Here is a 57,671-nt window from a genome sequence, read left to right on the forward strand (position 1 = left end):
CCCATTGTTGAACAATCAGTGAGCACAGATGCTACTATTGTAACGGACGGCTTTGGTGGATATGCCGGTTTAAATAAAATATTCCGTGAACATCAGGTATTAAACAAGGAAAAAGAAGAGTATGCCCGGGGAGAGTATCACACCAATACGATTGAGGGCTTTTGGACATTGTTAAAACGGGGGATATATGGTCAATACCATAAAGTATCGCTCAGACATTTGCAATCATACCTGAATGAGTTCACATTTAAATATAACAATAGAGGCAATAACCAGGTGTTTAACTTTTTAATTAACAAAATGGCTACTGCCTCTTGATGGGCTATTACTCTCTTGAGAGGGGGCGCGATGGAGTGAGTGATAGCAGGGGTGTGTTTCTGCGGCATGTTTATCAAAAGCTGAGACACACCCCTCCGCCCCTCTCAAGAGGGGAATCGCGCTTTTCCCGCTTTTATAAATACTACTATTTATCAGCCTTGCGCAGCATCTCCCTGTGCTCCTTGCCCCATTTTATCATTTCTAAAATAATGCCGCCAAAACTCCGGCAATACTCTGTAGATTCATACTCAATTAAAACCGGCGAAGTTGGCGTTACAGTACGTTTAACAAGCTTATTCCTTTCCATAGTTTTCAGCTCGCGCGATAACATACGCGTGGTGATGCCGGGAATGCTCCGCTCAATTTCTCTGAAACGTTTGTTTCCATTGCAAATGGAATTAATGATTGGCAGTGTCCATTTACCGCCAATAACATACATGGTATCTTGTAAAGCCTGCCGCTCATCGGCATGATTACGTTGGTGTGACGTTATTTCCTCTTCCATACTGGTATACTCTGTGTAACTGATTACAAAATTATATCAATTCCAGTATACTTTTGCATAAAAAATAAAATACCATGTCAAAAACAGTTTTTATAACCGGAACCAGCAGCGGACTGGGCAAATTAACCGCTAAACATTTTGCACAACAAGGCTGGAATGTAGCCGCTACCATGCGTACCCCCGAAAAGGAAACCGAACTAACACAATATCCCAATATCAAAATATTTAAGTTAGATGTAACCAACCTTGATCAGGTAAAAACGGCAACTGAACAAGCGATAGCCGCTTTCGGTAAAATTGATGTTGTGGTAAACAATGCAGGTATGGGTACGTACGGCGCATTGGAGCTTGCTAAAGAAGAAGACATCGACTGGCAGTTTGCGGTAAATGCCCGCGGCCCTATCAACGTGATCCGTGCGTTCCTGCCCCATTTCAGGCAAAACAATGGGGGCATGTTCATCAACATCAGCTCCTTTATGGGTATTACTACCGCTGTACCGCTTGGCTCATTATACAACATGTCGAAATTTGCGCTGGAGGGCCTTACCGAAGGGCTCTATTACGAACTAAAACCGCTTAATATTCATTTAAGGCTGATAGAGCAAGGCGGATCCAAAGGCAACAACTTTGTTGAAAGCGTGGTTTGGAACCAAAACCCGGATATAACCGCGTACATTGAACTTAACAGCAAACTGCAAAACCTGATGGGCTCACGCGATGAATCACAACTTGATGATCCGATGCTTATTGTTAACGCTATTGATGATCTTGCTACCGGCAAAAGCGACAAGTTCCGCACCGTTATAGGCGATATGGGTAACATGCTGATGAATATGCGCAGTACTATGCCTATTGAGGAATATATGGAGAAAATGAGCAGCTTCTTTTAATGAACCTTGATTTGTAGGATTTTAGGATTGCCTTGATAAACCGAGCCTAATGAACCAGCTCGTATATTGGGGCAATTATTATTATCAGCATTAAGGGCTTACAGTTTACCGATCGGTTTCTTGTAACAGACTTATACAATCATCATATAATTCGTAAGTTGCATTGGGTGCCCTATCTTTTACTACCTGGCATGCTATAAATTCTATTATCTGATGCCTGTTATTAATAGGTATCCCTGTTTTTTCAAACCAACTTTCCGCTGTCGGAATATATATCAATGCAACGTACCTGCCGGCAGCTAACTCGTACAGAAACTTCAACTTAATATCTCCATCCCTATAAATAACGTACCCTTCACGACCGTTATCAATATATTCTAACTGCTTAGATACCATATCATTTATTATTCTTTCTCTATCTACTAATATAGCTTCTTTATCTAATATGGCTTCTTTATCCGATACCTAACGATCAAAACCTGTAGACCGACCTTTTCAACAAAGCAACTTGAGCTTTTCAACAAAACGCCGCGCCACCTGCCAGCTTAACTTTGTGTTATCAAAATAAAGATAACACTATGAAAAAAGTATGGTTTATAACAGGCAGCGCCCGCGGATTAGGCCGCAGCCTTACAGAAGCAGTTTTAGCAGCAGGTGATAATGTTGCCGCTACAGCACGTAACCCAGAGCAATTAAAAGATCTGGCTGATAAATATCCCGGGCAGGTATATCCGATAAAATTAGATGTTACCGATTACCCGGCAGTACATAAAGCCGTTGCCGATGCGGTAGCCCACTTTGGCAAAATTGATGTATTGGTAAATAACGCCGGTTTTGGTATCATTGGCGCAGCCGAAGCATTTATTGATGAGCAGGTACGCAGTCAGCTGGAAACAAACCTTTATGCACCCATCGAAATCACCCGCGCGGTATTGCCTTATATGCGCAAACAACGTTCGGGCCGTATTTTACAGATCAGCTCGGTTGGTGGTCGCGTTGGTAATGCAGGTTTAAGCATGTACCAGGCAGCTAAGTTTGGTTTGAGCGGCTTCACCGAAGCTTTAGCTAAAGAAGTAAAGCCACTTGGCATACTGGTTACCAGCGTTGAGCCTGGAGGCTTCCGTACCGATTGGGCCGGCGACTCGATGAGCTATGCACCAAAGGTAGAAGGCTATGAACAAACTGTTGACGCGCGTGCCGATTATTTATCGAGCGGCAAATTTATTCCTGTAGGTGACCCCAAAAAAGCAGCGAAGGTAATGGTTGATCTTGTTGAACATCCGGAGCCTCCTGTACACCTTATATTGGGCAGCGAAGCCGCCGGCTTATTAAAAGCTGCCGATGAAGCACGCAAAGCCGAATTTGAAAAATGGCTTCCAATTACAACTTCAACTGATCATGCCGAAGCAGAGGATTTTCTGAATACAGAATTTGGGAAATCAATAACAGCTCAAAAAGCATAATATAATTTCGGTTGTGGGGACTGTTCCCGGGGATATACCAGACTTACGAAACTTTCAAAACTTCGTAAGTCTTTCTTTATTATTAAATTTGAACAACATGCCTGTGTCAAATACAAAAACGTCGCCGCGGATACTTTATTCCTGCTACTCGCAAGTGAGCAGGGCCGGCGAGCAATTTATTGCCGACCATGTATTCGGCTATATCCTCTCCGGCGATTCGGAGCTTTATGTAAACGGTAAAAACTATTATTTTAAACAGGGCGATTACCGCTTTTTGAAACGGAACGAACTGGCAAAATTTGTAAAGCATCCACCCGCAGGCGGTGAGTTCAAAACCATCACGATCGGCATGGATCAAACTACCCTGCAAAGCATGAGCGCCGAACTTGATTTGCAAGCAGATGGCCAGTATTCAGGCGAAAGCGCTTTGTTTCTGAGACCAAACGAGCTTTTCAACAATTACATTGCATCGTTAAGTCCTTATATGGATAAAACCGGCGACGAAATCAGCCCGGCCCTTACCCTGCACAAGGTAAAGGAAGCTGTGATGATATTGCTTGAAACCAATCCGGAGCTAAAAAATATCCTCTTTGATTTCAGCGAACCCGGCAAAATTGACCTCGCGGCATTCATGGCTCAAAACTATCGCTTCAATGTCGATTTAAACCGCTTTGCCTATTTAACCGGTCGCAGCCTGGCAACGTTTAAGCGCGATTTTGAACGGATCTTTAATATATCACCCAACCGGTGGATCCAACAGCAACGATTGAAGGACGCTTATTTCCTGATCAAAGAAAAGAAGCACAAGGTATCTGATGTTTATATCAATGTGGGCTTTAAAGATCTCTCCCACTTTTCCTTCGCCTTTAAAAAAGCTTATGGGGTAGCGCCGTCGGCGGTGTAACCGCTGAGGTAGAGTCAAGAAATCAAGAATCAGGAAACAAGAAGTCAGGACTTAAGAATCAGGACGAGAAAAGGAGTCAAGCAATCATGAGTCAAGAGCTAAGACATAAAAAAGCCAGGAATGGATTAGATCTCATTTCCTGGCTCTTGTATCTTATTGTCTTGACTCTAAATTCTTAATTCTTGACTCTTGCCGTCTTGGGTCTATTCCCTAAACGTTAAACCTGAAGTGCATAATATCGCCATCCTGCACAATGTAGGTTTTACCTTCAACACCCAGCTTGCCGTTTTCTTTGATCACAGCTTCAGAACCGTTGAATTTCACAAAATCTTCGTATTTAATTACTTCGGCACGGATAAAGCCTTTTTCAAAATCGGTATGGATCACACCTGCTGCCTGTGGCGCGGTGAAACCCTGGGTAATAGTCCAGGCACGAACTTCCTGCACACCGGCAGTAAAGTAAGTAGCCAGATTTAATAACCTGTATGCCGCTTTGATCAGCTTGTTAACACCCGATTCGGTAAGACCAAGGTCATCCAAAAACATCTGGCGTTCTTCATAGGTTTCCAGTTGTGAAATTTCAGATTCAATTTGGGCTGAAATGATCAGCACTTCGGCATTTTCATCTTTAACGGCTGCTTTTACTTTTTCAACGTAAGCATTACCGGTACTTACCGAACCTTCATCAACATTACAAACATATAATACCGGTTTGGCGGTAAGCAGCCAAAGGTCGGCTACATATTCTTTATCTTCTTCCTCAACAGGTGCAGTACGGGCCGACTTACCTTCCAGCAGGTGATTTTTATAAACGGTTAAAACATCGAAGGTTTTTTTGGCCTCTTTGTCGCCACCGGTTTTAGCCATCTTTTCAACCTTCTGGATCTTTTTCTCGATAGATTCAAGGTCCTTTAGCTGCAGTTCAGTATCAATGATCTCTTTATCGCGGATAGGATCAACCGAGCCATCAACATGGATCACATTATCGTTATCAAAGCAACGTAATACGTGGATGATAGCATTGGTAGCGCGAATATTCGCCAAAAACTGGTTACCTAAACCTTCGCCTTTGCTGGCCCCTTTAACCAGGCCGGCAATATCAACTATCTCTATAACGTTTGGTACAATTGATTTTGGCTGTACTATTTCGGTAAGCTTTGTTAAGCGCTCATCCGGCACTGTAATTACACCCACGTTTGGCTCGATGGTACAAAACGGAAAATTAGCCGCCTGTGCCTTAGCGTTTGATAAGCAATTAAAAAGTGTCGATTTGCCCACATTCGGCAAACCTACTATACCACATTGTAAACCCATTTTTGTGTTTTTAGTTGATTGAGTGAATGGTTGATTGGGTTGATTAAGTTTTGATTTTGGTAAACTAATCAACCATTTAACCTAATAAACCACTCACTTTAAAAAGCGCAAAGATAACAGAAAATTTTGCCTTATAATTTGAAAAAATAAACGACTTTTGCGCTCGGAAAAAAGAAGCAAAATATTAATACACCGATGTAAAAAAGGAGGGCCTATATATGGAAGAAATGGTTGAGCAAGTAGAATTGTTACTGGAAAAACAAGACGATACCCAATTACAGGAATATTTGAACAACCTTAACATATCGGATGTTGAAGAACTGATTGGTGAACTTCCTGAACATGGCCCAAAATTCATCGAAACCCTTTCGCTTAACCGCGCGGTTAACGTGTTCCGCATCCTTGAATTCCCTGTGCAAGAGCGGATCATCAAAAAACTTTCGGGTCAAAAGCTTGAAGATCTGATCAACGAACTCCCTCCTGACGACCGTACGTCACTTTTCAGCGAATTGCATGGTGACGCCGTTCAAAAACTTATCCAAAAACTTTCACGCGAAAACCGCGAGGAGGCTTTAAAACTTTTAGGTTACGAAGAAGAAAGCGTTGGCCGCTTAATGACACCCGACTATATTGCCGTTAAACGCACCTGGGACGTAAGCCGTGTGCTTTCGCACATTCGCCGGTATGGTAAAAACTCAGAGACCATCGATGTTATTTATGTAATTGATGAGCACGGTGTTTTACTTGATGACATCCGGATCCGTGAGATCTTATTGGTAAAGCCCGAAACCAAGGTGAGTGAGCTAATGGATGGTCGTTTGATTTCGCTTAGTGCCAGTGATCCGCAGGAAGAAGCAATCAACGTTTTCAGGATGAATAACCGCACCGCCCTACCTGTTGTTGATAATAATGACGTATTGCTTGGCATTGTAACAGTTGACGACATCCTTTGGATAGCTAACGAAGAATATACCGAAGATATCCAAAAAATAGGTGGTACGGAAGCGCTGGATGAACCATATCTTGATATCAACCTTTTTAAACTTGTAAAAAAACGCGTAGGCTGGCTCATCATTTTATTTTTAGGTGAGATGCTTACCGCTACCGCTATGGGTTATTTTGGCGATGAGATCTCCAAAGTAGTTGTACTGGCTTATTTTATTCCATTAATTATTTCGAGCGGTGGTAACAGTGGTTCGCAGGCTTCAACCCTCATTATCCAGGCCATGGCCCTTGGTGAAGTTACCGTTGCCGACTGGTGGCGGGTAATGCGGCGGGAAATCCTTTCGGGTTTAATGCTTGGTGTTTGTTTAGGTTTGATAGGCTTTTTACGTATAGCGGCCTGGAGCATGTTCAGCAATATTTACGGCCCGCACTGGATGCTGGTAGGTTTTACAGTAGGCGCATCCCTTATCGGCATTGTTTTATGGGGGTCTTTGTCAGGTTCGATGCTACCGCTCTTGTTGAAGAAACTTGGTGCCGACCCTGCTACCTCGTCGGCTCCGTTTGTAGCCACCCTGGTAGATGTTACCGGTTTGATTATTTACTTTACTATAGCCGTAATATTTATGCGGGGTATATTATTGTAATCCTCGTTTTCAAATATAACACACGAAAAAAGCCCTGTTTCTTAATAAGAAGCAGGGCTTTAATTATTTTAGTTTAGTGTTGTTCTGTAGTAATTAGATCTCAAACGAAAAATCTTCATCGGCAGATGCCCTGGCAATTTCAGGGTTTTCGCTGTACTCATAGCGTTTCTCAACTACCTCCTGGTTTGATTTGATGTAGTCGATGGTATCTTTCAAACCTTCGGCAAATTTTTCAAAGTCTTCTTTATATAAAAAGATCTTGTGTTTTACAAACACCCCATCTTCCAAACGTTTTTTGCTTTCAGTAATAGTAACATAATAATCGTTTGAACGGGTTGCTTTTACATCAAAAAAATAGGTCCGCTTCCCGGCTCTCACCTTCTTCGAATAAACCTCTTCACGCTCTCTATTGTCAAAATCTCCCATATATATTTACCTGTAATTAGTTTTGGTTGGCATAAATATAAATAAATTTTCAAAGTGCAAGTATTTTATTCGTTATTATTGAGTTTTTTGAAACAAAAGTGTCATTTTTTTGTGTGGATGACCAATTACAGGTGAGCTGTGAAAAGAGAGCGCATACCAGTTCATCTCCCTACTGGCACAAGTGTTGTGCGGAGGTTGCGGGAATGCTCACTTGTACCCATTCGTTATGCGTTTTGCTCTTCTTCCAGTAATTGTTTTTCGTAAAGCTCAAAGTAGGTGCCTTTAAGCTGCATGAGGTACGCATGGTTACCCTGCTCAACAATTTCGCCGTTATCCATTACCAGGATCTTGTCGGCATTTTTTATGGTGGAAATGCGGTGGGCTATGATGATGCTTGTTTTATCCTGCATTACCCGGCCAAGGTTATTCAAGATCTCCTCTTCCGTGCGGGTATCAACTGCCGAAAGACAATCGTCAAAGATCAAAACCTGCGGATGCTTAAATATGGCGCGTGCAATGGATACGCGTTGCTTTTGCCCGCCCGATAAGGTAACGCCGCGTTCGCCGATGAGTGTTGTAAAACCCTCTTCCAACTCAATGATATTATTGTATACCGCGGCATCTTTGGCGGCCTGCTCAACAACCGGCATATTTAGTACATCGGCGCTAAAAGCAATGTTATTGGCTATGGTATCCGAAAACAGGAAAACCTCCTGCGGTACAAAACCTATTTGCGAGCGATAGTTTTCGAGGCCAAGTGATTTTATCGGCCGACCGTCAATGGTGATCTCCCCGCCTGTAGTATCATACATACGCATTACCAGGTTGGCAATGGTTGATTTACCCGAACCTGTCCGACCTATAATTGCCAGCATCTGCCCCGGCTCTACGGTAAACGAAACATTCTTTAAGGCCTGGATGCCGGTATCGGGATAAATGAATGACACATCATCAAACTTAATCAATCCCTCAACATGGTGTTTGTCTGCAAGCGGCGAAATGATCTCGGGCTTTTCATGCAAAAATTCGTTAATGCGTTTTTGCGAGGCGGCGGCGCGTTGCACCAGTGAGGTTACCCAGCCCAGCGAAATAACCGGGAACGACAGCATATTGAGGTACACAATAAACTCGGCAATATTGCCCGGGGTAATGTTACCTTTTATTACTTCCACCCCGCCAACGTACATGGTTATTACGTTACTGAGGCCTACCAGTAATAACATGATCGGGAAAAACAGGGCTTGTACTTTAGCCAGTTCCATAGAGTGCACTTTATAGTCTTCACTCTCCTTGGCAAAGTTTTCGCGCACAAAGCCTTCGCGCACGTACGATTTGATCACCCTGATACCCGAAAAGTTTTCCTGCACAAAGCTGGATAAGCCCGACAGCCTTTCCTGGATCATCTCGCTGCGGTGATTGATAATATTGTTTACATAGTAAATAACACCGGCCAAAATAGGCAATGGCAATACCGAAAAAATGGCCAGTTGTACGTTTACTGTAAGCATGGCATATATTACCATAACAAACAATACTACGGTATTGATGGAGTACATAATCCCCGGCCCAAGGTACATGCGCACACGGCTAACATCCTCCGTTACCCGGTTCATTAAATCTCCGGTATTGTGGCGGCGATAAAAGGCGAGAGAAAGTTCCTGGTAGTGGTTGTAGATCTCGTTTTTTAAATCGTACTCGATATGGCGCGACATGAGGATGATGGTTTGCCTCATAAAAAACAGGAACAGGCCCCGCAGCAAGGCCAGCACCAATACCAGTGTACCAAACAGGAATAAGCTGGTACCGAAAATATCGTAAATAAAACTCTGCCTGTCGAAACCCGAGAAAAGCTGGTAGGCCCCTATGTTTTCGGTAACCAGGTCAAAAGCTACGCGGATAACCTGTGCCGGCAGCACACCAAAAACATTGGATATAATTACAAACAACACACCCGGGATAAGCCGCCAGCGGTATTTGTAAAAAAACTTATTAAGGTATGCGAGGTCTTTCATTTATTATTATAGTCCGGAAGTCGGGAATGTCCGAAAGTCGGAAAGCCCTGACATAATAATCAAAAGTATTAAAATTTGGGGAGAGTGATGGAATGGAAAAGTCGGGAGGATGTAAGAATGTTACATTGATACACCCGTAATAATCCTGGAAGTGTTCAATTTTTAAAAGTGTGAACACTTGCATATTTTTCTAAAATAAACACCATTGATAATCAATGCATTACAAACAACACAAACGCCCTTAAAAGTCCAATTGAACACACACATCCTAATAATCAATCAGTTACAAAATCAAGAAGTAAAAAGTTGAACACCCGTTTTTTAAAAGTTGAACACTGACAGGATCATGCCAGTATGATTGCGCTTTGTTAATTAATCGTTTATCAAAAGTAAGGGGCTACACGTCATCAATTTTTAACAAGCGGAGCGCCAGGCCGCATGAGGCTTGTCAATAAATTTTAAGCTAACAGGCTTTTAATATTACTGTTTTAAATACCAGGCTCCGTAAAATCAAACACAATGGCCGGTGTTTCCTGCAATAACAGTACCTTCGCCGCGTTTACAAAACGGAAGCGGGTAATATTGATCTGCTTCTATAATTTATAATTAAACTTAACCTTTGACCAAAATATCTCTCTCGCTCCTGATGACTGCCAAATTACGTACACTCCCTTTATACTTATTACTTATATGTTTCTTTGCAACCGGATGTAAAAAGACCGATAGTCCACCAAAGCCAACTACAACAATAGCTATTAATCCTTCATCGTTAAATGTAGTTAAAAACCCGATCTATTCTTACCGGTTAGAAGCAACGGTTAGCAATGGCTCGGGATCTGAGCAAATAACCTGGAGCTCCGAAAACACCAGGATAGCAACAGTTACTGCCAATGGCTTGGTTTCGTGCTTAGCGGCAGGGCAAACCAATATTGTTGCTACCCTTACAGATGGAAAAACCTTTGCTAAATGTAAAGTGACCATTACCGACGAAAACGATTACAAATATAGGCTCATACTTAAAGACAAGGGCACATCTGCTTATTCGATAAATAAACCATCCGAATTTTTATCGGCGCGAGCAATTGAGCGCCGCCGGAAACGTAATATCCCAATTGATGGAACAGACCTCCCGATCTCTCCCGATTATATTAAAGCGATAAAACAGGTAGGCGGTGTGATAGTAGCACAAAGCAAATGGCTTAACACGGTTAGTGTAAACACATCCGATCAGTTTTTGGTAGATAAATATAAAGCGCTGCCATTTGTAAAAGATGTGATATTGGTGTGGGAAGGGCCAAGACTTAGCACCCCACCTGCCAAATACAACGATATACCACAGCCTGGTTCAAACCAAACCGCGAATACGCCGCTTGATTATGGCGCGGCAACAGCAAATATCAGCACATCCAACGGGCAGGTCCTGCACAACAAGGGTTTTAAAGGCGCCGGGATTGATATTGCCGTTATTGACGCAGGCTTTATCAACCTGAAAACCAACCCGGCTTTTAACAACATTAGCATCAAGGGCGCAAAATCATTTGTTTATGAAAGTCCCGATCCATATGCTATTGATAACCACGGCGTATGGGTTACATCATGCATGGCGGTGAATAAACCCGGAACCTATGTAGGCACAGCCCCCGAAGCAAATTACTGGTTATTCCATACTGAGGATGCATCTACAGAGTATCCTATTGAAGAAGATTACTGGGTTAACGCCATTGAGTACGCCGATAGCGTTGGGGTAGATATCGTTAATTCGTCGCTTACTTATACAAATGGTTATTACCTGACCGAGGCCCGGTATAAATTTGAGGATATGGACGGAAAAACGGCAATGGCCACGAGGGCAGCCAATGTTGCATTTAACAAAGGCATTTTTATTGTATGCTGTGCAGGTAACGAACAGCAATGGGTAGGTACTCCTGCCGATTCGCCTGATGTGCTAACGGTAGGTGCAGTTAACTATACAGGTATTATTGTCCCTATCTCGTCGTTTGGAATAACAGTTGATGGCCGTGTTAAACCCGATATTGTAGCGGTGGGCATAGGAGCCGGTGTGATTAACCCGATGGGGGTTTCGGAAGAACGAATGGGCACATCCTATTCCAGCCCTATTATGTGCGGCCTGGCTGCCTGTTTATGGCAGGCTTATCCCAAACTAACTAATAGAGATCTGCTTGTGGTGCTCAGAAAATCAGCTAACAAATATAATAACCCGGTTATGCCTTACGGTTATGGCCTTGCCGATATGCAAAAAGCTATGGATTTTGCTAAAACTATATCTGATGCTAAATAATATGAATATGATATATATCCGTTACTGCAAGGCCATACTTTGCGGTAAATGCGCTCATTTATAATAAGCCACAAATTTAAACCCGAAAATTCCCTCAAAATCAAATTTGTTTTCATAATCCAATTATAATCATCAAGCCTTTAATATCTAACTAAAGGTTGTTGATACATATTTAATGGCGTTTTCATACATACTGCAACTTAATATCTTTGCCAGTATTAAAAAAAACCTCTACTTTTGTGCGCTTAAAGACATTTACTTATAGTACTAATGCCTGAACAACATCCACCGGAATCCATATTTAACCAGCTTGACGCTTTCGGGCATAAGAAAGTTGTTTTTTGTACCGATCCTGATACCCATCTGAAAGCTATTATTGCAATCCACAATACAACGCTTGGCCCTGCTTTTGGCGGCGTACGTATGTGGGCCTATAAAACCGAAGGTGATGCCCTTAATGATGTATTGCGATTAGCAAAAAGCATGACCTACAAGGCAGCGATAGCCGGCCTTAACCTTGGCGGCGGCTATTCGGTGATCATCGGCGATTCGCGCCAGGACAAGAACGAAGCTTTACTGCGTAAATTTGGCCGGTTCATTAAAAACCTTAACGGCGAATTTATCGCTGCCGAAGACGTAGGCACCAGTCCGCGCGATATGGAGTACATTAAAATGGAAACCAACCATGTTACCGGCGCTCCTGAAAACATCGGCGGCAGCGGTGACCCATCGCCAATAACAGCGCTGGGCGTTTTGATGGGCATTAAGGCTTGTGTTAGGGAAATGTACGGCAGCGACAGCTTAACAGGCAAATCGGTTATTGTACAGGGCATTGGCCATGTGGGCGAAAACCTGGTACGCCTGCTTAGGGACGAAAATGTAAAAGTTTACGCCAGCGATATTAATGAGGAACGCGTAAGCCAGATCTCCAAAAAATATGGCGCGCAGCCGGTATCAAATAATAATATTTTTGATATCGATGCCGATATTTACGCTCCCTGCGCTATGGGCGGTACCGTAAATGATCAAACCATTGCTAAATTAAAATGCGGCATTATTGCGGGTTCGGCCAATAACCAACTGCTTGACGAGAGTGTGCACGGGCAAATGCTGCTTGATAAAGGGGTTCTCTTTGCCCCCGATTATGTGATCAACGCGGGTGGTATTATTACCGGTTATTCGGAGTTGATGAATTTCAATAAAAAGCGTACCTTACAGCTTACAGAAAATATTTATGAGGCTACGCGCAATGTGTTAAAGCTGTCAAAGGCCGAAAACATTCCAACCATTAGCGCGGCCAATAAAATAGCCGAAAAACGCATTGAAGACATCAGAAAAGTAAAATCATCCTATTAAAACAATTAATTTTTATATAAACCGTTTGCATAAGCAAACCAAATCGTTCTTACAAAAATGTTAAACAGAAGGCACCTCCGGGTAAAGGTATTACAGGCACTGTACGCGTATCATCAATCAGACACGAAAGATGTTAAGCTATTCGAGAAAAACATGTTGAGCAGCATTGACCAGGTTTACGAAATGTATATCTGGATGCTATCATTAATTAATGAAGTAGTAAGTTTTGCCGCGAATGACGCACAGGAACGCGCCAACAAACACCTCCCTACCGCCGATGACTTAAATGCAAACCTAAAGATCCTCACCAACAGGTTTATCCTGAGCCTGAATGATAATAAGGAATACATTACAGCCTGGAAAAAGTACAAAGTTGACTGGACCTTTGAGCCCGAACTTGCAAAATCACTTTTCATTATCCTTAAAAACTCGCCCGAGTATGCCGAGTATCTTGCCAAAACAGACGATACACTGCAAACAGACAAGGATATCATCAAATTCATTTTCAAAAAGGTTATCCTTAAATCATCATTAGCCGAGCAGGTTTTTGAAGACAGGTTTATTTTTTGGCCTGTTGATAAAGACGTGCTCCAGGCGCTGATTGCCAAAACGTTCAAAAACTTTTCGCATGATGATTACAAGCTTAACCAGCTTGCCGAAATTACCGGCAACTGGGTTGAGGACCGTGATTTTGTGGTAAACCTGTTTCAGCAAAGCATCAGGTACAATGAGGCCTACCATGAGCTGATAGCCGCTAAAACACAAAACTGGGAGCCCGAGCGTATTGCCATGATGGATACCCTGTTAATGAAAATGGCTATAACTGAGTTTATTAACTTTAATTCTATCCCGGTTAAGGTTACTATAAACGAGTATCTTGAAATATCAAAAGAGTTTAGCACGCCTAAGAGTAATTCATTTATAAACGGTATCTTGGACAAGATTTTAATAGAGCTTAAAGCCGAAAACAAAATCAAAAAGATAGGCCGTGGCTTAATAGAATAATATTAAAAAATGAAAAAACTATTTTTAAGCTTAGTAGCAGCAGGCATGTTATTATCGGCCTGCAACAGCAGCAACGGCAACACAGCCGATAACGCTTCAAAAGCTAATGCCGATAGCGCCGCAACCGCGGCTAACGCGCCGGTAGCTAAATTTGAAAAGGAAAGCCACGATTTCGGCAAGATCAAAGAAGGCGACAAGGTATCATACGATTTCAAGTTCACCAATACCGGTAAATCGCCGTTAATTATTACCAACGCGCGTGCTACCTGCGGCTGTACTACCCCTACCTGGCCAAAAGCGCCAGTTAAACCCGGCGAAAGCGGCGTGATCAGCGTTACTTTTAACAGTGCCGGTAAAAGCGGTTTACAGGATAAACAAATAACCGTTACGGCAAACACCCAGCCTGCCGAAACTATGGTACATTTAATTGGCGAGGTTTTAAAAAAATAACAATTAATTTAAACAAATGATAGCTACTATTTTATTACAGGCTTCAAGCGGCGGCTTAGGCAGCTACGGTTCATTAGTACCAATGGTACTGATTATCGTGGTGTTTTACTTCTTTATGATCCGCCCGCAGGTTAAAAAGCAAAAAGATCAAAAAAAATACGTTGAAGAACTTAAAAAAGGCGACAGGGTTATAACTACAGCCGGCATCCACGGCCGTATCGTTGATTTAAACGAAACCACATTTTTGGTTGAGGTTGAAAACGGCAAGATCCGTTTTGATAAATCGGCCATATCGCTTGAGGCATCAAAAGCTTTGAACACACCGGTGGTTGAAAAGAAAGCGTAATTGAGCTTAAAGCATAAAGCTAAAGGCCAAAAGCCAAAACAACCTTAGTTTAAACTAAAGCGAAACGCTTAAAGCCGAAAGCAAAATATACTTATAAATAAAACAGCAAAAGCTGAAGGTTAAGAAATGAGCAATACATTTTTCGGCTTTCAGCTTTTAGCATTAAGCCCTCAGCTTAAAATATGGCAATAGTAAAATTATCGGCAACAGAACGCAGGCGGCTCTCGGTATTTTTTACCTGTTTGTCGCTGGCTATCATTGCCTGGATTTTTACTACCCTTTCCGATCCGCTTCCGTATAAGGTTAAAAAAGTTTTAACTTTTAAAAACGCTCCGCAAAGGCGGGCTTTTCATTCGCTGCAGCCCGATACTGTTGATGCTACCATACAGGGTACCGGCTGGCAAATGCTGTTCTCCAGGCTCAACAGCGATAATAGGCCACTAACTGTTGACCTCCGCTCGCTCGAAACCCGCAATTATGTGGTTATCGACAGCACGCAGCTTAAGCAGATGAATATGGGGAAAGATCCGGCTAACCGCGTTTCATCTATTGACCCGGATACGCTTTATTTTGATTTCAGTAACCGCCTTATCAAAAAGGTACCCGTTCAGCTTACCATGGGCGTTAGCTATCAAAAGCAATTTGCCGTATCTGGTAACATAACGGTGAGGCCTGCTTATGTTACCGTGAGCGGCCCTATTGAACGCCTGAAGCAAATCACCTCGTGGAAAACAGACTCGCTTAAATTCAGTAATGTTAATGAAACCATTAATACCCGGGTTAACTTAAAGCCCAGCAATGAAGGCAACCTGAATGTTTATCCACGCTCGGTACAGGCCATTGTCCCGGTTGATGAATTTACCGAAAAAACGCTGGAGATCCCCGTGAAGTTGATCAATAACAATAACTATTACACCGTAAAAGTATTTCCGCAAAAAATTAAAGTAACTTTTACTACGTCTTTAAACCGGTATGCCGATATTGATGAAGACCTGTTTGAGGCTGTTGCCGATCTTAATCTTTGGCGCGATAAGGGTTATACAGCCCTGCCGGTAAAACTTATCCATATGCCTCCCTTTTGTAAAATAGTAAAGATTGCCCCTGCCAATATTGACTTCTACATAAAAAAATAATGCTTAAAATAGGTTTAACCGGTAACATAGGCAGCGGCAAAACTACCGTAGCCCAGGTATTTGAATTGCTTGGCATCCCTGTTTTTTATGCCGATGACGAAGCCAAAAAAGTAATGGTTACCGACCGGCTTCTTATTGAAGGTATTAAACAAACATTTGGTCGGCAGGCTTATTTTGATGATGGCAGCCTGAACCGCAAATATATATCGGGGATAGTTTTTAACAATAAAGCCGAACTTGAAAAGCTTAACGCCCTGGTACATCCTGCCGTGTTCAGGGCTTTTGATAGTTTTGACCAACTGCACAAGGATGCTCCCTACGTGATCCGGGAAGCGGCCATTTTGTTTGAAAGCGGCTCATACAAAATCTGCGACAGGGCCATTATGATCACCGCTCCGCTTGAAGTTCGCATTGCCCGCGTAATACAGCGCGACGGCATTAGCCGGGCCGATGTTGAAAGCCGCGAGGCCCGCCAGCTATCGCAGGAGGAAAAACTGAAACTGGCCAATGATGTAATTATTAACGATGGTAAACAATTGGTTATACCGCAGGTAATAGCCCTGCATGAACTTTATTTATCGCTCGCTCAGCATTAATGATACTTGACGATTTTGTTTCTTTTGACGAAAAAGGGCTGTACTGCAAATACGGCGACTTTTATATCGATCCGCAACTGCCGGTAAAAACGGCTGTAATATCCCATGCCCATGCCGATCATGCCATAAGTGGTAACAACAACGTTTACTGCACACGTGCCACAGCAAGCATTATGCAGCTTAGGTATGACCGTACCGCCGCCAAAGTTTTTAACATAGCTGCATTTAACCAGTCGTTTGAAGTAGACAGGGTTACGGTAACACTGATCCCGGCGGGGCATATGCTTGGTTCTGCACAAATACTGATGGAGTATGAAGGCGCAAGGTATTTATACACCGGCGACTACAAGCTACAGCCCGATGCTACCTGCGAACCTATTGAATGGGTTACCACCGACGTGCTGATCACCGAGAGTACTTTTGCCAATCCGGCTGTTATCCATCCCGATCCGGTGACTGAGATCCGTAAGATTAACGATATTAAAAGCAATATTTTACTTGGTGCGTATGCGCTGGGTAAAAGCCAGCGGTTGATCAACCTCATTACCGAACATTCCCCGCAAAAAAAGATCCTGGTACATCATAAAATAATGCCCATCAATGCCATTTATGAAAAGATGGGCTTCCATCCCGGTAAGTACCAAATTTACGGCCGCAAACTGATGAAGGTGCAGGATGAGTTTGTTTACATTGTACCGCCCTTTACTTTCGACAGTTACATCAGGGCCACGGGAGTAAAACGCCTTTTTGCATCGGGATGGAAAAACCTGCAGGTTAATAACCAGGATACCCTCTTTATATCCGACCATGTGGACTGGAACGATATCCTGCAAACCATCGCCAACACCAAACCCAAACAGGTGTGGACACTTCACGGTAAAGGCGAGCACCTGAAAGCTTATTTTAAAGATGATATCTTTGTAAAAATTCTGAACTGATGTTGCAGGAAGGCATTGATTATTATATCAACGAAGATGGCAATTTTGTTTTTACCGAAGCCTACCATTTAAAGCGGGGCTATTGCTGTAAAAACAAGTGCCTGCACTGCCCCTGGGGTTATGGCAAGGTAAAATTATTTGGAAATGACACTGAATCAGACGGTAGCGATAAATAAATCAATGTTAAATTAAAAATAATTAAACATATTTGCATCCAATTCATTACTATTACTATGCGAATAGAAGACGAAATACAAAGTACCAATTTTGAAGACAACTACCACAAAGTGGCCATTAACGTGGCATACACGCAAGGTTGGCTGGCTAACTATTTTCGTTGTCATTTTGAAAAACATAATATTACCCAGCAGCAGTTCAATATACTGCGAATCCTGCGCGGCCAATACCCCAAACCGGCTACCATAAATTTATTGAAGGAAAGGATGATCGATAAAATGTCGGATGCATCGCGGATTGTTGACCGCCTTGTTCAAAAAGGACTGGTATCACGCTGCACCAATAATAAAGACAGGCGCGCTGTAGATATCCGCATCAGCGAAGAAGGCCTTGCAACTCTTTCAAAAATGGACGCCGAGTTTAAAACCAAAGAAATCCTAAGCAATAACCTCACCGAAGATGAAGCCGCGACCCTAAGCGATCTATTGGACAAAATGCGGGGATGATTTTTTAGGTGAAAGGGAAAAGGCGAAAGGTTTATTGCCTTTAAATTCAAAATAAAAACATGTCATTGCGAGCGTAGCGCGGCAATCTCGTAGCCAACGCATGTACGATCTGCATCGGCTACGAGATTGCTTCGTCGTTCCTCCTCGCAATGACATATCATGTATAAACTTTAATTGGTTACGAAGCCTTAAATACAGCCACTTCATCCTTCAGTATAGCAAGCACTTCCGGCCCTACGTTACCAAAGAAAGAAACGCCCATTGCGCCGTTTTTAAGCGCCACCTTAATACCGGTGCGGATCTCATCATCACTCTTAAAATCTGAAAGATACAGACCTGCATATAGCGGAAACCTTCCGGCCAAAAAATGCACACCTTCCGCTACTGCGTTACCTATCCAGCTCACGCCTTCTTTGTAAAAACCGTGGTAAATCATGGGGCAAATGCCATCCATGTTCCAGTTTGTCCAGTCCTGCCTTACGTTGCGGCGGGCAACTTCGGGTGTTGGGAATACGGCCGCTGTTATCTGTTTTTTATGCTGGTGGGCTACAGTCGAAATACCGTTTACTACGCGGGTTATGTTATTATACCTGAACAAGCGCCATGAAAGGCTTGCTTCAGGATATTGGATCTGATCGAGATCTTGGTTGTATTCTTCCTTGAATTTGGCTTTGCAAACATCGCAGTAGCAAAAATCATATTCGGGCAGCTCTTTGGTTTGATCGATCTTGTAATGGTCCCAAAGGTTTACAGGCAATATCACATCGCAATAACGCACATAATCCAGGTGGATACCATCGATATAATCTTTAGCCAAAATATCATCGACAGTTTTGGTTAAATACTCCTGCACTTCGGGGCGCGACGGGCACAGCCAGCGATAATACTGCACATAAGGCGGATGATCTGCACATGATTCGCCTTTGCGGTTTTTGCTGTACCATTCGGGCTTTTCGGTTACCAGTTCGGCACGGTTAAAAGTCCAGATCCAGCGGTGGGCCTCCAGGCCTTTAGCTTTAGCGGCACGGAAATGGCGCTCACTGTCGTTCTCGAAAAATATACCCGTTATCCCCGATGCTTTGTAGGAAGCGTAGCGGGTGGCCAGCTCATCATCTGTATCTTTGGGGTTAGGGTTGATCCATACCCAGTTTTTCATGGCTTTTTTCTTGCTGCTTTTGGCAGCTTCAACAGCGGCATTGCTTGCTAAGGGCAACTGGGCAGCCACGCCGGCCAATAAACCGGCCTTTAAAAATTCGCGCTTATTCATGGAGTTTTAGGGATTATCTGTGCTGTACCAGGCCATCCTGGTCAATGGTATAGGTTGTTTGGTTTTTGCTATCGATAATATAAGCTATAAACTGATGGGCAGTTGCTTCCAGCTTAAGTTCGTTAGCATGGCCCGTTACGGTTACCTTATTTTCAACACCCAGGTTGTTTAATGAGGTGCAGTATTCGTGATGATCTTTAAACCACTGCTTTTGCTTGTAATAAACCAGCCACAGGTATTTCTTTTGCTCTTCGGCGCAAGGCATTTTAAACGTCGCGTCATCAGCCTCATGATCGCTGAAAAGGAGGTAGCCCCAGCGTTCGGGGTAATGCATATTGATAAGTCCCTGGTTGCTCCAAACCCAGTTATGCTCGGGCAAATTATGCCCGGCATTATCCTGCAGCTTTACATATTTGCCATTCTGCACTTTAATATCGTACTGCACCCGCGAAAAATTGATGCGCCATAAAGTACCATCCTTTATCACAGCGCGGTTAAAGCCACCGGCTATGGCTTTAAATGGGATAGCCATTTCAACCGTCCAGCCTTTATCAGTATCCGTAGGATCATTCAGCGTACCCTCAACTTTTACCGCCGAGCGCAGGCCATGCGTATCCCAACCGGTTACCGCGGCGCCGTCATTTCGGTAAGGCCTGGTCAAAAACAAATCGAAAATGGTATTGAGGGCATTCACCTCAATTTCAAAATATTTATGTGTGCTGTTTGTGGGATCGATAAACAGCTCAAAATCATTATCCTTGTAAACAATATCATCATGATGGCTAAGCGTAGCCCAAACATGGGAATCTCTGATCCGGGCTGCTACATACAGGCAGCTATCGTCCCAAAGCATTTTAACGTTGGTTTGCAGCGGAGGCTGCGGTTTAAGGCGACCCTCAATATCCTGGAAGTCCCGGGTCCATTTGGCCTGCTGCCATACAGCATCTTCCACATCGCCGTCAATTACCGGCGCTTGCTTTACGTGTTTCGCAACATAGCCGTAAGGGGTGGTAAACAGATCAGGGAATTCTTTAAAAGCGTCCTGTGCTTTTACAAATCCCGGGAGTATAAATAAAGCGGCTGTAAGGCCCGGCTTAATAAAACAATTGTCAAAGATGTTGCTCAGTTTCATTTACTGCCCAGCGCTAAGATGTAATCAAACTCTTCGCGCTTTACCCCCATTACCGATAAACGCCCCTGTCTTACCAGGCCAATGTCCTGTAATTTAGGGTCGGCTTTGATCTGCTCAAGGGTTACCGGGGTTTTCAGGGCTTCAACTGGGGCAAGGTCAACCACTACCCAATTGGTATCATCGGTTGTGGGGTCCTGGTAAGCTTCCTTAACAACTTTGGCTATGCCTACAATCTCTTTTCCTTCGTTGCTGTGGTAAAATAACACCAGGTCGCCCTCCTTCATTTCCCTCAGGTTATTGCGTGCCTGGTAATTGCGCACACCATCCCAAAAGGTACGACCATCCTTATTGAATTTTTCCCAGCTATATTTAAAGGGCTCACTTTTTACTAACCAATGTTGCATTTGTACGGTATAATTTTTTGTAACGTAAAAATGTAAAAAAGGGAGCGTAAACTAAAATGCGCTACAGGCAATACAGGGTATTGTTACAATGAAATTACGGGGTGGAGTGGTGATGTAGGGGTGGGGAACATGATTCTTACCGCCTTGTGGCCGACCTTTCAGGTTACCTGACTCCCCCGGTTTAAATGATGCTTCGTTTTTCGCCATCCTCCTGTATAATTCGATTCGGGTAACAGATATATACTGCAGAAAAGGGAGCGTGATTGATTACTTTTCTCTATTTTCACAAAATGGATATAGAAGCGAAAATTGGAGACTTTGTTGATTTTTATGCAGATTCCGAATCTATGGACGTCAAAAGGGGATTGATTTATTCAATAAATGAGAAAGAAGATTTATACGAAATAATTGCAGATTATGAAGATGGTGGAACCGAATTAATATTTATTAATGAGGTAGATATTTTTGAATTATATAAAAGTTATAAAGTCGACAAAATAGATACTATAAAAAATTTATATAATGACTCAAAAATAATTGCCATTCTTATTCCATTACACCGAACAATTTTAAAATCTCCAAATTCTTTCAAATACTATGAAGAATATTCATTAACTGAAAAAGAGATATTTCTCTTTCCTGAAAATTCAGATGAAGGAAATTATATTATGAATAACCAAAGTCAAAATAAAACTATTGCAGCCTCGAAATACTGTTATGAACACGTTAAGTTAGGAAATGAAGACCACATAGTATGTAGTTATATCAACCCATAGCGATATAATCCGGTGTTCTAAAAATTTCACTTTGTTAGTCACTAAGTTAATCGTAATATATAGTGAGGGTACTAAACAGCCCAACTGAACACCAATGAAAAATCCAACAATAACTTTTATAACCAACCTAACAGGAAGTCTAATTTTAAGTGATAGCGCAAAGAACACTGTTAGAACTGCAACTTTTGAAGTAGCTTAAGCCTCAATGACAAAAATCGTATTTGGGTACATTTCAAAAATGAAATTTGCCCAGAATTTTGGGTTGAAATAAAAATATATAACCCCGACAATCTTAAAGCCGATATCAAAAGATTTTTAGAACGTCAATACAAATAATTTTCCTATATCGAGGCGTTCTTCAAAAGTCTGGACTATTTATCTGAAATAGATAAATGGCAAAGCTTTCAAAACAAAAAATAAAAGAACACAACAAAGGAAGCCCATCATTCATTACTCGTTAACAACTGGGTCAGCCTTTTAGCATTTTGTGCGTTGATAGTGTTTGTTAAAGGAACAGAAGTAAAAACAGCAATTCCCTGGTCATCATCGGGGTGATAGCTCAACAATAGTTTTACCGTGCGCGAATCCCACAGATAAACGTCCTGGTAATCATTTGGCTTTGCGGTGAAGGTACCGTACCAGTGCAAAAATTTACTGAGCATTTTATAGCCCTGGTTACGGTTAAAGAAAACATAAATATTTACTATTTTATTTTGCCATGTACGTACACAAATATGAGTTGCGGTTAGCCCCTCTTCCAGTTCCAGCTGCTTATCCGGATGATATTCATAGGTAACACAGCTATCAGCATCGGGCTTGCTGCCTTCACCATCAATGTAAGTTAAAGCCTGCTCCTGCTCGCCGGTTAATAAGCCGCCCAGGTTAAACCCGCCAATTCCGTTGCGTGCCCTTAAATATGCCAGCGACCCAATTTTCCCTGCCTGTGAAAAACCCGGCGAATGTAAACACATGATGATCAAAAGCCCCATAACTACTCTGTAGGGCAAGTAGCAAAAAAGCTTAGCTTTCATATCCTCCTCCTTCGTTTTACAACGGCTAAATCAGCACCGTAACAAGGGGTACTTAAGCCATTGAGTAAAACGAATTTGGAGAAATAATCAACTGATTATCAAACCGTAATAACGATTGTATCACAAATTGAGCTACCTTTACACTTTATTGCACAGATACTTGTTTACTTCTTTCGCAACAATGTATAATAAACCGCAAAAAACTTTTGATACTAATCAGTCAGCATATATTCTTTAAGCTCGGCCTGTAGTTTTATGGCCTGCGTAATGAGGGTCTTATCGTTGATATATTGTTCAAAAGCGACATGGGGCCGATCAGGTTTTCCTTAAAAATATCCTTAAATCTGGAGTATTTTAATGCCAGGTTCCACTTGTCTTTCAGATACTCAAAAACCTGTTCATCCGCGTCTTTCAGCATCGAATAATTAACAACTACAAAAGCATACCGGGGCAGTGTTTCAATACATTTCAAAATATCCTGGTTGTAGGCTATCCAAACTTTCAGGTATTCGGTGGCATGATCATTATAAAACTGCACCATGCGGCGGCCGCGGCGAAATTTTGTCCATACCAGCCTTGAAAAATATTTACGCGCCATGTACCTGTTTTCCACCCACTTAAATTCACGCCGTAAAAGTGAACTAACTACCGACTGATAATCGCGCAGGATAACCAGGTAACAGGCATCGGGCAGCAGTTCTTTATATACATCCAGAAACAGACAGGTCCGCGGGTCTTTCCAGCCCCATTGGTCGTATAACTGTTGTTTAACTTTAATAATGCTTTTAAGCTTTTCCCTTTCGTACAAGGTAAACTGGGCCACATGCTCAACCGTAAGCCCGGTTTTGGGCAGGTTATGGCCGGCCAGGATCTCTTCGTGCATTTTTAAAAATTCAATATCTTCAAAATGCCCTTCCACATTGCCATGGCCGCCGGGTACCAGTTTTTCGCCTGTTTGCAGACCGCATTTGCTCAACCACTGGGTAATAAGCGAGGTTCCGGAACGGTGCATTCCGGTAATGATCAGTACTCTTTTTTGCATAAATCTGTTATGGGCGTCCTCTTTATCAGGAGTAGCTTGGTATCTTATTCGTCTGCTTAACAGGATGCAGGTTATTTATAATATAATAGAGCAGTGATGAGGTACTTTGTTGTATGGTATAATTGCAGGTATCAATGTATAGGCCGGGCTTAACAGGCACATCAAACCTATCATTAATACCTGTCAGGTTGGGTAGTTTATCAGGATGCCCATCCGGCAGCAACGCCCTTTTGTACAAACCTTTAGTGTCGCGGCTTATCAGCTTGTTCACCGGGCAATCTACGTGGATAATACTTACATGATCATATTTTTCGGCAAGTTCCTGCCTGACATCGTCATATGGATTTATAGCACTCACTATGGTAACAATACCCTGAGCGCTGAAACGACTGGCTACAAAGCCCAGGCGGCGGATATTCTCGTTCCGGTCTTCCTTACTAAAGCCCAGATCACGACAAAGTGCCGCGCGGTATTCATCACCGTCAATGATCTCAATTTTAATGCCCAGGCTTGTTAATTCGGCGGCCACACTTTTTGCCAAAGTAGTTTTTCCCGCACCTGATAATCCGCAAAATAAAAGTATCATGCCTTAATTTTTTTATTTAGTATGCTTTATTGATCAGCTTAACATATTGCTTAGGATGAGTGAACTTAGGAAATTAATTGGCTGATGAATTTTGTTACATTGTAAATAATCAATTACACGCAACACTGAACAACGGAAAGTCAGGAGAAAAAAACAGCCAATACCGGCTAAAAATGAAGATTTAACGAATAAATGGATGTATACGGTCAAACACTAACCAACGCTACACTTAACAAAAATGTTACGTTATTTAATTTATTAGAAATGATTTTTGAGATTATTTGAGGACCCGTTTTTATGATATATTTACTGTGGGCTAAAGAACCTATCACAATAAACATGAACGAATTTTTACTTAACGGGGGTGCCTATGTTGGCAATACCAAAGTCTCCAAACCTTTTGCAGCTTTGAAAGCTGATACTTCTGTACTCAAGATTAACCTTGGTTTGTTAGGCCAGTTATTTTTTAACGCCGATGATATTGTTCAAATCGAATATGCATCCTCAATTGCCGGCAGCGGCATCAAGATAATACACAACGTATCGTCATACCCTAAAAAAGTTATGTTTACAGCAAACATGCCTTACAATGACATAATTGAAAACATAAAAGCAACAGGATTCTTTAATAAAACCGCCAATAACCAGGTACAATATTACCAGGTTAAGAAAATGCAGGGGCAGGGCAGAATACCATTTAAAACTGCAGCATTAATTGTGTTTTTAGCGGGCTGGAATATCCCTCTTTTTGCCGGTTTTATAAAAGAAGGGGTTGGCCGTGCTGCAAATTATTCGCTCGTGTCACTCCTGTTCGTTTTTTTTATGATCGCACTGACACTTTTTTCACCGGCTTTCAGGGCATTAGTATTGAAAGAGGATAGAGAAATAAATGACCTGAAAAAGTCTTTATATTTCTTATGGTTTATTGTTACAATTGGCGGCCTCATGTATGCTATCATAAGCCGGGTACCTTTTAACAAATAATCATTAAAAAACTATTCAGCATCCTCGGCAACCGGCTTTTCTTTACCCGGCATAAAAAGTAAAACAAGCGCCCCTATTTGTAACAGGTCAATTATAACAGCGATGCAGCCTGCATAAAAGTTTGCCTTAAAAGTTGCGGGCAGATTTATAGCGTCAGGCGTTATAGTTAAGATTAATAAGCCTAATAGCAGCCATTTTGCCCATTTATAACCCCGCCTGATAAATAAAGCCAGTAAAAGTAAAATGCCCAGCGCTATGCACGTTGCTAAAGCGATTTGAAAAGAAGCCGACCTTCCGCCGTTCAAATAATAATAAACCAGGTACAAAACCGCCGATACGCGGATCATGCCGGATGCTATATTAACTTTTGATTGCGAGGATAGGGTCATAACTGTTAAATCGAAATCGGCATCAATGCAGGATTTTAAACATCAACTCCTTCATCAACTCACCGTGCGGCGCGTTTGATTCAACGCCTTTGCTTTTCAAATCATATTCGCGCAGGTAGCTGATCACCTGGAAAATTTCACCAAGTGGGTAGTTACGGGCGGCCTGCTCATAATCTTTAATAAAGTATGGGTTAACGCCCATTTCGCGGGCAAGGTTTTGCGGGGTTTTATCTTTTACGTAATGGTACACCAGCACCTTGCTGAAAAAGTTATTCAGGTTGCCGAGCACCAAAACAATGGGATTTGATTTGGGATTGGCTTCAAAGTAATTGATGATCTGGTTTACCTTGTAAGCATCTTTTTTGGTGAGGGCCGTTTGCAGCTCAAATACATTGTACTCCTTACTGATACCAATATTATCCTGGATATGCTTCAGGGTAATCTCCTGCCCGGCACTAACATTCAGCATCAGTTTTTCGAGTTCGTTGGCAATTTTAGCCAGGTCGTTACCCAGGTACTCGGCAATCATGGCCGATCCCTGCTGGTTCATTTTGTAGCCCTTCTCGCTTACATACCCTTCAACCCAGGCCGGCACCTTATTATCATATAAAGTGGCCGACTCAAAAATAAGCCCGTTCTTTTCAATGGCTTTGTATGTTTTCTTGCGCTTATCAAACTTACCGTATTTGTAGCAAAAAACAAGAATAGTACTGGGCAGCGGGTTTTCGAGATAGCTCAATACCGGGTCGATGCTTTTTTTATTGTCATCGTCCTTGCCCCATTTCATGTCCTGGGCTTCTTTTACCAGTACCACCTGGTAATCGGCCATCATGGGGTAACGCTTGGCGGCATTGAGCACAGTCATGATATCAGTATCCTTGCCGTACACTACGGTTTGGTTAAAGCCGCGTTCGTGTTCTGGCAGCAGATTGTGCTCAACGTAATTGCTTACCAGGTCGATAAAATAAGGTTCCTCCCCATGCAGCAGGTACAGCGGTTTAAACTTACGGTTCTTAAGGTCCTTTAATATCTCGGCAGCAGTCATATTTCAGATTCAAAAGTACTAAGTCGAAAGTCAAAAGTGGAATGTATTTTTATTTAGCCAATGCCCAATGATATATTTATTAATTTTGATGCCCAACTTAGGGCTCATAACTTTATACTTCAGACTTTTCAAAAATGCTCCAACCGCTTAATCTGCCACCCTACCCTTTTAAAATAAGCGACGATAACGGAACATTAACGCTTTTTGACGAGATCCGTAAGAAAACCATCATCATTACACCCGAAGAGTGGGTACGCCAGCATTTTGTACAATACCTTATCAAACAAAAAAACTACCCCCGCTCATTAATTAAGCTGGAAGGCGGCCTTAAGCTCAACACGCTTCAAAAGCGTACCGACATTGTGGTATTTAACCCGTCCGGACAACGCATTTTAATGGTTGAATGCAAAGCACCATCAGTAACTATCGACCAAAAGACCTTCGATCAGATTGCCCGGTACAACATGGTGCATAAGGTGTCATTACTTGCAGTAAGCAATGGCCTGCAACACTATTATTGTACTATTGATCATGAAAACTGTACTTACCAGTTTATTGAAGAACTGCCTGGGTATGTTAAGGGCTGAAGCTGTCTGAACTCGAATTAAACGAATTTGAAGAATTTATGGAATGTGTATAGCATTTTCTGCCCTCACTGGCGCAAGTCTTGAGTGCAGGGCAGCGCTATGGCTGACTTGTAACTTCTCCAATTACCAATCAATCATTCCTCCTAAACAAATACTGCGGGTTGATTTTTATAGTCACAAGTGATCCACCCTTCTAACAGCCGCACAACACTTGCGCCATGGGGAAACGAATTTGAAGAATTCATGGAATGTGTATAGCATTTTCTGCTCGTTCCCTAAATTCAATAAATTCGGGTTCAGACAACATCCTATTTCCCAATAAAATGTTATGATAACAGTTATCAATTCCCTATTTTGGCGTTCATAACCTCATCAATTATAACATTACCTTATGAACGCCTATCTCAAAGCGAAAGCCCTGCTTTTGGCCGCAGTATTATACGGATGCACCGCCTTTGCCCAGGAAGCCAAACTTCCAACTCAATGGACCAATGCCGCCATGCAAGCCGAAATACCTTTATCAGAATATCCCCGTCCCCAGCTACAGCGTAATGACTGGCTGTGCTTAAATGGTAAATGGGATTACCAGGGTGGTAAAAACGCCCCCAACGCACTAAATCCTGAAACGCCCGCATCATTTGAGGGTAAGCGCGACAAGATCCTGGTACCTTATTGTCCCGAATCGGTGCTTTCAGGTATACAACGCAACCAGGAAATAAATATGTGGTACCACCGGAGCTTTGAGGTCCCGTCAAAATGGCAAAACAAACAGGTTATTGTTCACTTTGGCGCTGTCGATCATGACGCTACTGTTTTTATAAACGGAAAGAAAGCAGGCTCACACTCGGGTGGGTACGATTCATTTAGTTTTAATATTACTCCATATCTCGCCAAAGGCAGCAATACCCTTATTGTTGCTGCTCATGACCCCAATGACGGTAAAACACCATCGGGCAAGAGCGGTCCCCGCGGCGATTATACTTTTTCCTCGGGCATCTGGCAAACCGTTTGGCTGGAGCCTGTAAATGAATCATATATTAAAAACATCCGCCTGCTGCCAGACGTGGAAGGTAAACGTTTAAAAGTGTTTGTTAATACTACAGGTGCAGGTAAACTCAAAGCAGTTGCCTTAAACAATGGCAAAGAAGTTTCACAGGTTGATGCAACCGGAGGAGCATATTTTTACCTGCCGATAGATAACCCGGTTTTATGGACACCAAATTTTCCGTTTTTGTATGATCTGAAGCTTACCCTATACAATACTGATGGCAGCGAAGCCGACGAGGTTAAAAGCTATTTTGGCATGCGTGATATTAAATTGGGTAAGCTTAACGGCGTGATCCGTCCGCTTATTAATGGCAAATTCATCATGCAGCTTGGCTTGCTTGACCAGGGGTACTGGCCCGACGGTGTTTTAACCGCACCTACGGAAGAAGCCCTTAAATTTGATATAGAATACACCAAAAAAGCGGGCTATAACCTGATCCGTAAGCACATGAAGACCGAGCCGCAGCGTTTTTATTATTGGGCCGATAAAATGGGCTTATTGGTTTGGCAGGACATGCCCGCTATATGGTATCAGAATGAAGACACCACCAAAAACAGGACGGTTTACCGGAAAGAATTAAAAGCCATCATCGACGATCATTATAACTCGCCCTCCATTATTACATGGGTGCCTTTCAATGAAAACTGGGGTGCTTTTGATGTAAAAAACATAACCAATTGGGTTAAACAATATGATCCGTCGCGATTAGTTAATGGCAATTCGGGCTTTAACAATAATCCCAGTTACCAAAAACCTTACGGCGATCCGGGCAATGGCGATTACGTGGATACACATATTTATGTTGGCCCGTATGGTGCTTCCGTTCCTGATAGCCGCCGGGCGGCCTCGCTGGGCGAATTTGGCGGCGTTGGCCTGTTTGTTCGCGGTCATATGTGGCCGGTGCATAACGATGCCTATGATTATGAGCCAACCAAAGCCAGACTTACCGACCGTTATGTTTTTTTGCTTGATGAGGTAGAGCAATTAATGAAATATAAAGGATTGAGCGTTGCCATATATACCCAAACCACCGACGTTGAACACGAAGTAAACGGCGTTTTAACCTACGACAGGGCCGTTGAAAAAATGGAGTTCGAAAGAGTAAAGGAAGTAAACCAGGCGGTGATTAAGGAGGGGGATAAGTTGAATAGATAGGGCATTAGGTGAGCGCTGGCCGTTGTTGGTGTTGTCACCAACAACTCTACTCCACGCAGTTATAGCATTAAATAAGCAACCGGGAGCTTAACTGGCAATATGAAATAACGTGATTAAAAGAGCATTAGGAATTGTTGGTGACAACACCAACAATGGCATAGCCCTCCCTTCCGGGGAGGGTTTGGGTGGGGCTCAACCCACCTTGTTCAATGTATAATTATTAAGTTTTTCCAGCAGTTCATCCGGTTTAAATGGCTTGGATACATAATCGTTCATGCCGGCTTCGTATACCTGTTCTTTGATATCAAAAAGTGCAGAAGCAGTAAGCGCGATGATCGGTATGCTTGATTTTTTAGGATCGGCCATTTTACGGATCTCTTTAGCTGCATCAAAACCGTTCATTACCGGCATCTGGAGGTCCATTAATATAATATCAAAATTGCCGTACTGCATAAACTCAACTGCCCGTTCGCCGTTTTCGGCAATGGTTGGGTTAATGCTCCACTTGCTCATCAGTTTCTTCATCAGCATCACATTAACCATATTATCTTCGGCAATAAGCACGCGTAAACAGGCCAGCGGGTTTTCTGAAATTTGTTTAGCTTCAGGAGCGGTGGCTACTGCAACCGGCAATACTTCTGTAGATACAGGAAATTCCATATGAAAAGAAAACTCTGATCCGCGCCCGATCGTACTGTTAACGGTCATTTGCAGTTCCTGCAGCTCAAGCAAACGCTTAACTATGGCCAGGCCAAGCCCTGTGCCGCCATACTCGCGGGTAGTAGCTAATGATTCCTGCGTAAACGGTTCAAATATAGTTTCAAGGTTTTCTTTTTCGATACCGATGCCGGTGTCCCTTACCGAAAAGTTAACGGTAACGGTGTTATGCCGGTCTTCCACACAAGTAACCCTTACCCATATGTTTCCCTGCGGCGTAAATTTTATAGCGTTGCTAACCAGGTTAAAAATGATCTGGGTTATGCGGGTAGGATCGCCAAAAAGCACCTTATCTTTCAATGAGCTATCAACATCAAGCTTAAAAAGCAAGCCTTTCTCTTCGGCCTTCAGTATCTGCCCGCCGCAAATATTGTTCATCAGCTCAACAAGGTTGAAGCGGATATTTTCAAATACTACCTTCCCCGATTCAATCTTGCTGAAATCAAGCACGTCATTAACAATGGCTAACAGGTTATTGGCCGAAAACTTAAGAATTTCGATGTTCTCCCGCTGGTCGGGCCGCGGATTGCTCATCATCAGCAAATTACTCATCCCGATCACCGCATTTAACGGCGTACGGATTTCATGCGACATGGTTGACAGGAACTCTGATTTGGCCTGGGCCGATTTCTCTGCCTTTTCAATGGCCGTTTCCATCTTACTGTAAAGCCGGGCCTGCTCCCTGCTACTATTTTTAAGGTGCCTGATGTTTTTTAAGAAAGCAGTGTAAAAATGGCTATGGATAAAAATAAGCAATATAAAATTGGCAAACAGGCTGATGATAATGGTAGACTGATCAACTTTGTTAGGCTTTATACTAATAATGTAACCGCTGTTATATTCAATGATCATAAATACCAAAACCGGTACTGTATTGAGCAACGAGTACATGAGCCCCCATTGCTGGCCGAGCATATAATAGCTGAATACGATCACGATTATAATTACCTGCACGGTAATGATATTTACCGTTTGCATAGAGGCATAAACCAGGCTGGTATTAACAAGTGTACCCACAATAAGCAGGGCATGTGCTGCGCTGCGCCAGTCGGGCCGCCAGGTTAAATACTTAAATAACACCACTACCGCTCCCATCAAAAACAGGGCGGTATCAGCAAGCATTTTTTGGTTTTGGAAATAAACGTTCAGGTAAAGTGCCCCAAGGGCAACAAAAATAAGGAAGAACCCATAATACAATAAACGAATCCGGGCCTGGTCAAGGAACGATTGCTCCTTCGACAAAATCTTATAAATTGATAAGTTAAAAAAACTTACTTTATTACTCATATTCAGAACTTAACATTGGCCTTGCAATTGGGCAGGCCACCGTACAGCCATCAAAATACTGTACGGTAGCTTGTTACGCAAAGCCGGTAAGTTCTGCAATTAGCAAGCCAAAGCTGCTAAGTTTTCTTCAATGATGGTTAATTTGGCTTCGGCATCGGCCTTTTTCTTTTGCTCCACCTCAATAATCTCGGGTTTTGCATTGGCCATAAACCGTTCGTTACCCAATTTTGCATTAACCGATTTCAGGAAACCTAACAGGTATTCCTGCTCTTTTTTCAGTTTTGCACACTCGGCAACCGGGTCAATTTCTTCGCTGAACGGAATATAAAACTCATCTGTTGAGGCTAAGAAATTAATAGCCCCTTCAACTTTATCGGCTACCGATTCAAACTTGCTGATATTGGCAAGCCTTGCAATGATAGCTTCATACTGGTCGTAATTGATCCCCGAATTTGATTTAACAAATAACTCAAGCGGCTCTTTGTCAGAAATTTGTTTTGTTTTGCGGGTGTTCCTGATGGTGGTTACCACATCTTTAACAAGCTCTGTTTCATTTAATAGACGTGAATTAATTTCCCCAATAGCGGGCAATTGCGCTACAATACAGCAGTCTAATTCAGTACGGTCGCCAAACAGCTCATCATGCCATAATTCTTCGGTAAGGAACGGCATAAAAGGGTGCAATACCTTTAAAATATTTTCGAAGAATTGAATAGTAGCCGTATATGTAGCCTTATCAATAGGATGCTGATAAGCCGGCTTGATCATCTCCAGATACCACGCGCAAAAATCATCCCATACCAATTTATAGGTATCCATTAAGGCCTCTGATAAACGGTATTGGGCAAAGTTAGCTTCAATTTCGGTTAGCGCCTGGTTAAACCTGTTGGCAAACCATTCAATGGCTACGCCGTTAGGGTTGGCAAGGCTTTCATTAACTTCCCAGCCTTTTACCAGTTTAAAGGCGTTCCATATTTTGTTGGCAAAGCCGCTGCCTTGTTTACAGTAGCTTTCGTCAAACATCAAATCGTTACCTGCAGGCGAGCATAGCAGCATGCCTACACGTACGCCGTCGGCGCCGTATGTTTCAATCAGGTCGAGCGGATCGGGTGAATTGCCTAATGATTTCGACATTTTACGCCCCTGCTTATCCCTTACTATACCGGTAAGGTATACGTTCCTGAACGGTACTTCGCCCCTAAACTCATGGCCGGCCATGATCATCCTGGCAACCCAGAAAAACAGGATCTCCGGCGCGGTAACCAAATCATTGGTTGGATAGTAATAATTGATATCAGCATTGTTCGGATCCTTAAAACCGTCAAATACCGAGATGGGCCATAACCAAGATGAAAACCAGGTATCAACTACGTCTTCGTCCTGGGTAAGGTCGGCAGCGGTAAGTGCGGGATTTTTAAGTTGCGCTTCCTTCAATGCTTCTCCAGCGTTTTTGGCAATTACAAATTCGCCTGTAGGTAAATACCATGCCGGAATCTGTTGTCCCCACCACAGCTGGCGGCTGATGTTCCAGTCGCGTACATTCTCCATCCAATGGCGGTAAGTGTTCACAAACTTTTCGGGGATCAGTTTTATTTCGCCGTTCAATACATAATCCAAAGCAGGCTTAGCCATCTCCCCCATCTTGCAAAACCATTGCATTGATAGTTTTGGCTCAATAACCGCGTTGGTACGTTCACTGAAACCAACCTGAGATTTGTATTCTTCAACTTTTTCCAGTACGCCGGCTTCTTCCAGCAGTACGGCTATTTTTTTTCGGGCTGCAAAGCGGTCTTCTCCAACCAGTATCTGCGCCTTTTCGTTCAGGGTGCCGTCGTCATTCAGGATATCAATGACCGGCAGGTTATGACGCTGGCCCAGTTCGTAGTCATTTAAATCGTGTGCAGGGGTAACCTTCAAACAGCCGGTACCAAAATCCATAGTCACATAATCATCCAAAATCACCGGGATCTCACGGTTGATCAGCGGGATGTAAACCTTTTTACCGTGCAGGTGCATGTAACGCTCGTCATTAGGATTGATACAGATAGCTGCATCAGCCATAATGGTTTCAGGTCGGGTAGTAGCGATGGTTAGGAAGTCTGAAGTGGCTTCTTGACTTTCAACTTCCGACTTCAGATTTACGACTTTGTACTTAATATAAAAGAGCTTCTGATTAACCTCTTTACGGATTACTTCCTCATCACTTACCGCGGTTTTGCCTTGCGGGTCCCAGTTGATCATGCGGATACCGCGATAGATCAAACCTTTTTTATACAGGTGGATAAACGTATCAATAACCGCTTCCGAAAGGTTCTCGTCCATGGTAAATTTGGTGCGGTCCCAATCGCAGGAGGCACCTAATTTTTTAAGCTGCTCCAGGATAATGCCGCCGTATTTTTCCTTCCACTCCCAGGCGTAGGTTAAAAACTCTTCGCGGGTAAGGTCTTTTTTGCTGATACCGCGCTCTTTAAGCATGGCAACAACTTTGGCCTCGGTAGCAATACTGGCGTGGTCGGTACCGGGAACCCAGCAGGCATTTTTGCCTTTCATACGGGCACGGCGAATCAGCACATCCTGTATGGTATTATTAAGCATGTGGCCCATGTGCAAAACCCCGGTAACGTTTGGCGGCGGAATCACTATGGTATAAGGCTCGCGCTCATCAGGCACCGACTTAAAAAAGCCGTGCTGCAACCAGTAACTGTACCATTTTTCTTCGGTTTCCTTTGGGATATATGTTTTAGCAATACTCATAACGCGCAAAAATACGATAGTTAACGGTTCATAGCCAAAGGTTGAGGGATTTTTTTGGGAATATAGTCCATGGTTCATAGATGATGGTTTTAAACTGATAGTTTTTGATCGGTCAAGAGCGCAGGCAGCATTAGGGACGGTAGCGGATACCGGCCAATGAGCGTAATGCCCTCAGGCGTATGAGCGTACAGCCCGGGCCGCAGGTAATGCCCGGAAAAAGAGATTAGAGAATTGAGATTAGCGTTTAGTTGTTTTTACGTATTGTTTAGTTTTTTTCACCGTACCAACCTATCCCATCGAGTTTATTTGAGTTAAAAAATTTTTATAAAATCCCATTAATCCCAAAAAATCCACCCAAATCCCGGTTCAGAATAATGGCGTTGCCTGCGGCCCGGGCTGTACGCTCATACTGCACAAGGCCTTAGCCACTTGGCCGGTATCCGCTACCATCCCTAACGCAAACCAGTACATTGTAAAATGATTATCACTACAACATGCAATCATGATCAATCATCTATAAACCATGAACCATGATCTATCAACCATGAACAACCCCACTCCCACAATATTTTTACAATTAACAAGTTATTATATATGTAACATTCAAATTGTCATGAAAACATTACCCTTACACCGTTTCTGGCTTGATATTTTGAAAAAAACAAAACTCGAGGCCATCATTAACTGGTTCAATCACTAAAGGCCTGCCCCCGGCCACTTGTGTTTAATACCTGCTATTTATTAACTTTAATTTTTAAGTATTGACATGAAATTAAAGTTTAACTGTTTATTACTGGCTGCCTGCCTTGGCATGTCGGTAAATGTGTTTGCCGTAGATGGCCCAAAACCCGCAAAATCCAGGCACAAAACCTCCGCCCCTCCTAAAAAATTTATCGATCCCGCCAACATGGACCTGAGCGTAAAACCCGGCGATGATTTTTTTGAATATGCCAATGGCGGCTGGCTAAAACAAAACGGCATCCCTGCTAAAGAAACCCGCTGGGGTAGTTTCCATATTTTGCGCCAGGAAAATACAGATAGGCTCATTGGTTTGCTGAATGAAGTAAGCCAGACATCAGCATCACAACCCAAAGGCGGCCTGAAACAACTTGTGGGAGATTTGTACGCCAGTGGTATGGATAGCCTAACCATCGAAAAAAACGGTTATGCCCCCATCAAACCCGACCTGGAGCGCATTAACCGGTTAAAAACCCTTGACAACTTTATTAATGAGCTGATTTATGAGCGCGTTAACGGAATAAGTGCGCCGATTTTCAGGTTTGGGGTTGAACAGGATGAAAAGAATGTAAACAAATATGTGATAAGCCTTGGTCAGGGAGGCACTACCCTGCCCGACAGAGATTATTACCTCAAAAACGATCCGCGTTCAAAAAAAGCACAGGACGCCTTAAAAAAGCTGATCACAACTTTGTTCACCCTTAGCGGAAGCAGTGCTGATGAAGCAGCCAAAAACACTGCTATAGTTTACGGCCTTGAATATACCTGGGCTAAGGCGCAATTGAGCCGTGTAGCCATGCGCGATCCGCATGTAACCTACAACAAGTTCCTGATTGCAGATTTTGAAAAACAAACCCCACATTTAAAATGGTCAAAAATACTTCCTGCCCTTAATGCAGGCGGACAGGACAGCATTCTTGTTGGCCAGCCTTCGTTTTTCAGAGCTACCGACTCGCTGTTTGCAGCTACCCCGATCGCTAACTGGAGAATATACCTGCGATGGAATATTTTAAGAGGAACAGCCAGTTATTTAAGCTCCGACTTTGCTAACGCAAGCTTTGCTTACAACAGCACGCTAACCGGTCAAAAAGTACAGACACCACGCGTTGAGCGTATGAGTGCCCTTGTTGATAGCTACCTTGGCGAATTACTGGGCCAGCTTTTTGTTGAAAAATACTTTACCCCGGCCGCCAAACAATACATGGTTGATTTAGTAAACAATCTTAAAGAAACTCTTGGCGACAGGATTAAGCGCCTTGACTGGATGAGCCCCGCAACCAAAGAACATGCACTTAAAAAACTTAATGCTTTCACCGTAAAAATCGGCTATCCGGACAACTGGGAAAAATACGATGGCATGGTGATTAACCGTAACGATTACTTCAGTAACCTGCATGCAATAGTCAAATGGCGCTATAATTTTAACGTTAGCCGTTTAGGCAAACCTGTTGATAAAACCCGATGGGGAATGACACCGCCAACCGTTAACGCTTATTATAACCCAACTAATAACGAAATTGTGTTCCCTGCCGGGATCCTTCAATTCCCGTTCTTTGATTTTAAGGCTGATGACGCCGTTAACTACGGAGGTATTGGAGCGGTAATTGGCCATGAAATGACCCACGGCTTTGACGACCAGGGCCGCCAGTACGACGCCGATGGTACACTGCGCGATTGGTGGACCAAAGAAGATGCCGATAAATTTAAATCGCGCGCCGACCAGGTGGTTAAACAATACAATGCCTTTACCGTTCTTGATACCCTGCACGTAAACGGCAAACTTACCCTTGGCGAAAACCTTGCCGACCTTGGTGGTTTGAACATTGCTTACGAGGCATTCAGCAAAACCAAACAAGGCCAGTCGGCTAATACCATTGACGGTTTTACACCCGATCAGCGGTTCTTTTTGTCGTGGGCACAGGTATGGCGTTCATCACAAACTCCGGAGTCGGCGGCGCAACGGATCCTGACCGACCCACACTCGCCCGAGCAGTTCCGTACCAATGCGCCTGTAACCAATATCAACGCCTGGTACAAAGCATTTGATGTAAAACCCGGCGATAAAATGTATAAAAAACCTGAAGACAGGACAAAGATCTGGTAAGCAAGAGTTTTGTTTTTTTATAACAGGCCCGGTTATGAAACCGGGCCTGTTTGGTTTACAAGTTACTTTACTGGCGTAAACCCTCCCTGTTTATGGCTCAAAAACCCCTGTGCTTGTTTTGTAATTTCGCAGTAGCTTTATCTTATAAACCTTTTAAAACAATGAAAACAATATTTGATAAAGAAACCCGCGATGGCCTCATAACCCGCATCAATTTAATTAACGAAAACAGCCAGCCACAATGGGGTAAAATGAATGTTTATCAAATGCTGAAACATTGCACCCTTTCGGACGAAATGTACCTGGGCATAACAGTCTATAAACGCTCGTTCATCGGTCGCCTGTTTGGTAAGGTAGCTTTGAAAAGCATGATAAAGGATGATAGCCCCGTAGCAAAAAATAGCCCTACTGTTCCACAATGTAAAGTAACTGAAACAGGAGGCGATGTAGAAGCACAAAAAAAACGATGGATTAAACTGGTTGAGGAATATGGCAAAACTTCAAAAACTGATTTTGAGCATACTTTTTTTGGCGAAATGACCAGGGAACAAATGGGTCAGTTAGCTTATAAACATGTTGACCATCATTTGAGGCAATTTAGTAATTAAGGGCAGATAGGAGGAAATATTCACGACACGACTAAGAAACCATACTGTTTTATTTATACCATAAAACCATTTCATCATTTAAGTCGCCCCAATCATACCGCCCTAAACTTGTTTCATGGATATCCAGCCTATTGTGAAATAAGCCGAAAGCCATCGCATTTATAAAATGTTTTTGTCCGCTTTCATTTTCCAATAAAAACACTTTATAGTTATGATTTACTACAAAACCATGATCTTCAATTAATTTTATGTTTTGATTTTCATCGGTTAATGATATTTCCAATCCTTCAAAAACCGAATCAATAATCAGTGTTCTCACCCCTTTAAAAATGATATCGATGTTATATTCTCTTTCACGGCTTCTCATGCTCCTGATTAATAATTGGCTATGAGATACAAGATAATCCAACATTTTAAATTCGCTTGAAAAATCGGAGAATATCATAGTTTTTATATTAAAAGTGCTATATCAAACTTAATTATTTTATATAGATAATATTCTTCACAGATTTACACAAAGCGATCAATATTTACACCACCCAAACATTGCACAAATAAAACATTCCGCCTAACCATTATCTTTGCAGGCAAAATATGATCATTCAACAATTTTACGATAAAGGCCTGGCGCATGGTTCATATGCCGTGATCCGTACGGGCAAAATGATAGTTATTGACCCGGCCCGTAACCCGCAGCCTTATTATGATTTCGCGGCCCAGCACGATGCCGATATTGTAGGTGTTATCGAAACCCACCCGCATGCGGATTTTGTAAGTTCGCACCTCGAAATTCATGAAACCACAGGCGCTGTAATTTATTGCAGCAAGTTAACCGGCGCAACATATCCGCACGAAACTTTTGATGACGGCGACGTTATCCAGCTTAACGATATTAAACTAAAAGCCATCAATACTCCCGGTCACTCGCCCGATTCTATCTGTATTTTACTGGTAGATGAAGAAGGCCGCGAAACCGCCGTCTTTACCGGCGATACACTATTTGTTGGGGATGTAGGCCGACCGGACCTGCGGGAAAATGTAGGTAACATTACTGCAAAAAAAGAGGAACTTGCCCGCCAGATGTTTCAAAGCACCCGGCAAAAACTCATGACCCTTCCCAAAAACGTAGTGGTTTACCCGGCGCACGGCCCGGGCTCGTTATGCGGTAAAAACATGAGCCCCGAGCTGGAAAGCACCATTGGCCGCGAACTGCGCGAAAATTATGCCTTACAACTGATGGATGAGCTGGAATTTGTTAAAACGCTTACCACCGATCAGCCTTTTATGCCCAAATACTTCGGTCGTGATGTGCTGTTGAATAAAAACGGGGTACCGGGCTTTGAAGACAGCATTACTGCTGTACCCCGTATGGAGGAAGGCAGCGCGTTGGAAGCTGACATTTTAATAGTTGATGGCCGTCCCAAAGCACAGTTCAGGAGCGGTCACCTGCATGGCGCTATTAACCTGCAGGATGGTGAAAAATTTGAAACATGGCTGGGTTCCATTATCGGCCCTGATGAGCAGTTTTACCTCATTGCCGAAAATGATGATAAGCTTGATATCCTGATTAAAAAAGCAGCCAAAATAGGTTACGAACAAAATATCAAAGGCGCATTGTTGGTTCCTGTAAACGCCAATGAAGTATCCCCCGATCTTGATTTAGACGCCTTCAGGGCAAATGAAAATGATTACACGATAGTTGATGTACGCAATCAGGCAGAAGTTGCGGCAGGCAAGGTCTTTAAAAATGCCGTTAGTATACCTTTGCCCGAACTGCGCGAACGCGTTAGTGAGATCCCTGCCGATAAACCTGTCATAGTGCATTGCGCTGCAGGCTATCGTTCGGCTGCCGGTGTGAGCATTGTTTCGGCTGCAATAAATGCCGTACCGGTTTATGACCTGGGTGAGGTGGTAACGGAGATGATGAAAGAGGTTCATGGCTAATGGTGATGGATGATAGTTCATGGATCATGGCCAATAAGGTCTTGGAAACTATGAACTATGAACTATCATCCATAAACCATGAACTAAGTATACTACCCAAAACTATGAACTATCATCCATGAACCATGAACTAACCATAGTCCCCACAGCCGATGGCTCAAATACAATTTACAATGCCGAAGTAGGTGAGCATTACCACTCGCGCCACGGGGCTTTGCAGGAGAGCTTGCATGTATTTGTTAAATCAGGCTTACAATATTTCCTGGAGCGGAATAACACCAGCGGGGTTAGTATCCTCGAAGTTGGTTTCGGCACCGGACTCAACTTTCTGTTAACGGCCGATGCTTGTACCGGCACGCAAATAAAACTTGATTACACCGGTATCGAAGCTTACCCCGTAAGCGCCGAAATGATGGCGCAAACCGGCTACCAGCAATACATCCCGGGGCTGCTTTGGGAACAATTCAACAATAATTATTCTGCTGCATTAACAGGTAAAGTTCAAATCGATGCCACAAACCAGCTATGTATCGCTCACAGCAAGCTGCTTGATTTTAACACAGACGAGCAGTTTGATATTATCTATTTCGACGCCTTTGCCGCAGCCCATCAACCCGAAATGTGGGATGAAGAGGCCATCAGTCATACTGTTAGCTTTTTAAAACCGGGTGGTGTGTTTGTTACCTATGCTATTACCGGCAACCTGAAACGCATGCTCAAAAGCCAGGGCTTTAAAATAGAGAAAGCACCCGGAGCACCCGGCAAACGCGAAATGCTCAGGGCAGTAAAACTTTAATCTTCCTGTTATAAAAACCGGAAGCCTACATTGAATTTCAGTGTGAAACCATTGGTAGTCGGCAATTCGCGATAAGCAAACTGGCCCTGGGTTGCCGCGCTGCGGGTAGCGTAAATAATGGGGCCGCCGCAAAGTGAAAACGCCAGCCGCGAATTTACAGGAGCGTAATTAAGCGACGGACCGATCAATAAACGGGCACCGCCTTCGGCTTCATCGGCTTCCCAAAAACCTTCCAGGTCCTGCCCTACCGCTTCAAAACCGCCGAAAAGCTGGCCCGAGATATGACGGTGCACACCAACGCTGGTTATCAAATCCAAACCATCGCGGTGAGTTGAAAACGCTTTTTCAAAGCGAAGATTAGCGCCAAGCTTCCATTTTGATACCTCATATGCCGCGGTTATACGGCTGAACGCTACAGCATCACTGTTAAACTCCCTTCTGAAGCCCAGGCTCGCCCCCGCCCTGAAACCCATAGGCTGAGTGCCGCCAATAAAATCACGCAGTACCTCGGCTTGCTGCAGGGTACGCACACCACCATTGTTACTAAAGCCTGTACCCAACATGGCCATTAAGGTAAACTTATTGCCCAGGTACCCCCTGGCCGAAAAATTTTGATCAACACCATCAAAACCCAGGGGTGTAACGGTGTGCTCACCATATCCGCCCGAATAATTTAAACTCCAGTTGCGCCCTTGCGGATTAAGTGTGCTTATAGTAAACAAAAAAGGCTGCGGTTGGCTGAAGGTGCTATTGGCCACATCGCCGGCAGGCTGCTGTTGAGCATAGCTTGCTTTAATTATCGAAACAAAAAGAAGGATAAACAGGTAAGTTTTTTTCATGGTAAAATGTGCTTATGGGTAGCATTAACAATTGGCTAATAAAATTAATTAATGTTAGTTTAAAATTAATGATACAGTAAGTTTTCATTAAAGATGTTATCATACCTTTGCAGCATAAGTATTCATTATAAATAATTTATGCCTCTAAAAGCCCCTGAAACTGCCCCTACCGCCTCCATCGCGTTCGACAGGTTACTCATAATAATGGACGACCTGCGGGCCAATTGCCCATGGGATAAAAAGCAAACGCTGGAAAGCCTGCGCCACCTTACCATTGAAGAAACCTACGAGCTAAGCGATGCCATTTTAGGCGGCGATATGCCCGAAATAAAAAAAGAGATTGGCGATATTATGCTGCACCTGGTTTTTTATGCCAAAATAGCTTCCGAAACCAACGACTTTACTATTACCGATGTTTTGAACAGCGTTTGCGACAAACTCATCAACCGCCACCCGCATATTTATGGCGACATTGAGGTGCAAAACGAAGAAGATGTAAAACGTAACTGGGAGCAGATCAAACTTAAAGAAGGCAACAAATCTGTTTTAGGCGGCGTACCCTCTTCATTGCCGGCACTGGTAAAAGCATCGCGCATACAGGAAAAGGCGCGTGGCGTTGGGTTTGACTGGGAGGAGAAAAGCCAGGTTTGGGCAAAAGTTGAGGAAGAGATGCGGGAGTTTAAAAACGAATTTAATGCCGAAGATGAAAGCACTATCGACCATGAAAGGGCCGAAGCCGAATTTGGCGACCTGCTGTTTTCACTGATCAATTATGCCCGTTTTATTAATATCAACCCGGAAAACGCCCTCGAAAAAACCAATAAAAAATTCATTAGGCGCTTTCAATACCTGGAGCTTAAAGCGCAGGAAAACGGCAAACAGCTGCATGACATGAGCCTTGCTGAGATGGATATTTTTTGGGACGAGGCAAAAAAACTGTAAATAATACAGCCCGGCTGTAGCGTTTAGTTAAAAACGTGCGTAATGGTTAAAAATTGATAACGAGATAAGATTATATGAAACGTAATTTATTTTACCTGCTTCCATTACTGTTAACATTAGGCGTAGCCTGCTCGCCCAAAAATGAGGTTGTTCCGGTTGCTCAGCCACAAGGTAATTTTACAGGCGTATTTGGCGCGCTTGTTAAAAAAACAACTGGTACCGGTTATGATACCATTCGGGATACCATAGCTTTAAAACTTACTGCAACTTCATTTAAAGTAGCTGCCGATACCAGGAAACACGTAGCAAGCTACGGCTCATTTGCTTACAACGGATATTATATTCAGTTTAACGATTCATCAGCAGTAGTACCGGGTGTTAATAAATTTCACCTTAAAAGTGTTTACCAGTATTACTATGATGGCACTATACTTCAAATGCAGCGTAACAGCAACGGCGATACGTTAACTGTTCAATACAATTTGAAGAAAACTAATTAACTACTTTTTATTGTTTTATTACGTTGCCGGTGCCACATTGAGGGTACCGGCTTTTTTTGATTACTACAGCAAATAATCCGGGCAATTTTTTTTTATTTTGTATCATTTAACTCTTTTGCTGCGTAAAGGCTTTAAAACAACATTTAGCGGAACTAAGTACATTTAATGCATCCACCCCCTCGCATTACCGAAGAAGAGATCGTAAGGCAATGCAAAAAAGGCAGCTTAAAACATCAGGAATTGCTGTATAAGCAGTTCTATGGCTATGCTATGGGTATAAGTTTGCGTTACAGTTTAAACCGCGATGATGCCCTTGAAGCTGTAAATGACGCTTTTATAAAAGTGTTTAACGCTATTGGCGGCTACAATATCGATAAGCCGTTTAAAGCCTGGCTCCGCACCATTTTGGTTAACACAGCCATCGACCGCCGGCGCAAAGACCTTAAATTCCAGCTTAATGTTGAATTGGAAAATGCCGCCCCTATCAGGAGTAATATGGGGCCAGTTGATAATTTAAACGTACAGGATATTTTAAAATTGATGGTTGAACTCCCGGCTATACAACGAACTATTTTTAACATGTATGAGATAGACGGCTATGACCATGACGAAATAGCCACAACGCTCGGCATCCCGGTAAGCTCATCACGCGTTTACCTGAGCAGGGCGAAAGAAAGATTAAGAAGTATATTAAGAAAAGAAGCACAAAACCATGGATGACCAGTTGGATAACGACTTAAGAGACCGCATCAGGGAAGTGTTTGATAATTACGAAGACACTACCGCTGATGAAGGCTGGCTGCTGCTCAGGGAGAGATTCCCTGTTCAGGAAAAACAGCGCCGCCCGGTTTACCTATGGTGGGCAAGCGCCGCTGCTGTCCTGTTATTGTTTTTGAGTATAGGCTTATGGATAGCATCGAACAAAAATAATGTTAATAATGATGGCCAAACATTTTCGGCTAAACCGGTAAAACCTGCGCTGCCGCAAAGCAACACAGCAGATAGCAATGTTCAAAACGTTACCCCGGCACAGCCTCCTGTAACAACTAAGCAATCACCTGCAACAAACCTTGCGGGCAACAATAACACCCAATCCTCAGCAACAAAACTGAATCCGGCAGGCAACACCCCGGCAAATAAATCAAACGTACTTGCAAACAATAGCGCTTTAAATAAACCGGCGGGCAACGCAATCGTAAATCAACCGGCAGCAACCGTACCATCGTTTACACCTGTGCCGGCAAATCCTGTAACTGCAAACCCAGTTAACGGTATTGCCAAAACCAACGTGCCCCCTACAGTTCAACCGGCTAATAACAGTGTAATCAACGTAACTCCGGCTAAAAAAGCTGATAGTGTAAAATCTGTATTGCAGCAAACCAACACGCAGCAATACGCTAATAACCCTGCTGTACAGCCTCCGGCAAATACCAAACCTGTTACTGCAAACCCGCCTGCTGTTCCATCAGTAGTAAAAGTAAAACCAAAGATCAACTCTATGGAATCTTTACTTGCCAGCGATCAGGATCAGCCTAAAAAACCTGATATGGACATGAACGAACGCAGGGTAAAATTCAGTGTTTACGCGGCTACATTCTTTAACTACGCTAAGGGCAGCCAAAACCAGGTAAATGCCGGCGCCGGCTTTACATCTGATATTAAGCTAAGCAAAAACCTCAAACTTTCTACCGGTTTAGCTTTGGCCCAAAACACGCTTAATTACAATAAAAACCAACCCTCAAATGTTGCGGCTGCGGTGTCATTTTCGCCATCATTAAGCACAGCCTATAACACCCTGGCCGATTTTAGTAAAGTATCGTCTACACCTTCATTTAAAAACTACAGTGCTAACCTGATCGGCCTGGATATTCCTGTTAACCTTAAATATGAATTTAACCCGCAAAAAAATGACACTTATATTTCTGCAGGTTTAAGTTCGGGCACATTTATAAATGAAGCCTACACGGCAAGTTACAGTTACCCGGGGTTGGCACAGGCTGCAGGTGTACAACCGCAAACATCCGATGAAACAACGCACAAAAGCTTCAATAGCTTTTATTTTGCCAAAACCCTGAACGTAGCATTTGGTGTTGGCTATCCGCTTGGCAAAAGCAACAGGATAATTATTGAACCATTTTTGAAATACCCGCTTGACGGCCTTGGCTCGCAGCAGATAAAATTTGGGGCAGGCGGCTTAAACCTGAAACTGAACTTTACAACACATAAAAAATGAAAAAGTACATCCTTATCCTTGCCCCATTGTTGATTAGTGGGTTGCAGCTCCGTGCTCAAAAGTTAGAAGTTACTGTACAGGCCAACACCGGTTTATTTCATTTTGCGGGTAAATCATCATCGGCTACCACCCAGGTATTACAAGGCTCAATCACCGGAGATCCGATGAACCGTGCCAATAACCCATACGGCAGCAAAAATGGCTTTAGCTATGGTGGTAGTATCCAGGTTCAAACCGTGTCAAAAGGCGGGTTTATAGTCGGGCTGCAGGGGGGATATGAATTACTACGAAGTAAAGTTAATATCGATAAATACTCACCGATTACAACTGTCTTGTACGGTGACTATTTACCTATAACAGCAAATGATCCCAGGTTTGCAGTAACCGGTCATGTTGCTTTCCAAAACCAGAGTATTAACATTAACCCGTATATAGGTTATCGGTTTCAGCTTAATAAAGTTAAGCTTGATATTTTACCGGGGATGGATATTGGTCTGATACTGGATAGCAGGGACAAAGGTGAAGTAAAAGATAAAGACGGTAAAATTTATAAAATTGATTTTAAAAGAAGCAAAGCACCAACCGATGTTAGATTACGCCTTGGTGCTGTAGCCAGTTACGGGCGCTATGGGTTAAATGCAAGCTTTGCCCATGGCCTGACCAATTATATGAAAGACATGGTAGGCGATGCCTCCTTTAATGCGCATAGTGAATATTTTAGACTGGGATTAAGTTACCGGTTGCTTTAAACTTATTTAAACTGGATAGCCTTTACAGGCGAGATCCGGCTTACCAGCGTTGAAGGTATAATAAGTACAAGGAGGCAAATGATCAGCGTACCAATATTGAGGACAACAATATCAAAAATATTAAACTCAACCGGCACAAAGGTCATGTAATAGGAAGCCTGGTCCAGTTGGAAAAAATGAGTGTACATCTGGAAATAGCCGAGGCCTATACCCAGTAAATTGCCCAATAGCAGCCCAAATCCTATCAGGTAACTGGCATTGATCAGGAATATTTTGCGGATGGCCCAGTTAGATGCCCCCATGGCTTTGAGCATCCCGATCATAGCGGTTCGTTCAAGGATCATGATCAGCAGGGCCGATATCATATTAATAACAGCGACGGCCACCATCAATACCAGCATCACTACCGAATTTACATCCAAAAGGTTGAGCCACTCAAATATGGTAGGGTAATCTTCTTCAATGGTATACTCTTTCAATTTTACCGGCAAAACAGTCTCGAGCGCATAGGCGGCTTCATTAATATGATCAAAATCGGCTACGCGTAGTTCGTATTGGCCTATCTCGTTCGGCTTCCAGTTGTTAAGGCGGTTAATGAGCGATAAGGCACCTATCACAAAGGTTTTATCAACCTCTTCAACCCCGATATTGAAAATACCTTTGATCTTAAACTGGCGCCTGCGCAGATCATCTTCCACAAAATACATCAGCAGCTTATCCCCTACTTTCAGTTTAAGCCTGTCGGCCGTTGTTTGCGAAATCATGATCTCCTTTTGCGCCTCAACCGAATCGGCAAAGCTGATCACCTCGCCGGCTACCATCATTTTTTTAAAGTAGCTCCAGTCGTAATTTTTGTCAACGCCTTTAAGTACCACTCCTTCAATTTCATTATTAGCCTTAACAATGCCCGGTTTGGTGGCCACCGGCATTACGTGGGTAATAAACGGACTTTTAAGCGCGCGCTTAACAAATTCACTATCAGCAGGAAATGAGGAACTTTGGTAAGAGTTATTCAGGTCGAACTTAACCACACGGATGTCGCCGGCAAAGCCCCGAACTTTATTGCGGATTTCGTGTTTAAACCCTTTAACGATAGCAAGTGACAGTATCATTACACCAAGGCCCAGCATAATGCCTATTATTGCAATACGCACTATCAGTTTTGAAAATGTGCGTTTTGATTTAAATGTTATACGGGCTGATATAAAGGAGGCGAAACTCAATGGCAGACTGATTTTTTGTACCTTCGCAAATATGCGGTTTTGCTGTTAAACCTGCTACTTTTAAAATTGTTTCAACTCAAAATTTTATGAATAAGATTTGTGCTTTTTTACGATTTGCCCTGATAACAGTTTTACTTGCAAACACGGCCTGCAGCCAGGCAACCAATTATAAAAGCTGCAAGACGGCATCCATCTCAAAAAACAAAAAAAACAGCCCTATTATTCCCGGAGCTGATCAGATTCCGCTGTATATTAACTATCTTAAGGGAAAAAATATAGGCATGGTGATTAATCAAACTTCGGTTATTGGTAAAAATTTAACTGCCAGTGTAGATAGTTTGGTGCATTTAGGAGTAAACGTAAAAAAGATTTTTGGCCCCGAGCATGGTTTTAGGGGTAATGCCAGTAATGGCGCTACTGTTGGCGACACTCAAGACCCTAAAACCGGTTTACCTGTGATCTCGCTGTACGGTAACAAACATTATAAACCAACCCCGGCCGATTTGAAGGGTATCGACCTCATGATATTTGATATACAGGATGTTGGCGTACGCTTTTACACTTATATTTCAACCCTGCATTACTTAATGGAGGCCTGTGCCGAAAACAATGTAGAGCTCATGATATTTGATCGCCCAAACCCTAACGGTTATTTAATTGATGGCCCTGTTCTGGATACGGCTAACCGTTCATTTGTGGGCATGCACCCCATCCCCATCGCCCACGGTATGACTATTGGCGAATATGCCCAAATGATAAACGGCGAAGGCTGGTTAAAAAATGGGGTTAAATGTAAACTGAAGATCATTAAAGTGGCTAATTACAAGCATAATTTGCCTTATACCTTACCCGTAAACCCTTCGCCCAACTTAAATACGCCTATATCAATTTTATTATATCCGAGTACCTGCTTATTTGAAGGTACAACATTTAGTTTGGGCAGGGGTACGCTCTTCCCCTTTGCCGTACTGGGGCACCCGGCGTTGAAAGGTAAATACAGTTTTTCGTTTACGCCCAAAAGTATCCCGGGTATGAGCGAGAACCCGCCGCAGAAAGACCAGGAATGTTTTGGCATTAATCTGCAAAATATTCCGCCAACTGATATCACGGGTACAGGTGTTATTAATTTGAAATGGCTCCTGGAGTTATATAACGCATTTCCGGATAAGGACCATTTCTTTAATGCCTATTTTATAAAGCTTACGGGTACAGCCGAACTAAGGAAACAAATTGAAACCGGCAAAACCGAAGATGAGATCCGTGCTGGCTGGCAACCCGGACTAACTAAGTTTAAAGCTATACGCAAAAAATACTTACTATACGAATAACAGAATAAAGCACATCTAATACCTAAACATACTATGAGAATTATATTTATGGGTACCCCTCAGTTTGCCGTTGCCTCGTTAGACGCTTTAATTAAAGCCGGCAGTGATATCGTTGCTGTTGTTACAGCGCCCGATAAACCGGCCGGAAGGGGACAAAAAGTTAGTGAGTCGGCTGTTAAACAATATGCCGTAGCTAACGGCCTAAAAGTGCTGCAACCCGAAAAACTTAAGAATGAGAATTTTATTGCCGAATTGAAAGCATTGAAAGCCGATCTGCAGGTTGTTGTAGCCTTCAGGATGCTGCCCGAAGCAGTTTGGAACATGCCTGCCAAAGGTACCATAAATTTACACGCCTCATTATTGCCTCAATACCGCGGCGCCGCCCCCATTAACTGGGCGCTGATTAACGGCGAAAAAGAAAGCGGCGTAACCACCTTCTTTTTAAAACACGATATTGATACCGGTAACATCCTGTTCACCGAAAAAATAACCCTTACCGGCCATGAAGATGCCGGCGAATTACATGACCGCCTCATGAACAAAGGTGCAGGGCTGCTGGTTAAAACAGTTAAAGCGGTTGAGAGCGGACGTTACAACGAACACCCGCAATCGCAATTAGCCGAGGGGACAGAATTGAAACACGCGCCAAAGATTTTTAAGGATGATTGCCGGATTGACTGGATACAACCAGCTTTGTCGATCTATAACAAAATTCGCGGGCTGAGCCCTGTACCCACCGCATACACCGAGCTTAACGGCAAAAGCCTAAAAGTTTATGCATCTGAATATCAATTATCAGAACCGGCCATACAACCCGGCGGCTTTTTAACCGACAATAAAACCTATTTGAAATTTGCGGCTAAGGATGGTTTTGTGTTGCTAAAAGATATTCAGTTAGAAGGCAAGAAACGCATGGGTATTGAGGACTTTTTAAGGGGTGTGAAGTTGTAAGAACATTTCGTTGAGCATCAGGGCTCTATGCGATAGACCCTGATGGGACGGGAAGTTAATATCTACGATTGTCATTTCGACGAACAGTGAAAAGGTATTGCAGGGCTTGAGGAGAAATCTTATAAGCCCTGTAACAAGGCAGGGCGTATAAGATTTCTCTTTCGCTCCTGCGCTTATTCCCCCGCTCGCTCTATCGAAATGACATTTTTGTTTATATGAGTTGATTTTTAATTTTTTACTTCATAACCATTATTGCTCCTATCCACATCCGGGTAGATCTTTTCAGGATCGATAACTACTTTGGCGACAGCTGCTTTTTTATCACCGGTAAAGGAATAAACGCTGCTATACTCCCAAATCTCAGCCGGGAATTCACGATGCTCTTTTGAGCCATCAGCATAAGTTATTTCAACAACCAAAGGCATGGCTGCTTTGTTCATATTTTCGACTGTAATAATAGGCTGGGAACCCGCCTTACTTTCTACTTTAACAATTTTTTGATCGAGGCGATAGTTTTCGAGGAACATCGATTTCCAAAACCAGGTTAGGTCTTCGCCGGCCGAACTATCCATACTCCTAAAAAAGTCCCATGGGGTTGGGTGTTTATAGGCCCAATCACGGATATATTTTCTGAAAGCACGATCAAAACGCTCCGTGCCTAAAATTTGGTTACGCAAAAGTGCTAACGAATAAGCCACTTTTTGATATTGCAACGGATATACCTGGTTGCCGGGTAAAGCATCAGGACGGGTAACAATAGGCAATAGCTTTTCCGCAAACAGGGAATCAAGCGGACTATCGATCTCTACATAACCTATAAACTCACCTTTATTGAAAGCTTTGGTAGCAATTTTGTCAATGAACATATTAAACCCTTCGTCCATCCATGCGTATTTACGTTCATTGCTGCCCACTACCATCGGGAACCAGGTATGGCCCAGCTCATGGTTTACTACTGCAAAATACATATTGCCGGTATCTTTTGCCGAGCAAAAAACCATGCCGGGGTACTCCATACCATCCAGGTTTGAAGCAACGTTAACCGCTTTGTTATAAGGGTATGGGAACCATTTTTCGGAAAAATGCTGCAAGGTAAATTTGATATACTCCGACGAGCGTTTCCAGCTACCTTGTTTCTCTGATTCTACCGGGTATACCGAGCTACCCATTACCCGCCTGCCATCGGCAAGTTTAAAACTCAAGCCTTCCCAAACAAATGAGCGCGAGGCCGTCCACGCGAAATCCCTTGCATTATCCAGTTTAAATTTCCACGTACAGGTAGCTTTTGCAGGCCTTGATGAAGGGTCGGTTACTTCTTTTGCTGTACGAATCTGCACCGGCACATCACTTTGTTTGGCAGCCTGCCAGCGCTTGAGTGCGGTTGGTGTTAGTACTTCTTCAGGATTGAGCAGATCTCCAGAGCTTTCCACAATAAGTCCCGATGGCACTGTGATATTAACCCTGAAATTACCATACTCCAGGTAAAACTCACCGTTACCTAAGTACGGCAGCGTGTTCCATCCTTCTACATCATCCAAAACACACATCCTGGGGTACCATTGTGCTACAGCATAAATATTGCCATTTTTTGTTGGAAGGATATCGGTGCGGTTAACCAGGAAATCAGCATTTTTATAATTGACCGGGAAGTTGTACCTGTACCGGATACTAAAGGTTATGGCCTGCCCGCTTAACAGCGGCTGTGCCAGCTCAAGCTGCATCCGGGTATCATAAATATGATATTTAATGTTTCCAACTTTGTTTCCGGCAAGCTGCACGCCTTCTACCTGGTATCCGCCATCAGGAGTAGTTTTTTCAGGATCCTGGTAAAGAAATAGCTTGGATTGAATCCCCCGCGAATCTTTTTTGAACACATTTTGTTCCAGTTGCAACCACAGTGCCGAAAGGGCTTTGGGGCTATTATTGGTATAAGTAATTGTAGCTGTACCGGTTATGACGTTGGTTTTATCATCAAGCGCTACATCAATTACATAATCGGCCTTGTTTTGCCAGTAGGCAGGGCCAGGTTCACCGGCAGCGGTACGATATGAGTTGCCCGGAGGTAATAAGGGTTGTGCCGGGAATAAATCTGAAGGACGATACTTAGTTTGGGCTGAAGAGATATCGGTTGCTAATAAACACAGGGAAACGATAATTAGCTTTATGTTTTGTAGGGGTCTTAACATATTAATAATTTAATAAACGGAGATTTGAAATTTTTACAGCTCAATATAATAAAAGTTGATGATCTGTAAAACGTGTTTTGTAGAGGCACATCACATGCGGCTCCCATAGGACAAACAGTATCAGGACAAGTCACGGAGAAAACTGCTACTACTCTACAGGCACAAGTGAGCATGTACACTGGCCATCGCTCAACACTTGCGCCAATAATGAACTACTTATTTTCATTTTTCTGGATTTTTCACTCCCCGCCCAAAACTTCCATAACCGCCTGCGCCTTCAACAAACATTCTTCATATTCATTTTCGGCGATAGCGTGATAAGTTATAGCTCCACCTGCGTGAAACGAAAGGTATTTATTGGAGGAATTATAAAGCAATGAACGGATCACTACGTTAAAATCAAAATCATCATCCGGACTGAAATAGCCTATTGCACCTGAGTATACGCCACGCTTACTGCGCTCATATCGCTCCATTAACTGCATACAGCTAACTTTCGGGGCACCTGTCATGCTGCCCATCGGGAAAGTGTTTTTGATGGCCTGTACGTTTAAAAGGCTGTCCTTTATTTCACAAACCACCGTAGAGATCATCTGGTGCACCTGCTTAAAGCTGTAGATACCAAAAAGTTCTTCGGTTTTAACCGTGCCGGGTTTAGCCGATCTGGTTAAATCATTTCTTACCAGGTCAACAACCATTACGTTTTCCTGCAGTTCTTTGGGATGGCTGCGCAGGCTCTGTTTAGCCTGTTCATCGGCTTCAATATCATCCATCCTTTTAGCCGTACCTTTTATGGGTTGCGAAATGAGTTTACTTCCCCGTTTAGCCAAAAATCGTTCGGGCGAGGCGCCGAGAATATAATTCCCATTCCATTTAAAAAAAGTGGAGAACGGATTGGGCGAAACTTCGTTCAGTCTCGTAAAAATCTCCAGCGGATCAAGAAGTACATCCTCTGCAAAAAATTCCTGGCAAAAGTTAGTGACATAAATATCGCCCTGGGTAATGTGCTCTTTTATTTTGTTTACCGTGTCAATGTATTCCTGCCTGCTGAAGCGTGGGGATAGGTTGATATTAGCCTGCTGTACAGGTTCAATTAAACCCTGCTCAATGATTGATCTTACGACAAGTTCGGGATTATCTGAAATAATTTCAGCCTCCTCCCCCCTTATCAAAATCAGATGCTGAGGAACAAAGAAATACAGGTCTGGAAATTCTAAACCATCGGGATTGGTGGATGTAAGCGCTTCAATTTCATTTTTGAGGTCATAGCCCAGGAAACCCGTCATCCATCCGGGGTTACTTTTCCTGAACTCATCAAGCTTATCAAAAGCATTACCGGCGTTAGCATTCAGAGAGGTACGGGAGCCGACCGCTATCAGCGTATCAAATTTGGAATAGGGATCATTAAATCCGTTCGAATCAAGATAACACAGTGTGTCAAAAGTTGCAGCCCATTGCAACGCCTTTATTCTGAATCCCGGCAGATCATTAACCTGTACTATCACCCTGCAAAAATAACCAAGTAAATGAAAAAGGCCGGGATGCCCGGCCTTTTATTCTTATTATTAACCCTAATTAATATAGGGGATAACCTATTAATGTAATGTTAAAGTCTGCTTCCTGTCCGGACCTACAGATAAATATTTCACTGGTACGCCAAGTTCGGCCTCAAGATAATCAATGTATGATTGCAGCTTAGCCGGGATCTCAGACAGTTCGGTAATACCAGTCAAGTCTTCGTTCCAGCCATTAATTTCCTTGTAAACCGGCTCTGGTTTAACTGAGCAAATATCGTAAGGCATATAATCAATCTGCTCGCCCAGGTAGTTATAATGAGTAGCAGCATAAATTTTATCGAAACCGCTTAATACATCAGCCTTGGTCATTACCAGTTGAGTAACGCCATTAAGCATAATAGCGTATTTTAAAGCAGGAAGATCGATCCAGCCGGTACGACGTGGCCTGCCTGTAGTAGCACCAAACTCATGGCCTACTTTGCGTAGTTCCTCACCTGTTTCGTTTTCCAGTTCGGTTGGGAACGGACCGCCACCTACACGGGTGCAATAAGCTTTGAAAATACCTATTACTTCGCCAATTTGCTGTGGGGCAATACCTAAACCTGTGCAAGCGCCGGCAGCGGTAGTATTTGATGAAGTTACAAACGGATATGAACCAAAATCAATATCAAGCATAGCGCCCTGAGCACCTTCTGCTAAAACTTTTTTGCCTTCTTTAATATAGTTGTTAACCAAATGTTCAGAATCAACAAGCGGGAATTGGCGTAAAACATCGAGAGCTTCAAAAAACAATGTTTCGCGTTCTGAAAAATCTGCTACCTCGCCGTAAAGCTGCTGCAGCATTGATACGTGTTTATCAACCAGCTTCTGATAACGCTCCTTAAAATCGGGCAGGGTGATATCACCAATACGTAAACCGTTACGACCGGTTTTATCCATATAAGTTGGACCAATACCTTTTAAAGTTGAACCAATTTTGCCTTCACCCATCTTTTTTTCATTAGCGGCATCAAGCAACTGGTGAGTTGGTAATATCAGGTGTGCTTTTTTAGCAATTAAAAGATTCTTTTTGGCCAACAGGTCATGCCCCGCATCTTTTAATTTATCCAGTTCTTTTTTCAGGGTGATAGGATCAATCACCACACCATTACCAATAAGGTTCATGGTGTTTTCAAAAAATATACCTGAAGGAATGGTGTTTAAAACAAACTTTTTACCGTCAAACTCTAAAGTATGACCTGCATTTGGTCCGCCCTGGAAACGTGCAATCAGGTCGTAACCTGCGCTAAGCACATCAACAATTTTTCCTTTTCCTTCATCGCCCCACTGGAGGCCTAATAATACGTCAACAGCCATTAATTTATCGTAAGTTCAAGAATATGTGTTATGAAAGGGGGCAAAGTTAAATTTTTCTGTCACAAAAACCCTCTCTTAATTTGGCACAATTACCATAAAGATTTAAAGAGTGGTGTTTGATGTCAAATTTTAATATATCGCCCATCATACTCTGGATCTGCTGGATGCGCGGATCGCAAAACTCAACCACTTTACCACAGTCGATGCAAATGATATGGTCGTGCTGTTTGTAGCCGTATGATTTTTCGAACTGGGCCATGTTTTTACCAAACTGGTGTTTAGTGACCAGATCGCACGAAACCAACAGCTCAAGCGTATTGTAAACCGTTGCACGGCTTACACGATATTTTTTATTTTTCATGTGGATGTACAACGACTCCACATCAAAGTGATCTGTACGGGAATATATCTCTTCGAGTATAGCAAAACGTTCAGGGGTTTTCCTGAGGTTTTTATTTTCGAGGTAGGCCTCAAAAATTTTTTTAACCATTGGTATGGTATCCTGCTGTGACATAATGATGTATTAACGGGGCAAAGTTATTAATAAATTATGGATTAGAGAGACAAGAGGTCAAGAGTCAAGAATCAAGATTGGTGAATTCTGTCTTGCCTCATAATTCTTAATTTCCTGCTTCTTTCTTGCTTCTTGACTCTTGACTTCCTGCTTCTATCCTCACGATGCTTTTTCAATTGCCGAATCAAAACGGTTAACCGCGGTTACGCCTTTTACTTGTTTTAGGTTTTTAATCAGGGTATCAAGGTGACTGGTGTCATTCACATACAACATCAGCGAGCCTTCAAATATACCATTATCACTATCAACAGTGATAGATCTGATGTTTATTTTAAAATCATTTGATATTACGGTGGTAAGCTTATTGATCAGCCCTACCTCATCAATACCGGTAATACGCAAACCGGTAAGAAAAGCAAGCTCCTGCTGATTTGTCCAGCGGGCTTTTACTATCCTATAGCCGTAGTTGGCCATGAGCTTAGCCGCATTGGGGCAATTGGTACGGTGGATCTTGATACCGTCGCTTACGGTAACAAAACCAAAAACATCATCGCCGGGGATAGGGTTACAACAATTGGCCAGCTTATAATCTATTTTTTGCATATCCTCGCCAATAAGCAGGATATCGCTGTCTTTAGCCTTGATATTTTTGATGAGGTTTTGAACCTGCTCCTGGTCAATTTTATCCTGCGGCTTATTATCAATCACTTTTTCGGATGCCTGGTACTCTTTCAGGTCCTTCATATCAATAATGCCCTTGGCAACATTGTAAAAAAGATCCTGAGTGGCCTGCAGCTTGAAAAAGTAGCTGATCTTTTGCAGGTTTTCGGAATTGTAAGTGATCTTAAGCGATTTCATTTTACGCTCCAGGATCTCTTTACCATCCTCGGCAATTTTGCGTTTCTCCTCTTTTAAAGCCGACTTGATTTTAGCCTTAGCCTTAGCGGTAACCACAAAGTTAAGCCAGTCTTCCTTAGGTGTTTGTTTGCCCGAGGTAATGATCTCTACCTGGTCGCCGTTCTGGAGCTTGTAGCTTAGCGGCACCAACTTATGGTTTACCTTGGCACCTATACAGCTTGCGCCTACGTCGGTATGGATCTCGAAGGCAAAATCAAGCGCTGTAGCATTTAAAGGCAACTGGATCAGCGCTCCTTTTGGCGTAAAAATGAAGATCTCATCGCTGAAGAGGTTCATCTTAAAATCATCGATGAAGTCGAGCGCGTTGGTATCGGGATTTTTGAGCATTTCGCGCACTTTATGTACCCATTGGTCAAGGCCGCTGTCGGTGCTGGCTTCCTTGTATTTCCAGTGTGCAGCAAAACCTTTTTCGGCAATTTCGTTCATGCGCTTGGTACGGATCTGTACTTCAACCCACTGCCCCCGAGGGCCCATTACCGTGGTATGCAATGACTCATAACCGTTGGCCTTGGGCGATGAAATCCAGTCGCGCAGCCTGTCCGGGTTTGGACGGTACTGGTCGGTTACTATAGAGTAGGCTTTCCAGCAATCAGCCTTTTCATGTTCAGGGGCGCTATCCAATATAATCCGGATGGCGAAAAGATCATATACCTCTTCAAAAGGTATCGATTTCTTTTTCATCTTATTCCAGATGGAGTGGATAGATTTCGGTCGCCCGAATATATCGGCCTCAAGCCCCTGGCTTTGTAATGATTTATTTATTGGCTCGATAAAATCACGGATAAAACGCTCGCGTTCGGCCTTTTTCTCGTTCAGTTTATTTTTGATGAACTGGTAAGTTTCACGTTCCATATATTTCATGGAAAGGTCTTCCAGCTCAGATTTTATGGCATACAAGCCCAGGCGGTGTGCCAGGGGCGCATACAGGTAAACCGTTTCTGATGATAACTTAAGCTGCTTGTCCCTGGGCATAAACTCCATGGTACGCATGTTATGCAGCCTGTCGGCAAGCTTAATCAATATCACCCTTACGTCGTCGGCAAGGGTAAGCAGCATTTTACGGAAGTTTTCGGCCTGCAATGAGCTGTTGGTATCAAATACGCCTGATATTTTGGTAAGGCCGTCAATAATTTTGGCCACCTTTTTACCAAATTCCATCTCAATTTCATCAAGCGTCATGTTGGTATCTTCAACCACATCATGCAGCAGGGCGCACACTATTGAGGTGGTACCCAGGCCAATTTCTTCGGCGGCTATCTGGGCAACAGCAATAGGGTGATATATATAGGGTTCGCCGCTTTTACGGCGCATATCCTTATGGCTTTCAAGCGCCATATCAAATGCCTTGCGTATCATGCGTTTATCGCCCTTTTGCAGGGTTGATTTACAGGCACGCAACAAAGCACGGTATCTTTTTAGTATCTCGTTCTTCTCGGCTTCCAGGTCTATCACTAAGTCTTTCATGTACGGGGTATTAGCGGTATTCAATCATAAACATGCAGCAAATAAATATTATTGCAGGTATTAGTAAAATACCAAAAAAAATTACATTATTTTTGTATTAAGTAAAAATATGAAATTTATTGGTTTTACGCTGCTGTTATGTTGCTTAATGGGTGCTGCAAAGGCCCAAACAGCTACGCCTGCACCCGTAACTCTTGGCAAAAATGATACCATCAAAACAGCGATGACCAACCTTGACGGTGAGCTTGTGCCATGGATAGTTGAGCCGGAGGTTAGAATTGTAGATACCCGTATTTTTGCGAGCGAGGCCGATAGGCTAAACTACCGTCG

The 57,671-nt window shown here is 42.9% G+C and carries 53 protein-coding genes (1 of these 53 running past the window's edge); 31 read left to right on the forward strand and 22 right to left on the reverse strand.

Features of this window, described 5'->3' with window-relative positions; genetic code table 11:
- Nucleotides 1–318, forward strand: a 318-nt coding sequence (locus BLS28_RS27195) for an IS1595 family transposase (protein ID WP_143020863.1), incomplete at its 5' end; no start/stop codon positions are given.
- Nucleotides 319–463: 145 nt separating this feature from the next.
- On the opposite strand, the gene BLS28_RS27200 is transcribed toward BLS28_RS27195, so the two are convergent.
- Nucleotides 464–823: a winged helix-turn-helix transcriptional regulator gene (locus tag BLS28_RS27200; RefSeq protein WP_091175184.1), complete on the reverse strand. Its 360-nt coding sequence runs from the start codon at nt 821–823 to the stop codon at nt 464–466.
- A gap of 74 nt (nt 824–897) precedes the next feature.
- On the opposite strand from BLS28_RS27200, the gene BLS28_RS27205 reads away from it, so the two are divergent.
- The 3 genes from BLS28_RS27205 (at nt 898) to BLS28_RS27220 (ending at nt 4,080) form a co-directional block, all read left to right on the forward strand.
- Nucleotides 898–1,713, forward strand: a complete 816-nt coding sequence (locus tag BLS28_RS27205; RefSeq protein ID WP_091175186.1) for an SDR family oxidoreductase — start codon at nt 898–900, stop codon at nt 1,711–1,713.
- 578 nt (nt 1,714–2,291) lie between these two features.
- Nucleotides 2,292–3,176 carry an oxidoreductase gene (locus BLS28_RS27215; RefSeq protein WP_091175191.1) on the forward strand — a complete coding sequence of 295 codons (885 nt, stop codon included), beginning with the start codon at nt 2,292–2,294 and terminating at the stop codon, nt 3,174–3,176.
- Nucleotides 3,177–3,273: 97 nt separating this feature from the next.
- Nucleotides 3,274–4,080, forward strand: coding sequence for a helix-turn-helix domain-containing protein (locus BLS28_RS27220; RefSeq protein WP_091175194.1), 807 nt, complete (start codon nt 3,274–3,276; stop codon nt 4,078–4,080).
- Between the two features lie 210 nt (nt 4,081–4,290).
- Here the strand turns inward: BLS28_RS27220 and ychF are convergent, their stop codons facing one another.
- Nucleotides 4,291–5,394: a redox-regulated ATPase YchF gene (gene ychF / locus BLS28_RS27225; protein WP_091175336.1), complete on the reverse strand. Its 1,104-nt coding sequence runs from the start codon at nt 5,392–5,394 to the stop codon at nt 4,291–4,293.
- A gap of 218 nt (nt 5,395–5,612) precedes the next feature.
- On the opposite strand from ychF, the gene mgtE reads away from it, so the two are divergent.
- Nucleotides 5,613–6,983, forward strand: coding sequence for a magnesium transporter (gene mgtE / locus BLS28_RS27230; protein ID WP_090528011.1), 1,371 nt, complete (start codon nt 5,613–5,615; stop codon nt 6,981–6,983).
- 93 nt (nt 6,984–7,076) lie between these two features.
- Here the strand turns inward: mgtE and BLS28_RS27235 are convergent, their stop codons facing one another.
- A complete protein-coding gene (locus BLS28_RS27235; RefSeq protein WP_090528014.1) occupies nt 7,077–7,409 on the reverse strand; it encodes a DUF3276 family protein in 333 nt (110 codons plus the stop codon).
- A 224-nt stretch (nt 7,410–7,633) separates the two neighbouring features.
- The gene (locus tag BLS28_RS27240) at nt 7,634–9,421 is read right to left on the reverse strand and encodes an ABC transporter ATP-binding protein (protein WP_091175198.1); all 1,788 of its coding nucleotides are present in this window, start codon (nt 9,419–9,421) and stop codon (nt 7,634–7,636) included.
- Between the two features lie 619 nt (nt 9,422–10,040).
- Between BLS28_RS27240 and BLS28_RS27245 the strand changes: the two genes are divergently transcribed.
- From BLS28_RS27245 to BLS28_RS27285, 10 genes are all read left to right on the forward strand, one after another.
- Nucleotides 10,041–11,720, forward strand: a complete 1,680-nt coding sequence (locus BLS28_RS27245) for a S8 family serine peptidase (protein ID WP_143020890.1) — start codon at nt 10,041–10,043, stop codon at nt 11,718–11,720.
- A 270-nt stretch (nt 11,721–11,990) separates the two neighbouring features.
- Nucleotides 11,991–13,076, forward strand: coding sequence for a Glu/Leu/Phe/Val family dehydrogenase (locus BLS28_RS27250; protein WP_091175201.1), 1,086 nt, complete (start codon nt 11,991–11,993; stop codon nt 13,074–13,076).
- Nucleotides 13,077–13,133: 57 nt separating this feature from the next.
- Nucleotides 13,134–14,081: a transcription antitermination factor NusB gene (gene nusB, locus BLS28_RS27255; protein WP_091175203.1), complete on the forward strand. Its 948-nt coding sequence runs from the start codon at nt 13,134–13,136 to the stop codon at nt 14,079–14,081.
- 9 nt (nt 14,082–14,090) lie between these two features.
- A complete protein-coding gene (locus BLS28_RS27260) occupies nt 14,091–14,531 on the forward strand; it encodes a DUF1573 domain-containing protein (protein ID WP_091175205.1) in 441 nt (146 codons plus the stop codon).
- Between the two features lie 16 nt (nt 14,532–14,547).
- Nucleotides 14,548–14,877: a preprotein translocase subunit YajC gene (yajC, locus tag BLS28_RS27265; RefSeq protein ID WP_091175208.1), complete on the forward strand. Its 330-nt coding sequence runs from the start codon at nt 14,548–14,550 to the stop codon at nt 14,875–14,877.
- Nucleotides 14,878–15,059: 182 nt separating this feature from the next.
- A complete protein-coding gene (locus tag BLS28_RS27270) occupies nt 15,060–16,010 on the forward strand; it encodes a CdaR family protein (protein ID WP_091175210.1) in 951 nt (316 codons plus the stop codon).
- Entirely contained in the window at nt 16,010–16,606 is a 597-nt protein-coding gene (coaE, locus tag BLS28_RS27275) for a dephospho-CoA kinase (protein ID WP_091175212.1), read from the forward strand. The genes BLS28_RS27270 and coaE overlap by 1 nt, the downstream gene beginning before the upstream one ends.
- On the forward strand, nt 16,606–17,544 hold the full coding sequence (locus tag BLS28_RS27280; protein WP_091175214.1) for an MBL fold metallo-hydrolase: 939 nt from the start codon (nt 16,606–16,608) through the stop codon (nt 17,542–17,544). Before coaE ends, BLS28_RS27280 begins: the two co-directional genes overlap by 1 nt.
- Nucleotides 17,544–17,720 (forward strand): C1orf53 family protein, encoded by a 177-nt coding sequence (locus BLS28_RS31020; RefSeq protein WP_175489998.1) that lies wholly within the window; start codon nt 17,544–17,546, stop codon nt 17,718–17,720. Before BLS28_RS27280 ends, BLS28_RS31020 begins: the two co-directional genes overlap by 1 nt.
- 57 nt (nt 17,721–17,777) lie before the next feature.
- Nucleotides 17,778–18,227 (forward strand): MarR family winged helix-turn-helix transcriptional regulator, encoded by a 450-nt coding sequence (locus BLS28_RS27285; RefSeq protein ID WP_091175216.1) that lies wholly within the window; start codon nt 17,778–17,780, stop codon nt 18,225–18,227.
- A 178-nt stretch (nt 18,228–18,405) separates the two neighbouring features.
- Here the strand turns inward: BLS28_RS27285 and BLS28_RS27290 are convergent, their stop codons facing one another.
- From BLS28_RS27290 to BLS28_RS27300, 3 genes are read right to left on the reverse strand one after another with little or no spacing between them, the layout of a single operon-like run.
- Complete coding sequence (locus BLS28_RS27290) at nt 18,406–19,494, reverse strand: family 10 glycosylhydrolase (protein ID WP_091175218.1); 1,089 nt, start codon at nt 19,492–19,494, stop codon at nt 18,406–18,408.
- 13 nt (nt 19,495–19,507) lie between these two features.
- The gene (locus BLS28_RS27295; RefSeq protein ID WP_091175221.1) at nt 19,508–20,626 is read right to left on the reverse strand and encodes a carbohydrate-binding family 9-like protein; all 1,119 of its coding nucleotides are present in this window, start codon (nt 20,624–20,626) and stop codon (nt 19,508–19,510) included.
- Nucleotides 20,623–21,030 (reverse strand): EVE domain-containing protein, encoded by a 408-nt coding sequence (locus BLS28_RS27300; RefSeq protein WP_090528071.1) that lies wholly within the window; start codon nt 21,028–21,030, stop codon nt 20,623–20,625. The genes BLS28_RS27295 and BLS28_RS27300 overlap by 4 nt, the downstream gene beginning before the upstream one ends.
- 290 nt (nt 21,031–21,320) lie before the next feature.
- Between BLS28_RS27300 and BLS28_RS27305 the strand changes: the two genes are divergently transcribed.
- Nucleotides 21,321–21,806 (forward strand): hypothetical protein, encoded by a 486-nt coding sequence (locus BLS28_RS27305; protein WP_091175224.1) that lies wholly within the window; start codon nt 21,321–21,323, stop codon nt 21,804–21,806.
- Between the two features lie 443 nt (nt 21,807–22,249).
- On the opposite strand, the gene BLS28_RS27310 is transcribed toward BLS28_RS27305, so the two are convergent.
- The 3 genes from BLS28_RS27310 to cysC all read right to left on the reverse strand — a co-directional run bounded on the left by BLS28_RS27310 (nt 22,250) and on the right by cysC (nt 24,465).
- Nucleotides 22,250–22,837 carry a hypothetical protein gene (locus BLS28_RS27310; RefSeq protein ID WP_143020891.1) on the reverse strand — a complete coding sequence of 196 codons (588 nt, stop codon included), beginning with the start codon at nt 22,835–22,837 and terminating at the stop codon, nt 22,250–22,252.
- Nucleotides 22,838–23,090: 253 nt separating this feature from the next.
- Nucleotides 23,091–23,879, reverse strand: a complete 789-nt coding sequence (locus tag BLS28_RS27315) for a sulfotransferase (RefSeq protein ID WP_091175228.1) — start codon at nt 23,877–23,879, stop codon at nt 23,091–23,093.
- Between the two features lie 25 nt (nt 23,880–23,904).
- A complete protein-coding gene (gene cysC, locus BLS28_RS27320) occupies nt 23,905–24,465 on the reverse strand; it encodes an adenylyl-sulfate kinase (protein ID WP_091175231.1) in 561 nt (186 codons plus the stop codon).
- A 339-nt stretch (nt 24,466–24,804) separates the two neighbouring features.
- Here cysC and BLS28_RS27325 point away from each other — a divergent pair, with 339 nt between their 5' ends.
- On the forward strand, nt 24,805–25,449 hold the full coding sequence (locus BLS28_RS27325) for a hypothetical protein (RefSeq protein ID WP_143020892.1): 645 nt from the start codon (nt 24,805–24,807) through the stop codon (nt 25,447–25,449).
- Nucleotides 25,450–25,460: 11 nt separating this feature from the next.
- Here the strand turns inward: BLS28_RS27325 and BLS28_RS27330 are convergent, their stop codons facing one another.
- Nucleotides 25,461–25,838, reverse strand: coding sequence for a hypothetical protein (locus BLS28_RS27330; RefSeq protein ID WP_091175236.1), 378 nt, complete (start codon nt 25,836–25,838; stop codon nt 25,461–25,463).
- 22 nt (nt 25,839–25,860) lie between these two features.
- Entirely contained in the window at nt 25,861–26,883 is a 1,023-nt protein-coding gene (gene holA, locus BLS28_RS27335) for a DNA polymerase III subunit delta (RefSeq protein WP_091175238.1), read from the reverse strand.
- 134 nt (nt 26,884–27,017) lie between these two features.
- On the opposite strand from holA, the gene BLS28_RS27340 reads away from it, so the two are divergent.
- Both BLS28_RS27340 and BLS28_RS27345 read left to right on the forward strand, forming a co-directional pair.
- Nucleotides 27,018–27,470 (forward strand): type I restriction enzyme HsdR N-terminal domain-containing protein, encoded by a 453-nt coding sequence (locus BLS28_RS27340; protein ID WP_091175240.1) that lies wholly within the window; start codon nt 27,018–27,020, stop codon nt 27,468–27,470.
- Nucleotides 27,471–27,861: 391 nt separating this feature from the next.
- Entirely contained in the window at nt 27,862–29,673 is a 1,812-nt protein-coding gene (locus BLS28_RS27345) for a glycoside hydrolase family 2 protein (protein WP_091175242.1), read from the forward strand.
- A 192-nt stretch (nt 29,674–29,865) separates the two neighbouring features.
- Here BLS28_RS27345 and BLS28_RS27350 read toward each other — a convergent pair whose 3' ends face one another.
- Together BLS28_RS27350 and BLS28_RS27355 are read right to left on the reverse strand one after the other, a co-directional pair.
- Nucleotides 29,866–31,677, reverse strand: a complete 1,812-nt coding sequence (locus BLS28_RS27350; RefSeq protein WP_091175244.1) for an ATP-binding protein — start codon at nt 31,675–31,677, stop codon at nt 29,866–29,868.
- A 99-nt stretch (nt 31,678–31,776) separates the two neighbouring features.
- On the reverse strand, nt 31,777–34,431 hold the full coding sequence (locus tag BLS28_RS27355; RefSeq protein ID WP_091175339.1) for a valine--tRNA ligase: 2,655 nt from the start codon (nt 34,429–34,431) through the stop codon (nt 31,777–31,779).
- A 766-nt stretch (nt 34,432–35,197) separates the two neighbouring features.
- Here BLS28_RS27355 and BLS28_RS27360 point away from each other — a divergent pair.
- Nucleotides 35,198–37,273 (forward strand): M13 family metallopeptidase, encoded by a 2,076-nt coding sequence (locus tag BLS28_RS27360; protein WP_218134515.1) that lies wholly within the window; start codon nt 35,198–35,200, stop codon nt 37,271–37,273.
- 161 nt (nt 37,274–37,434) lie between these two features.
- Nucleotides 37,435–37,881, forward strand: a complete 447-nt coding sequence (locus BLS28_RS27365) for a DUF1569 domain-containing protein (protein ID WP_091175345.1) — start codon at nt 37,435–37,437, stop codon at nt 37,879–37,881.
- A gap of 49 nt (nt 37,882–37,930) precedes the next feature.
- On the opposite strand, the gene BLS28_RS27370 is transcribed toward BLS28_RS27365, so the two are convergent.
- Complete coding sequence (locus BLS28_RS27370) at nt 37,931–38,326, reverse strand: hypothetical protein (RefSeq protein ID WP_091175246.1); 396 nt, start codon at nt 38,324–38,326, stop codon at nt 37,931–37,933.
- 149 nt (nt 38,327–38,475) lie between these two features.
- Between BLS28_RS27370 and BLS28_RS27375 the strand changes: the two genes are divergently transcribed.
- Both BLS28_RS27375 and mnmC2 read left to right on the forward strand, forming a co-directional pair.
- On the forward strand, nt 38,476–39,825 hold the full coding sequence (locus BLS28_RS27375) for an MBL fold metallo-hydrolase (protein WP_091175249.1): 1,350 nt from the start codon (nt 38,476–38,478) through the stop codon (nt 39,823–39,825).
- A 118-nt stretch (nt 39,826–39,943) separates the two neighbouring features.
- Nucleotides 39,944–40,621, forward strand: coding sequence for a tRNA (5-methylaminomethyl-2-thiouridine)(34)-methyltransferase MnmC2 (mnmC2, locus tag BLS28_RS27380; RefSeq protein WP_091175252.1), 678 nt, complete (start codon nt 39,944–39,946; stop codon nt 40,619–40,621).
- Between the two features lie 8 nt (nt 40,622–40,629).
- Here mnmC2 and BLS28_RS27385 read toward each other — a convergent pair whose 3' ends face one another.
- A complete protein-coding gene (locus BLS28_RS27385; RefSeq protein ID WP_091175255.1) occupies nt 40,630–41,460 on the reverse strand; it encodes a hypothetical protein in 831 nt (276 codons plus the stop codon).
- Nucleotides 41,461–41,598: 138 nt separating this feature from the next.
- Here BLS28_RS27385 and mazG point away from each other — a divergent pair, with 138 nt between their 5' ends.
- From mazG to BLS28_RS27410, 5 genes are all read left to right on the forward strand, one after another.
- Nucleotides 41,599–42,402 (forward strand): nucleoside triphosphate pyrophosphohydrolase, encoded by an 804-nt coding sequence (mazG, locus tag BLS28_RS27390; protein ID WP_091175259.1) that lies wholly within the window; start codon nt 41,599–41,601, stop codon nt 42,400–42,402.
- Between the two features lie 74 nt (nt 42,403–42,476).
- A complete protein-coding gene (locus tag BLS28_RS27395; protein ID WP_091175261.1) occupies nt 42,477–42,902 on the forward strand; it encodes a hypothetical protein in 426 nt (141 codons plus the stop codon).
- A gap of 165 nt (nt 42,903–43,067) precedes the next feature.
- A complete protein-coding gene (locus BLS28_RS27400) occupies nt 43,068–43,622 on the forward strand; it encodes an RNA polymerase sigma factor (RefSeq protein ID WP_090528126.1) in 555 nt (184 codons plus the stop codon).
- The gene (locus BLS28_RS27405) at nt 43,615–45,135 is read left to right on the forward strand and encodes a hypothetical protein (RefSeq protein ID WP_091175265.1); all 1,521 of its coding nucleotides are present in this window, start codon (nt 43,615–43,617) and stop codon (nt 45,133–45,135) included. The genes BLS28_RS27400 and BLS28_RS27405 overlap by 8 nt, the downstream gene beginning before the upstream one ends.
- The gene (locus tag BLS28_RS27410; protein ID WP_091175268.1) at nt 45,132–45,884 is read left to right on the forward strand and encodes an outer membrane beta-barrel protein; all 753 of its coding nucleotides are present in this window, start codon (nt 45,132–45,134) and stop codon (nt 45,882–45,884) included. Before BLS28_RS27405 ends, BLS28_RS27410 begins: the two co-directional genes overlap by 4 nt.
- Before the next feature lie 2 nt (nt 45,885–45,886).
- On the opposite strand, the gene BLS28_RS27415 is transcribed toward BLS28_RS27410, so the two are convergent.
- Nucleotides 45,887–47,038 carry an ABC transporter permease gene (locus BLS28_RS27415; RefSeq protein ID WP_311085185.1) on the reverse strand — a complete coding sequence of 384 codons (1,152 nt, stop codon included), beginning with the start codon at nt 47,036–47,038 and terminating at the stop codon, nt 45,887–45,889.
- Between the two features lie 155 nt (nt 47,039–47,193).
- Here BLS28_RS27415 and BLS28_RS27420 point away from each other — a divergent pair, with 155 nt between their 5' ends.
- Nucleotides 47,194–48,435: an exo-beta-N-acetylmuramidase NamZ family protein gene (locus BLS28_RS27420; RefSeq protein ID WP_091175274.1), complete on the forward strand. Its 1,242-nt coding sequence runs from the start codon at nt 47,194–47,196 to the stop codon at nt 48,433–48,435.
- 33 nt (nt 48,436–48,468) lie between these two features.
- Nucleotides 48,469–49,386, forward strand: coding sequence for a methionyl-tRNA formyltransferase (gene fmt, locus BLS28_RS27425; protein ID WP_176844577.1), 918 nt, complete (start codon nt 48,469–48,471; stop codon nt 49,384–49,386).
- Nucleotides 49,387–49,613: 227 nt separating this feature from the next.
- Here fmt and BLS28_RS27430 read toward each other — a convergent pair whose 3' ends face one another.
- From BLS28_RS27430 to BLS28_RS27450, 5 genes are all read right to left on the reverse strand, one after another.
- Nucleotides 49,614–51,572 (reverse strand): M1 family metallopeptidase, encoded by a 1,959-nt coding sequence (locus BLS28_RS27430; RefSeq protein ID WP_091175278.1) that lies wholly within the window; start codon nt 51,570–51,572, stop codon nt 49,614–49,616.
- Between the two features lie 239 nt (nt 51,573–51,811).
- Nucleotides 51,812–53,077, reverse strand: a complete 1,266-nt coding sequence (locus BLS28_RS27435; RefSeq protein WP_256337554.1) for an anthranilate synthase component I family protein — start codon at nt 53,075–53,077, stop codon at nt 51,812–51,814.
- A 90-nt stretch (nt 53,078–53,167) separates the two neighbouring features.
- Nucleotides 53,168–54,445 (reverse strand): adenylosuccinate synthase, encoded by a 1,278-nt coding sequence (locus BLS28_RS27440; protein WP_091175280.1) that lies wholly within the window; start codon nt 54,443–54,445, stop codon nt 53,168–53,170.
- 46 nt (nt 54,446–54,491) lie between these two features.
- The gene (locus tag BLS28_RS27445) at nt 54,492–54,959 is read right to left on the reverse strand and encodes a Fur family transcriptional regulator (RefSeq protein WP_091175283.1); all 468 of its coding nucleotides are present in this window, start codon (nt 54,957–54,959) and stop codon (nt 54,492–54,494) included.
- 159 nt (nt 54,960–55,118) lie between these two features.
- Nucleotides 55,119–57,341 carry a RelA/SpoT family protein gene (locus BLS28_RS27450; RefSeq protein ID WP_090529622.1) on the reverse strand — a complete coding sequence of 741 codons (2,223 nt, stop codon included), beginning with the start codon at nt 57,339–57,341 and terminating at the stop codon, nt 55,119–55,121.
- Nucleotides 57,342–57,450: 109 nt separating this feature from the next.
- On the opposite strand from BLS28_RS27450, the gene BLS28_RS27455 reads away from it, so the two are divergent.
- A protein-coding gene (locus tag BLS28_RS27455; protein WP_091175285.1) for a DUF4294 domain-containing protein crosses the window boundary here: on the forward strand, nt 57,451–57,671 show its beginning. Its footprint extends 394 nt past the window's final position; 221 of the gene's 615 nt are visible here — the first part of the coding sequence; the start codon lies at nt 57,451–57,453; its stop codon lies off the right edge, out of view.

The sequence above is a fragment of the Mucilaginibacter gossypii genome, assembly GCF_900100945.1.
Classification (GTDB): Bacteria; Bacteroidota; Bacteroidia; order Sphingobacteriales; family Sphingobacteriaceae; genus Mucilaginibacter; species Mucilaginibacter gossypii.

Excerpts from the sequence above, each read along its gene's own strand:
- BLS28_RS27330 (WP_091175236.1), bottom strand. The coding sequence starts at position 25,838 with ATGACCCTATCCTCGCAATCAAAAGTTAATATAGCATCCGGCATGATC.
- BLS28_RS27260 (WP_091175205.1), top strand. The coding sequence starts at position 14,091 with ATGAAAAAACTATTTTTAAGCTTAGTAGCAGCAGGCATGTTATTATCG.
- BLS28_RS27360 (WP_218134515.1), top strand. The coding sequence starts at position 35,198 with ATGAAATTAAAGTTTAACTGTTTATTACTGGCTGCCTGCCTTGGCATG.
- fmt (WP_176844577.1), top strand. The coding sequence starts at position 48,469 with ATGAGAATTATATTTATGGGTACCCCTCAGTTTGCCGTTGCCTCGTTA.
- BLS28_RS27385 (WP_091175255.1), bottom strand. The coding sequence starts at position 41,460 with ATGAAAAAAACTTACCTGTTTATCCTTCTTTTTGTTTCGATAATTAAA.
- BLS28_RS27295 (WP_091175221.1), bottom strand. The coding sequence starts at position 20,626 with ATGAAACTGAGCAACATCTTTGACAATTGTTTTATTAAGCCGGGCCTT.
- BLS28_RS27285 (WP_091175216.1), top strand. The coding sequence starts at position 17,778 with ATGCGAATAGAAGACGAAATACAAAGTACCAATTTTGAAGACAACTAC.
- BLS28_RS27270 (WP_091175210.1), top strand. The coding sequence starts at position 15,060 with ATGGCAATAGTAAAATTATCGGCAACAGAACGCAGGCGGCTCTCGGTA.
- BLS28_RS27370 (WP_091175246.1), bottom strand. The coding sequence starts at position 38,326 with ATGATATTCTCCGATTTTTCAAGCGAATTTAAAATGTTGGATTATCTT.
- BLS28_RS31020 (WP_175489998.1), top strand. The coding sequence starts at position 17,544 with ATGTTGCAGGAAGGCATTGATTATTATATCAACGAAGATGGCAATTTT.
- BLS28_RS27375 (WP_091175249.1), top strand. The coding sequence starts at position 38,476 with ATGATCATTCAACAATTTTACGATAAAGGCCTGGCGCATGGTTCATAT.
- BLS28_RS27355 (WP_091175339.1), bottom strand. The coding sequence starts at position 34,431 with ATGAGTATTGCTAAAACATATATCCCAAAGGAAACCGAAGAAAAATGG.
- BLS28_RS27200 (WP_091175184.1), bottom strand. The coding sequence starts at position 823 with ATGGAAGAGGAAATAACGTCACACCAACGTAATCATGCCGATGAGCGG.
- BLS28_RS27345 (WP_091175242.1), top strand. The coding sequence starts at position 27,862 with ATGAACGCCTATCTCAAAGCGAAAGCCCTGCTTTTGGCCGCAGTATTA.
- BLS28_RS27280 (WP_091175214.1), top strand. The coding sequence starts at position 16,606 with ATGATACTTGACGATTTTGTTTCTTTTGACGAAAAAGGGCTGTACTGC.
- holA (WP_091175238.1), bottom strand. The coding sequence starts at position 26,883 with ATGACTGCTGCCGAGATATTAAAGGACCTTAAGAACCGTAAGTTTAAA.
- ychF (WP_091175336.1), bottom strand. The coding sequence starts at position 5,394 with ATGGGTTTACAATGTGGTATAGTAGGTTTGCCGAATGTGGGCAAATCG.
- BLS28_RS27420 (WP_091175274.1), top strand. The coding sequence starts at position 47,194 with ATGAATAAGATTTGTGCTTTTTTACGATTTGCCCTGATAACAGTTTTA.
- BLS28_RS27220 (WP_091175194.1), top strand. The coding sequence starts at position 3,274 with ATGCCTGTGTCAAATACAAAAACGTCGCCGCGGATACTTTATTCCTGC.
- coaE (WP_091175212.1), top strand. The coding sequence starts at position 16,010 with ATGCTTAAAATAGGTTTAACCGGTAACATAGGCAGCGGCAAAACTACC.
- BLS28_RS27215 (WP_091175191.1), top strand. The coding sequence starts at position 2,292 with ATGAAAAAAGTATGGTTTATAACAGGCAGCGCCCGCGGATTAGGCCGC.
- BLS28_RS27450 (WP_090529622.1), bottom strand. The coding sequence starts at position 57,341 with ATGAAAGACTTAGTGATAGACCTGGAAGCCGAGAAGAACGAGATACTA.
- mazG (WP_091175259.1), top strand. The coding sequence starts at position 41,599 with ATGCCTCTAAAAGCCCCTGAAACTGCCCCTACCGCCTCCATCGCGTTC.
- BLS28_RS27300 (WP_090528071.1), bottom strand. The coding sequence starts at position 21,030 with ATGCAACATTGGTTAGTAAAAAGTGAGCCCTTTAAATATAGCTGGGAA.
- BLS28_RS27350 (WP_091175244.1), bottom strand. The coding sequence starts at position 31,677 with ATGAGTAATAAAGTAAGTTTTTTTAACTTATCAATTTATAAGATTTTG.
- BLS28_RS27205 (WP_091175186.1), top strand. The coding sequence starts at position 898 with ATGTCAAAAACAGTTTTTATAACCGGAACCAGCAGCGGACTGGGCAAA.
- BLS28_RS27405 (WP_091175265.1), top strand. The coding sequence starts at position 43,615 with ATGGATGACCAGTTGGATAACGACTTAAGAGACCGCATCAGGGAAGTG.
- BLS28_RS27290 (WP_091175218.1), bottom strand. The coding sequence starts at position 19,494 with ATGAATAAGCGCGAATTTTTAAAGGCCGGTTTATTGGCCGGCGTGGCT.
- nusB (WP_091175203.1), top strand. The coding sequence starts at position 13,134 with ATGTTAAACAGAAGGCACCTCCGGGTAAAGGTATTACAGGCACTGTAC.
- BLS28_RS27250 (WP_091175201.1), top strand. The coding sequence starts at position 11,991 with ATGCCTGAACAACATCCACCGGAATCCATATTTAACCAGCTTGACGCT.
- BLS28_RS27440 (WP_091175280.1), bottom strand. The coding sequence starts at position 54,445 with ATGGCTGTTGACGTATTATTAGGCCTCCAGTGGGGCGATGAAGGAAAA.
- BLS28_RS27395 (WP_091175261.1), top strand. The coding sequence starts at position 42,477 with ATGAAACGTAATTTATTTTACCTGCTTCCATTACTGTTAACATTAGGC.
- cysC (WP_091175231.1), bottom strand. The coding sequence starts at position 24,465 with ATGATACTTTTATTTTGCGGATTATCAGGTGCGGGAAAAACTACTTTG.
- BLS28_RS27340 (WP_091175240.1), top strand. The coding sequence starts at position 27,018 with ATGCTCCAACCGCTTAATCTGCCACCCTACCCTTTTAAAATAAGCGAC.
- BLS28_RS27240 (WP_091175198.1), bottom strand. The coding sequence starts at position 9,421 with ATGAAAGACCTCGCATACCTTAATAAGTTTTTTTACAAATACCGCTGG.
- BLS28_RS27400 (WP_090528126.1), top strand. The coding sequence starts at position 43,068 with ATGCATCCACCCCCTCGCATTACCGAAGAAGAGATCGTAAGGCAATGC.
- BLS28_RS27305 (WP_091175224.1), top strand. The coding sequence starts at position 21,321 with ATGGATATAGAAGCGAAAATTGGAGACTTTGTTGATTTTTATGCAGAT.
- mgtE (WP_090528011.1), top strand. The coding sequence starts at position 5,613 with ATGGAAGAAATGGTTGAGCAAGTAGAATTGTTACTGGAAAAACAAGAC.
- BLS28_RS27365 (WP_091175345.1), top strand. The coding sequence starts at position 37,435 with ATGAAAACAATATTTGATAAAGAAACCCGCGATGGCCTCATAACCCGC.
- BLS28_RS27445 (WP_091175283.1), bottom strand. The coding sequence starts at position 54,959 with ATGTCACAGCAGGATACCATACCAATGGTTAAAAAAATTTTTGAGGCC.
- BLS28_RS27315 (WP_091175228.1), bottom strand. The coding sequence starts at position 23,879 with ATGCAAAAAAGAGTACTGATCATTACCGGAATGCACCGTTCCGGAACC.
- mnmC2 (WP_091175252.1), top strand. The coding sequence starts at position 39,944 with ATGAACCATGAACTAACCATAGTCCCCACAGCCGATGGCTCAAATACA.
- BLS28_RS27235 (WP_090528014.1), bottom strand. The coding sequence starts at position 7,409 with ATGGGAGATTTTGACAATAGAGAGCGTGAAGAGGTTTATTCGAAGAAG.
- BLS28_RS27310 (WP_143020891.1), bottom strand. The coding sequence starts at position 22,837 with ATGAAAGCTAAGCTTTTTTGCTACTTGCCCTACAGAGTAGTTATGGGG.
- BLS28_RS27325 (WP_143020892.1), top strand. The coding sequence starts at position 24,805 with ATGAACGAATTTTTACTTAACGGGGGTGCCTATGTTGGCAATACCAAA.
- yajC (WP_091175208.1), top strand. The coding sequence starts at position 14,548 with ATGATAGCTACTATTTTATTACAGGCTTCAAGCGGCGGCTTAGGCAGC.
- BLS28_RS27410 (WP_091175268.1), top strand. The coding sequence starts at position 45,132 with ATGAAAAAGTACATCCTTATCCTTGCCCCATTGTTGATTAGTGGGTTG.
- BLS28_RS27430 (WP_091175278.1), bottom strand. The coding sequence starts at position 51,572 with ATGTTAAGACCCCTACAAAACATAAAGCTAATTATCGTTTCCCTGTGT.